60 protein-coding genes and 1 pseudogene (2 of these 61 running past the window's edge) are annotated in these 55,419 nt (G+C 55.2%); 38 read left to right on the top strand and 23 right to left on the bottom strand.

Annotated features, from left to right (window positions below; translation table 11 throughout):
- A protein-coding gene (locus tag HY36_RS16800) for an amidohydrolase family protein (protein WP_162176027.1) crosses the window boundary here: on the bottom strand, positions 1–1,093 show its start. The gene continues 2,012 nt to the left of window position 1, outside the view; only the first 1,093 of its 3,105 coding nucleotides appear in the window; the start codon lies at positions 1,091–1,093; its stop codon lies beyond the left edge, outside the window.
- 292 nt (positions 1,094–1,385) lie between these two features.
- Here HY36_RS16800 and HY36_RS17995 point away from each other — a divergent pair, with 292 nt between their 5' ends.
- A complete protein-coding gene (locus HY36_RS17995) occupies positions 1,386–1,847 on the top strand; it encodes a hypothetical protein (RefSeq protein WP_155842016.1) in 462 nt (153 codons plus the stop codon).
- A 24-nt stretch (positions 1,848–1,871) separates the two neighbouring features.
- On the opposite strand, the gene HY36_RS16790 is transcribed toward HY36_RS17995, so the two are convergent.
- The 4 genes from HY36_RS16790 to HY36_RS16775 form a co-directional block, all read right to left on the bottom strand.
- A complete protein-coding gene (locus tag HY36_RS16790) occupies positions 1,872–2,459 on the bottom strand; it encodes a GNAT family N-acetyltransferase (protein ID WP_155842014.1) in 588 nt (195 codons plus the stop codon).
- A gap of 250 nt (positions 2,460–2,709) precedes the next feature.
- Positions 2,710–3,318: a response regulator transcription factor gene (locus tag HY36_RS16785; protein ID WP_035555325.1), complete on the bottom strand. Its 609-nt coding sequence runs from the start codon at positions 3,316–3,318 to the stop codon at positions 2,710–2,712.
- A 15-nt stretch (positions 3,319–3,333) separates the two neighbouring features.
- Entirely contained in the window at positions 3,334–5,001 is a 1,668-nt protein-coding gene (locus HY36_RS16780; protein ID WP_162176026.1) for a response regulator, read from the bottom strand.
- A complete protein-coding gene (locus tag HY36_RS16775; RefSeq protein WP_051602911.1) occupies positions 4,998–5,552 on the bottom strand; it encodes a heme NO-binding domain-containing protein in 555 nt (184 codons plus the stop codon). Before HY36_RS16775 ends, HY36_RS16780 begins: the two co-directional genes overlap by 4 nt.
- A 439-nt stretch (positions 5,553–5,991) precedes the next feature.
- Here HY36_RS16775 and HY36_RS18590 point away from each other — a divergent pair, with 439 nt between their 5' ends.
- The 5 genes from HY36_RS18590 (at position 5,992) to HY36_RS16750 (ending at position 10,926) form a co-directional block, all read left to right on the top strand.
- Positions 5,992–6,165 (top strand): hypothetical protein, encoded by a 174-nt coding sequence (locus tag HY36_RS18590; protein WP_162176025.1) that lies wholly within the window; start codon positions 5,992–5,994, stop codon positions 6,163–6,165.
- 74 nt (positions 6,166–6,239) lie between these two features.
- Complete coding sequence (locus tag HY36_RS16765; protein ID WP_051602909.1) at positions 6,240–7,022, top strand: CsgG/HfaB family protein; 783 nt, start codon at positions 6,240–6,242, stop codon at positions 7,020–7,022.
- A 12-nt stretch (positions 7,023–7,034) separates the two neighbouring features.
- Positions 7,035–7,952, top strand: coding sequence for a hypothetical protein (locus tag HY36_RS16760; RefSeq protein ID WP_035555321.1), 918 nt, complete (start codon positions 7,035–7,037; stop codon positions 7,950–7,952).
- Between the two features lie 335 nt (positions 7,953–8,287).
- Entirely contained in the window at positions 8,288–9,625 is a 1,338-nt protein-coding gene (gene tig, locus HY36_RS16755) for a trigger factor (RefSeq protein WP_035555423.1), read from the top strand.
- A 140-nt stretch (positions 9,626–9,765) separates the two neighbouring features.
- Complete coding sequence (locus HY36_RS16750; RefSeq protein WP_035555319.1) at positions 9,766–10,926, top strand: DUF2336 domain-containing protein; 1,161 nt, start codon at positions 9,766–9,768, stop codon at positions 10,924–10,926.
- On the opposite strand, the gene HY36_RS16745 is transcribed toward HY36_RS16750, so the two are convergent.
- On the bottom strand, positions 10,923–11,603 hold the full coding sequence (locus HY36_RS16745; protein ID WP_035555315.1) for an EAL domain-containing protein: 681 nt from the start codon (positions 11,601–11,603) through the stop codon (positions 10,923–10,925). The two genes, HY36_RS16750 and HY36_RS16745, sit on opposite strands and share 4 nt — an antisense overlap.
- Positions 11,604–11,721: 118 nt before the next feature.
- On the opposite strand from HY36_RS16745, the gene HY36_RS16740 reads away from it, so the two are divergent.
- The gene (locus HY36_RS16740) at positions 11,722–12,525 is read left to right on the top strand and encodes an NUDIX hydrolase (RefSeq protein WP_035555310.1); all 804 of its coding nucleotides are present in this window, start codon (positions 11,722–11,724) and stop codon (positions 12,523–12,525) included.
- Here the strand turns inward: HY36_RS16740 and hslU are convergent.
- Positions 12,522–13,826, bottom strand: a complete 1,305-nt coding sequence (gene hslU, locus HY36_RS16735) for an ATP-dependent protease ATPase subunit HslU (RefSeq protein ID WP_035555307.1) — start codon at positions 13,824–13,826, stop codon at positions 12,522–12,524. The genes HY36_RS16740 and hslU overlap by 4 nt on opposite strands.
- A 66-nt stretch (positions 13,827–13,892) precedes the next feature.
- Positions 13,893–14,450, bottom strand: a complete 558-nt coding sequence (hslV, locus tag HY36_RS16730; protein WP_035555304.1) for an ATP-dependent protease subunit HslV — start codon at positions 14,448–14,450, stop codon at positions 13,893–13,895.
- Positions 14,451–14,579: 129 nt separating this feature from the next.
- Between hslV and pstC the strand changes: the two genes are divergently transcribed.
- Genes pstC through phoB form a run of 5 tightly spaced genes read left to right on the top strand, consistent with a single transcriptional unit; the run spans position 14,580 to position 19,792 of the window.
- On the top strand, positions 14,580–15,995 hold the full coding sequence (gene pstC / locus HY36_RS16725) for a phosphate ABC transporter permease subunit PstC (protein ID WP_051602908.1): 1,416 nt from the start codon (positions 14,580–14,582) through the stop codon (positions 15,993–15,995).
- Positions 15,988–17,556 (top strand): phosphate ABC transporter permease PstA, encoded by a 1,569-nt coding sequence (gene pstA / locus HY36_RS16720; protein WP_035555301.1) that lies wholly within the window; start codon positions 15,988–15,990, stop codon positions 17,554–17,556. Before pstC ends, pstA begins: the two co-directional genes overlap by 8 nt.
- Entirely contained in the window at positions 17,556–18,374 is an 819-nt protein-coding gene (gene pstB, locus HY36_RS16715) for a phosphate ABC transporter ATP-binding protein PstB (protein WP_035555298.1), read from the top strand. The genes pstA and pstB overlap by 1 nt, the downstream gene beginning before the upstream one ends.
- An 11-nt stretch (positions 18,375–18,385) precedes the next feature.
- The gene (gene phoU / locus HY36_RS16710) at positions 18,386–19,078 is read left to right on the top strand and encodes a phosphate signaling complex protein PhoU (protein ID WP_035555293.1); all 693 of its coding nucleotides are present in this window, start codon (positions 18,386–18,388) and stop codon (positions 19,076–19,078) included.
- Between the two features lie 27 nt (positions 19,079–19,105).
- Positions 19,106–19,792 (top strand): phosphate regulon transcriptional regulator PhoB, encoded by a 687-nt coding sequence (phoB, locus tag HY36_RS16705; protein WP_035555289.1) that lies wholly within the window; start codon positions 19,106–19,108, stop codon positions 19,790–19,792.
- Here the strand turns inward: phoB and HY36_RS16700 are convergent.
- Positions 19,789–20,490 carry a dienelactone hydrolase family protein gene (locus HY36_RS16700; RefSeq protein WP_035555286.1) on the bottom strand — a complete coding sequence of 234 codons (702 nt, stop codon included), beginning with the start codon at positions 20,488–20,490 and terminating at the stop codon, positions 19,789–19,791. The two genes, phoB and HY36_RS16700, sit on opposite strands and share 4 nt — an antisense overlap.
- A 139-nt stretch (positions 20,491–20,629) precedes the next feature.
- Between HY36_RS16700 and HY36_RS17990 the strand changes: the two genes are divergently transcribed.
- Positions 20,630–21,436: a hypothetical protein gene (locus HY36_RS17990; protein WP_051602907.1), complete on the top strand. Its 807-nt coding sequence runs from the start codon at positions 20,630–20,632 to the stop codon at positions 21,434–21,436.
- A 74-nt stretch (positions 21,437–21,510) separates the two neighbouring features.
- On the opposite strand, the gene HY36_RS16690 is transcribed toward HY36_RS17990, so the two are convergent.
- Complete coding sequence (locus HY36_RS16690; RefSeq protein ID WP_035555282.1) at positions 21,511–22,077, bottom strand: Hpt domain-containing protein; 567 nt, start codon at positions 22,075–22,077, stop codon at positions 21,511–21,513.
- A gap of 76 nt (positions 22,078–22,153) precedes the next feature.
- Positions 22,154–22,918: an NAD kinase gene (locus tag HY36_RS16685; RefSeq protein ID WP_035555414.1), complete on the bottom strand. Its 765-nt coding sequence runs from the start codon at positions 22,916–22,918 to the stop codon at positions 22,154–22,156.
- A 165-nt stretch (positions 22,919–23,083) separates the two neighbouring features.
- Here HY36_RS16685 and HY36_RS16680 point away from each other — a divergent pair, with 165 nt between their 5' ends.
- Both HY36_RS16680 and hemA read left to right on the top strand, forming a co-directional pair.
- Positions 23,084–23,875, top strand: a complete 792-nt coding sequence (locus tag HY36_RS16680) for a class II aldolase/adducin family protein (RefSeq protein WP_035555412.1) — start codon at positions 23,084–23,086, stop codon at positions 23,873–23,875.
- A gap of 103 nt (positions 23,876–23,978) precedes the next feature.
- Positions 23,979–25,196 (top strand): 5-aminolevulinate synthase, encoded by a 1,218-nt coding sequence (hemA, locus tag HY36_RS16675; RefSeq protein WP_035555279.1) that lies wholly within the window; start codon positions 23,979–23,981, stop codon positions 25,194–25,196.
- Positions 25,197–25,208: 12 nt separating this feature from the next.
- Here hemA and HY36_RS16670 read toward each other — a convergent pair whose 3' ends face one another.
- Complete coding sequence (locus HY36_RS16670; RefSeq protein WP_035555276.1) at positions 25,209–25,634, bottom strand: MucR family transcriptional regulator; 426 nt, start codon at positions 25,632–25,634, stop codon at positions 25,209–25,211.
- 222 nt (positions 25,635–25,856) lie between these two features.
- Between HY36_RS16670 and glyA the strand changes: the two genes are divergently transcribed.
- Genes glyA through nusB form a run of 7 tightly spaced genes read left to right on the top strand, consistent with a single transcriptional unit; the run spans position 25,857 to position 30,953 of the window.
- The gene (glyA, locus tag HY36_RS16665) at positions 25,857–27,164 is read left to right on the top strand and encodes a serine hydroxymethyltransferase (RefSeq protein ID WP_035555273.1); all 1,308 of its coding nucleotides are present in this window, start codon (positions 25,857–25,859) and stop codon (positions 27,162–27,164) included.
- Between the two features lie 6 nt (positions 27,165–27,170).
- The gene (gene nrdR, locus HY36_RS16660) at positions 27,171–27,641 is read left to right on the top strand and encodes a transcriptional regulator NrdR (RefSeq protein WP_035555270.1); all 471 of its coding nucleotides are present in this window, start codon (positions 27,171–27,173) and stop codon (positions 27,639–27,641) included.
- Positions 27,638–28,285: a RibD family protein gene (locus tag HY36_RS16655; protein WP_035555267.1), complete on the top strand. Its 648-nt coding sequence runs from the start codon at positions 27,638–27,640 to the stop codon at positions 28,283–28,285. The genes nrdR and HY36_RS16655 overlap by 4 nt, the downstream gene beginning before the upstream one ends.
- A gap of 22 nt (positions 28,286–28,307) precedes the next feature.
- The gene (locus HY36_RS16650; RefSeq protein WP_035555265.1) at positions 28,308–28,928 is read left to right on the top strand and encodes a riboflavin synthase; all 621 of its coding nucleotides are present in this window, start codon (positions 28,308–28,310) and stop codon (positions 28,926–28,928) included.
- A 5-nt stretch (positions 28,929–28,933) separates the two neighbouring features.
- Complete coding sequence (gene ribB, locus HY36_RS16645) at positions 28,934–30,061, top strand: 3,4-dihydroxy-2-butanone-4-phosphate synthase (protein WP_035555262.1); 1,128 nt, start codon at positions 28,934–28,936, stop codon at positions 30,059–30,061.
- Positions 30,061–30,489, top strand: a complete 429-nt coding sequence (gene ribH / locus HY36_RS16640) for a 6,7-dimethyl-8-ribityllumazine synthase (protein WP_035555258.1) — start codon at positions 30,061–30,063, stop codon at positions 30,487–30,489. Before ribB ends, ribH begins: the two co-directional genes overlap by 1 nt.
- Positions 30,486–30,953 carry a transcription antitermination factor NusB gene (gene nusB / locus HY36_RS16635; RefSeq protein WP_035555255.1) on the top strand — a complete coding sequence of 156 codons (468 nt, stop codon included), beginning with the start codon at positions 30,486–30,488 and terminating at the stop codon, positions 30,951–30,953. Before ribH ends, nusB begins: the two co-directional genes overlap by 4 nt.
- On the opposite strand, the gene HY36_RS16630 is transcribed toward nusB, so the two are convergent.
- Positions 30,950–32,122: an epoxide hydrolase family protein gene (locus HY36_RS16630; protein WP_035555253.1), complete on the bottom strand. Its 1,173-nt coding sequence runs from the start codon at positions 32,120–32,122 to the stop codon at positions 30,950–30,952. The genes nusB and HY36_RS16630 overlap by 4 nt on opposite strands.
- A gap of 60 nt (positions 32,123–32,182) precedes the next feature.
- Positions 32,183–32,524 carry an iron-sulfur cluster insertion protein ErpA gene (gene erpA, locus HY36_RS16625; RefSeq protein ID WP_035555250.1) on the bottom strand — a complete coding sequence of 114 codons (342 nt, stop codon included), beginning with the start codon at positions 32,522–32,524 and terminating at the stop codon, positions 32,183–32,185.
- Positions 32,525–32,551: 27 nt separating this feature from the next.
- On the opposite strand from erpA, the gene HY36_RS16620 reads away from it, so the two are divergent.
- The 5 genes from HY36_RS16620 to scpB all read left to right on the top strand — a co-directional run bounded on the left by HY36_RS16620 (position 32,552) and on the right by scpB (position 37,555).
- Positions 32,552–33,724, top strand: coding sequence for a deoxyguanosinetriphosphate triphosphohydrolase (locus HY36_RS16620; RefSeq protein WP_035555248.1), 1,173 nt, complete (start codon positions 32,552–32,554; stop codon positions 33,722–33,724).
- A gap of 133 nt (positions 33,725–33,857) precedes the next feature.
- On the top strand, positions 33,858–34,682 hold the full coding sequence (locus HY36_RS16615) for an SPOR domain-containing protein (protein ID WP_035555245.1): 825 nt from the start codon (positions 33,858–33,860) through the stop codon (positions 34,680–34,682).
- A 2-nt stretch (positions 34,683–34,684) separates the two neighbouring features.
- Positions 34,685–35,719: a beta-N-acetylhexosaminidase gene (nagZ, locus tag HY36_RS16610; RefSeq protein WP_035555243.1), complete on the top strand. Its 1,035-nt coding sequence runs from the start codon at positions 34,685–34,687 to the stop codon at positions 35,717–35,719.
- The gene (locus tag HY36_RS16605) at positions 35,716–36,549 is read left to right on the top strand and encodes a segregation and condensation protein A (RefSeq protein ID WP_035555240.1); all 834 of its coding nucleotides are present in this window, start codon (positions 35,716–35,718) and stop codon (positions 36,547–36,549) included. Before nagZ ends, HY36_RS16605 begins: the two co-directional genes overlap by 4 nt.
- A 10-nt stretch (positions 36,550–36,559) precedes the next feature.
- Entirely contained in the window at positions 36,560–37,555 is a 996-nt protein-coding gene (scpB, locus tag HY36_RS16600) for an SMC-Scp complex subunit ScpB (protein WP_241764252.1), read from the top strand.
- Between the two features lies 1 nt (position 37,556).
- Here the strand turns inward: scpB and HY36_RS16595 are convergent, their stop codons facing one another.
- The 4 genes from HY36_RS16595 to HY36_RS16580 form a co-directional block, all read right to left on the bottom strand.
- On the bottom strand, positions 37,557–38,165 hold the full coding sequence (locus HY36_RS16595) for a DUF1287 domain-containing protein (RefSeq protein WP_035555237.1): 609 nt from the start codon (positions 38,163–38,165) through the stop codon (positions 37,557–37,559).
- A 43-nt stretch (positions 38,166–38,208) separates the two neighbouring features.
- On the bottom strand, positions 38,209–38,880 hold the full coding sequence (locus HY36_RS16590; RefSeq protein WP_035555234.1) for a nitroreductase: 672 nt from the start codon (positions 38,878–38,880) through the stop codon (positions 38,209–38,211).
- Between the two features lie 63 nt (positions 38,881–38,943).
- A complete protein-coding gene (locus tag HY36_RS16585) occupies positions 38,944–40,275 on the bottom strand; it encodes a cytochrome P450 (protein WP_081806253.1) in 1,332 nt (443 codons plus the stop codon).
- A gap of 102 nt (positions 40,276–40,377) precedes the next feature.
- Positions 40,378–40,866, bottom strand: coding sequence for a DUF2244 domain-containing protein (locus tag HY36_RS16580; protein WP_051602906.1), 489 nt, complete (start codon positions 40,864–40,866; stop codon positions 40,378–40,380).
- A gap of 54 nt (positions 40,867–40,920) precedes the next feature.
- Here HY36_RS16580 and nth point away from each other — a divergent pair, with 54 nt between their 5' ends.
- Both nth and HY36_RS16570 read left to right on the top strand, forming a co-directional pair.
- A complete protein-coding gene (nth, locus tag HY36_RS16575) occupies positions 40,921–41,649 on the top strand; it encodes an endonuclease III (RefSeq protein WP_081806251.1) in 729 nt (242 codons plus the stop codon).
- Between the two features lie 118 nt (positions 41,650–41,767).
- The gene (locus HY36_RS16570) at positions 41,768–42,532 is read left to right on the top strand and encodes a DUF481 domain-containing protein (RefSeq protein WP_035555231.1); all 765 of its coding nucleotides are present in this window, start codon (positions 41,768–41,770) and stop codon (positions 42,530–42,532) included.
- A gap of 3 nt (positions 42,533–42,535) precedes the next feature.
- Here the strand turns inward: HY36_RS16570 and HY36_RS16565 are convergent, their stop codons facing one another.
- Entirely contained in the window at positions 42,536–43,411 is an 876-nt protein-coding gene (locus HY36_RS16565; RefSeq protein WP_035555228.1) for an ATP-grasp domain-containing protein, read from the bottom strand.
- A gap of 82 nt (positions 43,412–43,493) precedes the next feature.
- Here HY36_RS16565 and HY36_RS16560 point away from each other — a divergent pair, with 82 nt between their 5' ends.
- A complete protein-coding gene (locus HY36_RS16560; protein WP_035555224.1) occupies positions 43,494–44,492 on the top strand; it encodes an adenosine kinase in 999 nt (332 codons plus the stop codon).
- On the opposite strand, the gene HY36_RS16555 is transcribed toward HY36_RS16560, so the two are convergent.
- Positions 44,483–45,088 (bottom strand): 2-hydroxychromene-2-carboxylate isomerase, encoded by a 606-nt coding sequence (locus HY36_RS16555; RefSeq protein ID WP_035555220.1) that lies wholly within the window; start codon positions 45,086–45,088, stop codon positions 44,483–44,485. The genes HY36_RS16560 and HY36_RS16555 overlap by 10 nt on opposite strands.
- Before the next feature lie 32 nt (positions 45,089–45,120).
- Here HY36_RS16555 and HY36_RS16550 point away from each other — a divergent pair, with 32 nt between their 5' ends.
- On the top strand, positions 45,121–45,486 hold the full coding sequence (locus tag HY36_RS16550; RefSeq protein WP_338042510.1) for a helix-turn-helix domain-containing protein: 366 nt from the start codon (positions 45,121–45,123) through the stop codon (positions 45,484–45,486).
- On the opposite strand, the gene HY36_RS16545 is transcribed toward HY36_RS16550, so the two are convergent.
- Positions 45,487–47,064, bottom strand: coding sequence for an AMP-binding protein (locus tag HY36_RS16545; RefSeq protein ID WP_051602905.1), 1,578 nt, complete (start codon positions 47,062–47,064; stop codon positions 45,487–45,489).
- A 155-nt stretch (positions 47,065–47,219) separates the two neighbouring features.
- Between HY36_RS16545 and lipA the strand changes: the two genes are divergently transcribed.
- Together lipA and HY36_RS16535 are read left to right on the top strand one after the other, a co-directional pair.
- Positions 47,220–48,197, top strand: a complete 978-nt coding sequence (gene lipA, locus HY36_RS16540) for a lipoyl synthase (protein ID WP_035555393.1) — start codon at positions 47,220–47,222, stop codon at positions 48,195–48,197.
- A 3-nt stretch (positions 48,198–48,200) separates the two neighbouring features.
- Entirely contained in the window at positions 48,201–48,659 is a 459-nt protein-coding gene (locus HY36_RS16535) for a type II toxin-antitoxin system RatA family toxin (protein ID WP_035555214.1), read from the top strand.
- Here the strand turns inward: HY36_RS16535 and HY36_RS16530 are convergent.
- Both HY36_RS16530 and HY36_RS16525 read right to left on the bottom strand, forming a co-directional pair.
- Positions 48,656–49,147, bottom strand: coding sequence for a CinA family protein (locus HY36_RS16530; RefSeq protein ID WP_035555212.1), 492 nt, complete (start codon positions 49,145–49,147; stop codon positions 48,656–48,658). The two genes, HY36_RS16535 and HY36_RS16530, sit on opposite strands and share 4 nt — an antisense overlap.
- A gap of 51 nt (positions 49,148–49,198) precedes the next feature.
- Positions 49,199–50,341 carry a bifunctional 2-C-methyl-D-erythritol 4-phosphate cytidylyltransferase/2-C-methyl-D-erythritol 2,4-cyclodiphosphate synthase gene (locus tag HY36_RS16525; RefSeq protein WP_035555208.1) on the bottom strand — a complete coding sequence of 381 codons (1,143 nt, stop codon included), beginning with the start codon at positions 50,339–50,341 and terminating at the stop codon, positions 49,199–49,201.
- A 118-nt stretch (positions 50,342–50,459) separates the two neighbouring features.
- Here HY36_RS16525 and HY36_RS16520 point away from each other — a divergent pair, with 118 nt between their 5' ends.
- The 5 genes and pseudogenes from HY36_RS16520 to HY36_RS16505 form a co-directional block, all read left to right on the top strand.
- Positions 50,460–51,449, top strand: coding sequence for a tRNA dihydrouridine synthase (locus tag HY36_RS16520; protein WP_155842012.1), 990 nt, complete (start codon positions 50,460–50,462; stop codon positions 51,447–51,449).
- Positions 51,449–51,640 (top strand): annotated as a pseudogene (locus HY36_RS18845) (PAS domain-containing protein); the annotation flags it as partial. The gene HY36_RS16520 and the pseudogene HY36_RS18845, both read left to right, overlap by 1 nt.
- Before the next feature lie 213 nt (positions 51,641–51,853).
- Positions 51,854–52,522, top strand: coding sequence for a two-component system sensor histidine kinase NtrB (locus tag HY36_RS18785; protein ID WP_241764257.1), 669 nt, complete (start codon positions 51,854–51,856; stop codon positions 52,520–52,522).
- The gene (locus HY36_RS16510; protein ID WP_035555200.1) at positions 52,515–53,891 is read left to right on the top strand and encodes a sigma-54-dependent Fis family transcriptional regulator; all 1,377 of its coding nucleotides are present in this window, start codon (positions 52,515–52,517) and stop codon (positions 53,889–53,891) included. The genes HY36_RS18785 and HY36_RS16510 overlap by 8 nt, the downstream gene beginning before the upstream one ends.
- Positions 53,892–54,008: 117 nt before the next feature.
- A protein-coding gene (locus HY36_RS16505; protein ID WP_162176022.1) for a sensor histidine kinase crosses the window boundary here: on the top strand, positions 54,009–55,419 show its 5' portion. It continues 845 nt past the right edge of the window; 1,411 of the gene's 2,256 nt are visible here — the first part of the coding sequence; the start codon lies at positions 54,009–54,011; the stop codon falls past the right edge of the window.

The raw sequence follows: 55,419 nt of genomic DNA, 5'->3' as shown, positions 1-55,419 counted from the left end.
CGATTTGATGTCCGTCGGGGGACCATGTTGGTTCAGATTCCATGGCCATGGAATCCGTCAGGCGAGATGGCCGTGAAGGAGAGCTGGACCCGACTTCCCAGATCTTGCCCATTGCACGGAAGACTATCGAGCTACCGTCCGGATCCGGGGCGAGTTGGCGAATTGTGCGGACTTGAACCTGGTCTGGCGCGAGATCCTGCTTCACCCGAATTGCAGGTTGCAATTCATGGCGTGCCTTCAGATTAAACGGTATCTCTTCCGCCAGTGCAGACAGGGTGTCGATCTTCAGCAGCTTTCCCTTGGCCCAGATCGCAATGTGACGGCTGTCAGGAAACCAGTCGAAGGAGGGGTAATAATGCTCCTGTGGAAGGTAATCTCCGTGCAAGTCGCGCCCTAGATCCTGATAAATCGGCTCTTCATATCCGGACTCCAGATCTTTTACGAACAGAACTGTCTTTGCGCCCAAGCGACGGATGAAAGCGATGGATTTTCCATTCGGCGAGATCTGCGGTGTTGAGGCGCCCCCGAAACCGGAAATGGCTTTCTTTCTTTCGCCGGTTTCGAGATCCAAGCGCTTGATCGCGAAATTCTTCAAACCTGTGTTCATGTAAACATAGTGATCTCCGCCGATTCTCTCTGTGTAATAGAGGTGACGGCCATTCGGCGCGAAGCGTGGTTCCTGTACGTCTTTTCCGCTCGTCGGCGGAGGTACGACAATTTCTTCTGAACCGTCATCAATGCCGTACAGGTGAATTTCAGAATTTCGGACACGGAATATGTCTGAATAGGTAATTACACTTGCGATGGACTTTCCATCAGAGGACCAGGCCGGACCGGCGACCATGGCATGTGTTTCATGCGTGATCTGTCTAGCGTCGGTTCCGTCGGCCTTTGATATCCAGACATTGTCTGCGCCGCTTTCATCACTCAGATACGTGATGAACTGACCGTCAGGACTGAATTGAGGGCTGCGTTGGGTCACGGATCCATCGTGAATTGCGATGGCCGTGCCCCCAGTGGAGGGCATCGAATAGATATCATTCAGCAGGTCGAAGACGATGGTTTCGCCATCAGGACTTACATCCAGGCTCATCCAAGTGCCTTCTGTAAGCTCGAGTGTGACGACTTTCGGCTTAGTCTCTGTCTCGTCAGTCTGGGCATTGGCTGTGCACAAAACGCCCGGAAGACTGCATGCGACAGCGAGGATGAAGTGACGGATTCGCATAGTTTATTTTCCTCCGGCTGTGAGGCTAGCACCGGATTTCGTTCTTGAGTGATGCAAACTGTCGATGGGCTGGTGATGTATGCGCACCGTTCAGGCCGTAAAACGCAGTGTGGATCTCCTTCTGTCGGCGATACAGTTTCGCGGCAATCAGGAGAACTTCATGAAACAGACCGCAAAAGCCCTTCGTTCAATGGCCCTTGGCAGTGCCGTACTTTCGATTGTCGGGTGCGTCAGTGCGCCTGTCTCTCCGGCTACGATTGAGGCGGAGCTAATGGAGGCGGACATGGCCTATGAGGCGTTCAATCTGGAATACGGTTATGAAGCTGCCTCGAAGAAGTTCGTGGATTTCGACAAGGGGTTCATGCTCGAAGCTGGCGAAGGCTTTCTCACAGGTGAGGCTGCGATCATGGCAGAGCGACAACTGGATACGGTGCCATCACCTGTTCACTGGAAACCGATCGGTGCGATGGGGTCTGCAAGTGGCGATATGGGAGTCACCTGGGGAAGTTTCAGCGTTGATGGAGATCCAGAGACAACGGGTAACTACGTGACGGTGTGGCGCAAGGTAGACGGTGTCTGGAAGATCGTGACCGATACGGCTGTCGACGATCCGGCAGAGTAGCCGAGTGGCGTTCACTCTGTAGGACTAGCTTGCCCTCAGGAACATGGCCTCGATTTCTTCTTCACAATTGTCGAGGCCATACACGCCTGAATACACGTCTGAAATCCAACTGCGTAGCTGGCTGCGTGTTGGATCAGTCTCTGTGCCATTCGGGTGGTACAACAGGTTCAGCGGCGGAGGTGGCGCGTCGTTTAGTTGTGGCATGTGATAGGCGATGTCGTCGACTTTCCTGCAGCCAAGGCGTGCGTACCAGGCTTGTCTGCGTCTCTGCATTTCTCGTTCACCAGCGGATCCGTGTTCAGCCTCGACTTCAACGAACATCAGTCGATCGGCGCTGGTCGCCAATGTGTGGACGAACATTGATTTGCCGATACCTGTGTTACGACATGCTTCGCTGGTTGCCATATAGTCTAGCAAGCTGATCGGGAAAAAGCGTGATACATAGACGATCGAGATGCCTACGACATGGGATTCGAGTTCTGCGATCGTGAGCCTGTAGTCTTTTCTGTCCAGAAGGCTGAGAACCTCGGTGCGAGACTTTCGTTCGCTTGCGGGAAGAGAAATTTCATAAATTTCAAACGCCTCGTCAAACTTCTCTCGACAATCGGACAAATTCTTGAGTTTGATCTGAGCTGATACTGAATTCACGGTGATGCGTTTCGTCTTTCCTGTTCGTCGTGCCCCTAAATTAGAAGCGAAATCGTCTCAAGACGAATTTTCAACGAAGTCCTATTGAGTCAAAAGATCAGAACTCGTCTTAATGTTGGTAGTTTTGTCTATAGCAGGAAATGCGTTCCGAACCCCGATGAGGAGTATCATGAATGCGCAAAATGAAAAGATTCAGGCAGCGCCAAATCCTGTATCACGCAATCAAGCCGGACTGGATCGCCTTCACAACCACTTCAGTCCGGTTGCGAGCCTCAAGTTTCAGCGCCAGAGACCTCAGATGAAGTTTGACGGTCGTCTCCTGAATATCCAGTACACGTGCGATTTGCTTGTTTGATTCACCACGCTGCAGGCAGAAGAGAACTTCCCGCTCTCTGGGTGTTAGAGCTGCACCGTCTGCGCCACTATCGGTTTCAGATTGAGTTGGTGTGAAGACTTGTCCCGCCAGGATCAAGCGCACGGCCGCAACCAGGCCATCTCCGGGCATGGTTTTCGGTATGAAGCCGCGCGCGCCGCTCTCCATCAAGGCGGCGATTTCCATTTGACCGGCTACGCCTGAAAGGATTGCAAATCTTTGTTCGGGAAACTCTGCGATCAGGTCCTTGATATCCTGAACGCCTGTGATGCCCGGCATGCGCAAATCAATAAGGGCGAGATCGAATTCCGGGTCTTGAGTCGCCAACGATGTACGGAGGTCATCGCCATTTCGAGCGACTGAAATGTCAGCGTCTGGCAATTCATGCTCCAGAAGTGATCGAACGGCGTCGAGTACAAGGTCGTGATCATCAGCGATAAGGATACGCATTACGGTAAATCCTGTTCAGTCTTGCGACTCGAGTGGTGCCTTGAGGCCAATATAGTCCAAGGTTGCCCAGAGTGTTTCCCTCGATACAGGCTTGGGAAGTGTTCCGGCAAGGCCCGCAGGCAGGGGAGAGGCCAGGGCACCAGAGCTCAGAATGATTGGGATGTCTGGCTGTATCTCAAGCAGTTGTGGAACGAGATCGTCACCGCTCATCTGAGGCATTCTGCGATCTGTGATGATCAAGCCGAATGCGGACGGAGCGACTTTAAATACCGACAAGGCTTCCAAGGGATCGTAAAAGCAAACCGCATCCCATCCGAATTCCTTCAACAATCCTGTAACAAGGTCCGCTTGGAAACGGTCGTCGTCAACGACCATTGCGCCTTTCGGAGTGGTGTGGACGTCGCGATCAATTACTGACGGTGCCGGGCTCAAGGCGGCACCTAATGGCAGATCGATAACGATCCACACGCCTTCGCCGGGGCGACTGAACGCCTGCATCCGCCCCGGTTGCCCCTGAAGCAGTGCATCAACAGTCGTAAGGCCCAAGCCTCGGCCGGTCCCTTTTGTCGATTGAAATGGAATGAACGCCGTATCGAGCGCTTTTTGCGACATGCCCGCGCCATCATCCCTGACAATCAGACGCGCTGCAGGATACGCATTACACTCGCCCCGTTCGATAAAGGCGGACGGGCTGAAATGGGGTTCAATATCAGTTTGCTCCGATATCAGTTCCAGTGACAGGCAAACATTCCCGTCTTCTTCGATGGCCTCTCGAGCGTTTTTGACGAGGTTGAACACCATTCGGGAAAACAGGGTCGGATCAGTTTCGCACACGAGCTTTTCACTCGTTACCAAGACTTCAAACCCTTGCGTGGCAAGAAATTGATTGCTGTTCAGGTCACCTACATCTCGAACGAGGTCATTTAGCGCGCACATCTTCTGTTCGGGTGCGGTGTCGAAATTCATTAGATCATCAACTAGTTCGTTCGCCTGCCGGCAAGACTGTATGATCCTGTCCACGAGGATATCATACAAATCAGCCTGCATCTTGTCTGTCAGCAATTGCGCAGACGCATTGATAATCGCGAGAATGTTCGCAAAATCGTGTCCGACCGATTTGGCCATGCGGCCGAGCGCGTCGCGGCGTTCAGCGTCCAGCAGCATTTCATGCAATTGCTCACGTTGCGCCTCGCGTCGACGAATAATGCCGATATCGCGTGTCGAGCACAGAATTCCGCCATCGGAGAGGGCTGTAAGCGAAAGGTCCTGATGTACCTTGGAGCCGTCATTCGCGCGTCCGGTCACTTCTCCACGCCAATAGCCGTTTTGTTGGAAAAGCGGAAATATGTCCTTCTCGAAACGCAGGAGAGTGTCCCGATTATACATCATGCTCCAGGGCTTGCCGATGCATTCCTGTGCCTGAGCATAGCCGAACATGCTGGCATGGGTCGGATTCATGTAAGTGTAGTACCCATCCTTGTCGGTAATCGCGACGCCGTCTGCTGATACGTCAATGGCGGTCGACAAATGCTGTACTTGAAGCGCTTCAGTGCGCAGCTGTTCTGAGATCTCATAGAGCTCGGCGGAGCGTTGTTCGAGCAATTCTTCCGCAGCTGCGCGCGCCGAAGCCTCTCTTTCGAGCTTTCGTTTGAGCCGGGCAATCTGGTCGTCGTGTTCGCTCAACATCCGTTCCTGCGGATTATGTGAAAGTCCGCATTATAGAGATAACGGTGTTTACTATCGGTTCTCGAGATCTCAAAATCTTCGAGATCGTCGTAATGGTCCAGAGCGGCCATAATCATGCCTTCGCACAAATCAGCCATAGGCCGGGCTGAATTGTAAGTAATGCGCATTTCGTCGTTACCATTTCGCATGGATGGGCGAATATCCGGAACCTCTGCATCCGGGTAGAGTTTTTTGACGTCTCTATGGATGACGCCGTGAATACGTTCGATCAGGTCGAAGGCATGCGTCACTCCGTCTTGAGGGTGACCTGCAATAAGGCTTGGGAACAGATTCTGTCCGAATTTGACCAGAAGGGCACGCGCTGAAGTTCCGGTCCGATTGGATAGGGCCGTGACGAGTGCGATCATTTCAGAGTGATCGTAATATCCTACATTGGTGTAAACGCCGCCGGATGCCAATTCTGTGGAGTTTAGCAGCTCATCTATTACGGCTTCCCCAAACTCTCGTTCGGAAAATTCCAGAAACTGCCTGAAAACAACGCCCTTCAAGTTTTTTACCTCCAGATGCGGTGAAAATTGACGGCTGCAACAAGATGCGCGGCTCAGAATTCGACTTCTGGATAGATACCAGTGGTCAAACGACAGGACTACCTGACCAAAAGGTCAGGGTGAGGCACGCCTTTTGCGCTGCAGAGCCATCCTTCCGGAGAATATACGGCGGCGACCTTTCCCGGCATTTGTGTACTCGAGCTAAGCACTCATTCGGGGATACGAAATGACTGACTTGAATTTAAAAATACAATCGATTGGCCTTGCGGCGCTGTTCTTCTCTGGAGCACCCGCTGCCGCCCAGATTAGCATGGAAGCTTCTGGATGGGCGCAACAGCCTCTCGGATTTTCCAGAGACGCTCAAGCCAACCGCGTCGTGGTGACGGGAGGCGGCGCGAGCCCTTCAGCCCAAATAAGTTCATTCCGCGGTGCGGGCCCCATGATGCCAGCCTTGTCCGGAACCAGCACGGGCGGTCAGGCCACCGCGATCGGAAATATGATCAGCGTCGAAATTGAAGGAAACAACAACACTGTCGTTGTGGACGCGTCACAGATCAATCTGGGCGATCAGACCGCCATTGTTGCTCACCTTCCAACAAGCGGGAGTGATTGATCTTGGCCTACACTAAATTACTTCGTAACTTGCTGATCGGTTCGGGCTTGATAGCGGCAACGGCATGCACTTCCATGGAAGGCGTAGTCTCCGACCCCGACTATCTGGCGACCGGAGCGATCGTTGAAAACAGCTCAACGGCTTATTCAGAGCAGCTCAGCTGCATGAAGTGGAACACGCCTGCGGAGAAGCCCCGCATTGCCGTCGGTGATATTCGCGACATGACGGGCAGATTCTCCACATTTGAAGGGGCGGTTGCCACGCAAGGTGCTTCTCTCATGGTGATGTCTGCACTTAGTCAGGCAGGATTTCCGCTTGCTGAACGTCTTGATACGGCTGTTGCAGAGCAGGAACTCGAGTTTGCCAACAATCGCTTGATCAGTGAATCAGGCGAGCCAACAGAAGACTACCGCAAAGTGTTCACGGGTTCCATTGCAGGCAGCGACTACATTCTGCTCGGCGGCATAACAGAGCTGAACTTCAATGTGCATAGCGGTGTTCGAGAAGCACGTATCGGCCCAGTCATCGGCGGTGCCAGACATTATGCCATGACCGTGGCGCTTGACCTTCGACTGGTAAACACGACGGACCTGTCCGTGATCAATCTGGTCAGCCAACGGAAAGTTATTCGTGGTCGCGAAATTCGCGCGGGGGTCTTTGAGTTCATCGGAGACACGACCATTGACATCGGTTTGGGTGAGCGCGCTCAAGAGCCGGTGCACACCGCAATTCGAACGATTGTCGAAAGCGCAGTTTTCGACCTCGTCTCAGGTATCGCCGGCCCGTCCGCGCAAGCCTGCTCTCAAGCAGAGTTCGTCATGTTGGACGTGCCTGCCCTTCAACAGACCCAACATTAAAGGAGAATATTCATGAAACGGTCTGCTCTTTTCTTCGCTTCCGTCCTCGTCCTTGCTGGACATGCGTTCGCCGAACCGGGCAAGCACAATGGCAGGGGGCCCATTGATGTCGACCTCGGGCTTGGGGACGTTGTTGATGCGACTGCTGATATTGGCGGCGACAGTCTGGCTGACGCTGATGTCAATCTCGGCCTTGATACTCCAGTGGCGGCTGATGCCTCAAACGCAGCAGCCAACGCTGTGAACTACGCCACACGCCAAGTGAACAGCGGCAACCAAACGGCGACGCTGAACCTTGTCAGCGGTGCCATGGGTGAAATCGCTGGAACTGCAGCCGCCATCGGCAACTCGTATTCAATCGACTCTGTCGCGGATGCCGTCTCTTCGGTCAATCAGGCAAATTCCGGAGCCGGTTACGCTAACGCAAACGTGGACATCCAGAACTCCGGAATCGCCACTGCGACGACGGCTGCCATCGGCAACACGGCATCTGTTACGTCTGATGTCAGCACGATTGCCACACGTTCCTTGCAGTCAAACAGTGGCTACATGACGACGCAAATGAATGCTTCGATCGACGACATCACTGAAGCTACTGCAACCGCAGCGTCGATCGGCAACTCATTGTCTGTCGAAGTACCCGGAAGTGGCAGCATGAGTGCTCAGCAGTACAATTCCGGAACCATGGTTGCCGAATTGAATGGCCGCCTGTCCGGATTTGCAGATGGTGCAGCAACCGCTGCGGCAATCGGCAACTCGGCATCGCTGACCAGCCTCAACTCCGATGTTGTCGGCAACGTTTTGACCCGCATCAATCAAGCCAATTCGGGTCATCAGATTTCCACACTCGCTGCCCAAGTTTGCCATGGCGCTGAAGCTGCTGCTACCGCAGCGTCGATCGGCAACACGGTGAACATTTCGGTTCAGTAAGTGCGGAAGAGGGCGCCGGGCGGCCGTCAGTCCCCCGAATGAACGTTCGGCGCCCTCATTTCCGACCAGTTTACTCCCTGGTCTCAGGCCCGGCCGCAAATGCGGCGGGCCATTTCCGTTTCAGGAGATCGTGAATTCCGGGTGTTAGCTTGCGCGGAAAACCTTACAACAATGGTTTCCCTTAACAGCACGCTTGAAAGCGCTGCTATCCGCGCATAGTCCAGCGTGGACAGGGGCTTTCGGCTATGACATAAGCCGCCCCTTCAGACAGGATTCACAGGGCGCCCGCGCGCATTTCTTGCGCCCGTGACCCAAGATTACGGATGATTGAACCGATGGAAGTTACCCAGACCAAGTCAGAAGGTCTCAGCCGCACGTTTGCCATCAAGGTGCCGGCATCTGAGCTGCAGGCGAAACTTGATGAGCGGATCGAGGAAATCCGGCCGCAAATGAAGCTGAAAGGCTTCCGTCCGGGCAAAGTCCCTGCTTCCCACGTGCGCAAGATGTACGGTCAGGATCTGATGGGTGAGTTGATCAACAAGCTCGTCACAGAAACCAATCAGAAGGCGCTGGAAGACAACGAACTGCGTCCGGCTGGCCAGCCCGATGTTCAGATTGACGGCGACATGGAAGCTGTCGTGAAGGGGGAGGCTGACCTTTCCTACAACATGAACGTCGATGTAATGCCGGAATTCGAGCCAGCTGACGTAACCAAGCTGACGATCACGCGCCCAGTTGCTGAGGTTTCGCAAGAGCAGATTGACGAAGCTCTGGCCCGTATTGCAGAGCAGAACACCCAGTACGAGCCGCGCGCCAAGACGGCCAAGGCGAAAGATGGCGACGCAGTCGTCATGGATTTTGTCGGCAAGATCGATGGTGAAGCGTTTGAGGGCGGTAGCGCTGAACAACAGACGCTGGTTCTTGGTTCCGGACAGTTCATTCCCGGTTTCGAAGATCAACTCGTTGGCGTGAAGGCAGGTGAAGAAAAAGAAGTCACCGTCACGTTCCCTGAAGAATATGGCGCTGAGCATCTCGCCGGAAAAGAAGCGGTCTTCGAGGTGAAAGTACACGAAGTGCGCGCTCCGAAAACCGCAGACGTCGATGATGAGTTTGCGAAGGGTCTTGGCCTTGAAAGCCTCGAGCAACTTACGGGCTTGGTGAAAGATCAGCTGAAGGCCGAGCATGATGGTGCTTCCCGTGCGAAGGCGAAGCGCAATCTTCTGGATCAATTGGACGAGGCACATAGCTTTGATCTGCCGCCGAATATGGTTGAACAAGAGTTCAATCAGATTTGGCAACAGCTGCAGGCTGAAATGGATGCCGGGCGCACGGCGGATGAGGACAAGGACAAGTCCGAAGACGAGTTGAAAGTAGAGTATCGCAAGATCGCTGAGCGCCGCGTGCGCCTCGGTCTGGTCCTTGCCGAGATAGGTCGTGTCGCCGATGTTCGCATTTCAGAGCAGGAAGTGAACCAGGCACTCGTCCGCGAAGCACGCCAGTATCCGGGGCAGGAGCAGCAGGTTGTGGAATTTTTCCGCAATAATCCGGGCGCGATGGCCCAGCTTCGTGCGCCGATCTATGAAGACAAGGTGGTTGATCACATCCTGGAAGTGGCTGAAATCACCGAGGAAACTGTTTCACGCGAAGACTTGTTCAAGGAAGACGACGAATAGTCGTCCACACGAATTTCGAATTTCTAGAAAGCCGGTCCGCAGTGACCGGCTTTTTTCATGCTGCGAACGTTAATAGGTAAACTGGATGTTAACCGCATCTAGCGAATTTGTGTCGAATCGTAAGGAAGAGGCATCAGAAGATGAGCGTCCAGAGCATTCGCCCTCAATTGACTGAGCAGGACATCCACAGACTCATCAAGGGTGAGACACCGGAAGACCGTGCAACGGTTGCGCATCGCTTGTGTCGTCGCATTGCGCTTGATGTCCTGAGCGATGCAGAGAGAGCCTACGCGCAGGAAATCATGGCGATTTTGGCCAAGGATGCTGCCGATCTGGTGCGCCGTACCTTGTCTGTGACGCTTCGCAATTCCCCCATTCTGCCACGTGACATTGCGATACAGCTTGCTCAGGACGTGGAAGCTGTTGCAATTCCTGTCCTTCAGGACTCGCCGGTCTTCACAGATGAAGACTTGATCGAATTGGTGCTGTCACTGACTGCTTCGAAGCAGGCCGCCATCGCCAATCGTGATGGGTTGTCAGTAACTTTGACCGAAGTGATCTCAGAACATGGTGCGGTCGAAGCCGTACGGGCATTGTCCGCGAATGAAGGCGCAGAATACACGGATCGTGCTTTTGAGCATTCAATACGCCGCTTTGGCTCGGATGAGGGCGTTCAGAAGGGCCTGATCAGCCGAGAATACATTCCGACACACATTGCAGAGAAAATGGTTTCGCTGGTGTCGGGCCAATTGTTCGACCTCTTGGTCAATCGTCACGAGCTGCCGGCGCAGCTGGCCATTGATCTGGCCTCAGGCGCGCGTGAACGCGCGACAATAGACTTGGTTGAGCAGGCGGGGCGAACTCACGATTTGCCGAGATTTGTGTCCCAGTTGCATTTGAATGGCAGACTGACTCATTCGCTGATCATGCGAGCCTTGTGCTGTGGCCAAATGCCTTTTGTAGAGCATTCGCTCGCCGAACTTTCAGGTGTTGGGCACCAGCGCGTGTGGTTGATGATCCATGATGCCGGGCCTTTGGGGCTTCAGGCTGTGTTTGATCGTGCCGGCATGCCTCGCAAGATGCTTCCTGCCTTCCGAGCCGCAGTGAATGTGTTCCATGAAACAAGCCATGACGGCGGCCCGAACGACCGGGCCAGGTTCCGCGCGCGCATGATTGAGCGTGTTCTGACCCAGTTCCAGGCCATCCCCAAGGAAGACCTCGACTACCTTCTGGAGAAGCTGGACTACTATTCTGAAATGGCCGCGATGGACGACGTCGAAAGCTCGGTCGGGGCTGCCTAACAGTCGCTTTGCATGCGAACGCCTGCTTTGACCCCAATACGTTCAAGGAATTCGCCGTCGCGCCAATTCGCCTGATCGGCAATCACCAGGATACCTGCGGTGCCTACGGATTCGCACAGATCCATCAATTGCTCATTGTCGCTGAGTTCGCGTGCATCAACGCGGATGCTGTCGACCAAGAGGCCCAGTCCATCTCTGAGCTGTGTTTTCCAGGTTTTGCGCATGTCGATGGCGACTCGAAAGCCGCGTTTACGCAGATTTGCCACACAATGGATTACGTCTTGATTGCCTTCGGCAAAGGCTGAATCCTGAAATTCGAGACTGATTTCCTGTTGGCACAGTGTCGTGCGGCGAATGACTGCGTCGCAGCCAATTGCTGTATTGTCGTCAAACAGCGCCGCTGTGGGTGCTGGCACCAGAATTGGTCTCAGGCGATGGTCGGCATCGTGCGCAGCGGAGGCGACTTCGAGCAGGCGATCGGCCAACCATTTGGCTGGGCCGTTCTCTGTGGTGGTTTTGGCAGCCGGCCCGAAACGCACACGCTCTTCGTATTGGCGAGACATCTCGCAAACGGCACCGTAGGAAGATCCGTCTTGCACGTGCATCACGGGCTGGAAACGGAGATGGACCTTCTGTCCACTGTGAGCGACAATTTTCGTTTGAAGTAATTCCCGCATCACTCTTCCCGTCTTTCTGACTGTGCCTATTGCCTTACCTAGGGGAGAGGATTGAAGATCACGCGCAGAAAACCGTTTGGATTTCGAGAAAATTTAAAAGAATGACGGGACAACAAGAATGACAACATCGCCCGATGCGCCGAGACTTTCCGCAACAGTTCTGATTGTACGAGACGGGGCGACATTGCCTGAAGTCTTGATGGTGAAGCGGCACTATCAGATAGATTTTGCGGCGGGCGCACTGGTATTTCCCGGTGGAAAGGCGACAGACGAAGATGCGAGTTCGGGGTGGGACGACTATACGGACGGAGACTTCGGTCCGGTTCAACAGGATGCTCGCATTGCAGCCGTGCGCGAGGCTTTTGAGGAGTCAGGATTGCTGCTCGCACGCCCGAAGGCGCGGCGGGGAACGGAACAGCCGCTGGTTGGTACCGACGTGGCGGATCGACTAAACCCTTATCGGAGCGCTGTTGACCGAGGGGAGCAGAGCTTTCTGGAACTCATCAAAGATAATGATCTCGTGCTCGCGCTCGATAGTCTTGTGTACTTTGGACACTGGATTACGCCTGACATGATGCCGAAGCGCTTCGATACCCATTTCTACCTGGCTCCCGCACCGCCGGACCAAATCGCGGCCCATGATGGAAGGGAAACAACTGATGCGATCTGGATCGGCGCCCAAGCGGCGCTGAATTCAGAGGAGGCAGGAGAATCTGTCATTATCTTCCCGACGCGGATGAATTTGAAAAAGCTGGCAACAGCGAATTCCGTAGAGGATGCCATTCAACGCTTCGGCAGTGAGGCTGTTGTTACAGTAAAGCCGCAGCAGTCAGAAACACCCGAAGGCGAGCCGTGCCTCGTGATTCCGGACGTGAAGGGCTATGGCCAGACTGTCGAACTGCTCTCTCGCGTAAATGTCTAGAGAATGAATTTGGAAAGGTCGGCGTTGCCGGCAAGGCTTTCAACGCGCTCATTCACATAATCAGGCGTGATGGTGATCGTCTCACCTTTCTTGTCCGGGGCATCGAAGCTGATTTCGTCCAGCAGCCGTTCGAGTACGGTTTGGAGCCTGCGTGCACCAATATTCTCGACGCTGCTGTTCACAGCCTCGGCCAGATCGGCGAGGCGATCTATCGCGGCATCTTCGAATTCCAGTGTAACCCCTTCGGCTTCCATTAGTGCCTGATACTGGCGGATGAGGCTGGCTTCGGGTTCAACGAGAATACGGCGCAAATCGTCTCGTGTAAGTGCATCCAGTTCAACGCGAATAGGCAAGCGGCCTTGAAGTTCGGGCAGCAGGTCAGATGGTTTCGAAACGTGGAACGCGCCGGATGCGATAAACAGAATGTGGTCCGTCTTTACGGCTCCGCGTTTTGTACTGACAGTTGTGCCTTCGATGAGCGGCAAGAGGTCCCGCTGAACGCCTTCACGACTAACGTCTGCACCGCCGCGACCTTGCTTGGCAGCCACCTTGTCTATCTCGTCAAGGAATACGATGCCGTCTTCCTCAACTGAGCAAACTGCTTCACGTACAATGGCATCCTCGTCGAGCAGGCGGTCGGACTCTTCTTCAATGAGCGGCTTGTAAGCTTCCTTCACTGTGGTGCGAACGCGCTTGGTGCGTCCGCCCATAGCCTTTCCTAGCATGTCCGACAGATTGATCATGCCCATGGAGCCGCCCTGGCCGGGGATGTCCATCATCTGCATCGGGTTACCGCTGTCAGCGATGTCCAGATCGACAGGTTTGTCGTCCAGGTCTCCCGCTCTTAACTTCCCGCGAAACACTTCCCGGGTTGAAGACTGGGCGTCCTCTCCCACGAGAGCATCAAGCAAGCGCTCTTCGGCGGCATCTTGCGCCTGTGCAGACACGCCTTCGCGCTTTTGCTCACGGATCATGGAGATGGCTGATTCGACCAGATCACGAATGATCTGCTCAACATCTCGTCCCACATAGCCGACTTCCGTAAACTTGGTGGCTTCAACCTTCAGGAAGGGTGCGTTCGCGAGGCGGGCAAGGCGACGGGAAACTTCCGTCTTGCCGACTCCGGTTGGCCCAATCATCAAGATGTTCTTGGGTGTTATCTCCGAGCGGATGGCATCGGGTGCCTGCTTGCGTCGCCAGCGATTGCGCAGAGCGATGGCTACTGCACGTTTGGCGCCGTTTTGACCAACAATGTGTCGATCCAGTTCAGCAACGATTTCGCGAGGGGTGAGGTCTTTCATAGGGCATTCCAAGTTTGGCGGCTCCAGTGCCACCTAAGGGCATTGAGGCGTAAAAGGGGAGCGAACTCAGAGGTCCAGTGTTTCCAGAGTGAAGTGGCTGTTCGTGTATACGCAGATGTCCGCCGCGATTTGCATGGCCTTGCGGCCAATTACTTCCGCGTCAGCCTCGTAGTCATACAGCCCACGTGCTGCGGCGAGCGCATAATTCCCACCTGAACCCACCGCTACAACATTGTGCTCAGGTTCCAGCACATCACCCGCGCCCGTGATGACGAGGGTAGAGTCTTTGTCCGCCACAATCAGTAGGGCCTCAAGCTTCTGGAGATACTTCTCGGTTCGCCAGTCCTTGGCCAATTCGACTGCTGCGCGTTGTAGCTGGCCCGGATGGCGTTCCAACTTCGCTTCGAGCCGCTCGAAGAGGGTGAAGGCGTCCGCAGTGGCACCGGCAAAACCGGCCAGAATTTCGCCATTGGCGATGCGGCGCACCTTGCGGGCGTTTCCCTTCATGATGGTTTGACCCATCGAAACCTGGCCATCGCTCAGCATGACAAGTTTCTGTCCCTTCCGGACAGCGAGAATGGTTGTGCCGTGCCAGATAGCTGCGCTGGTGTGTTCATTCGTCATGGGCCTTGATGTGGCCGATCCGGGCTGTCTGTTCAAGAGAGGACCTGTTACATGAATTTCCACAGAGATATGTCACATTAGTGTAGCTTTGCCCGGCTATTTGGGCGCGGATGGAAAGGGATCGCCCGAATGGCCCAAGAGCTCGGTCAACTCCCCATGGGATGGCTGCTGACCGCGTTGATAGTAATCGTGGTCGCTTCGGGATTCTCGATAGGTCGCATCAGGGCTGAGCGCTATCTGATCGCGGGCGGTCAGAAGTTTCATTCCCGTGGCAATTATCATGGCTATTACGTCGCGATGTGGGGCTTCATACCGCCACTATTGGTTGCCGGGCTTTACGTACTGTTCGCGAAACCAACGGCGCTGGGCCTGCTTTCAAGCGAACTTCCCGAGGCGTTTCACACGCTTTCGTCCGCCGAGCTTCAATCCTACCTGGAATCTGTTGCCAACGCTGCGGCTATGGGGGGCTATAGTGGAAGCGATCTTGTATTCGCGACAGTAACAGGTCGCTATCTGGAGTTATGGGGTAGCCTGAAGGGCGCGACCCTCGCGCTCATGTTGGCTGGCGCCGTGACGGGGATCATGTACGCCCGTCGGAAGGTCAGCCCGGCGTTCCGGGCGCGGTTGAGAGTGGAGCGAGGTGCAGAGGCGTTCCTGTTCCTTTGCGCAGCAATCGCTATTGCTACAACGGTCGGGATCGTCGCGTCTCTACTTTACGAAAGCTTGCGATTTTTTGCAGAGGTGCCTTTTACGGATTTCTTGTTTGGCACACGATGGAACGCCCAGACGAGTGCAGAATTTGGAGCGTTGCCACTATTCTTCGGCACGTTCATGATCGCCCTCATCGCGATGTTGGTGGCGGCGCCGGTAGGCCTTTTCTCTGCCATTTATCTTTCTGAATATGCATCGGTCCGCACACGTCGATACGTGAAGCCGCTTCTGGAAATGCTCGCGGGTATCCCGACGGTCGTTTATGGCTTCTTCGCTTTGTTGGTGATCGCACCTGCGGTTCGCGCCTCAGCGCTGGGAATCAATAGTTTTCTAATTGAACTGGGCGCGGCCAATGGACCGGTTCTCGCCGCGCAACCCACCAGCGCGCTCGCCGCAGGATTGGTGATGGGGGTTATGGTAATCCCGTTTGTGTCGTCTCTGTCCGACGACGTGATCAATGCGGTTCCGGACTCATTGAGAGATGGTGCATTTGCGATGGGGGCGACGAAGTCAGAGACCATCAAGCAGATCATTCTGCCCGCAGCTTTGCCAGGGATTGTTGCCTCTATGCTCCTGGCGGTTTCAAGGGCCATCGGCGAAACGATGATTGTTGTAATGGCAGCGGGGCAGCGCGCCAGGATTTCCTTCGATCCGTCTACCGACTTGACGACCATTACTGTTCAGATCGTGGCCCTCCTCACGGGAGAAACCGAGTTCGATAGCCCCAAGACGCTTTCAGCATTTGCCCTTGGCTTGGTCTTGTTTGTCGTAACGTTGATTTTTAATCTGATCGCCTTGCGCGTCGTCCAGAGGTATCGGGACAAGTATGAATAACGCGCAGGACAATCCGTTTCGGTCAGAAAAGGCCCTAAAGCGCCTGCGGCGCCGCCGGAATGCTGATATGCGATTTCAGGGCTACGGAATTGTGGCGCTGGGTTTTGCGCTATTCGCGCTGGTGTTCTTGATTTCTGCTATAGCCTGGAAGGCTAGCGGCGCGTCCACTTATCACGTTATCCGCGTTGATCTGGAGTTAAGTCCGCAGACCATTCTGCCGGAAGGGGACGCGTCACCAGAGGAAATCACTCGAAATATCGAAGGCTTCTATTCCCTGGTTCGGAATGACTTGCTAACGCGATTTCCTGAAGCGAATGAAACAGTTCAGTCAAAACGGGCCTTTAGTTCCCTGATAGACAGAATGGCTGTGCTGCCACTGGCGCGAGAAGTGGCGGATGAACCTCACCTGATCGGACAGACGACATCGGTAGATGTGCCATTGTCTGATGATGTGGACATGTTTCTTAAAGGCGCGGCTCCCAGAGCAATCTTCCTGCGAGTGGGTGAAGCGTCGTCGCCAATGCGGAATGCGGAAGAGGGCGACTTCAAGATTGAGGTCGACAGGTTGAACAAGGTGTCGGCTAAAATCGCCGCGATTGGTCAACATGGTGCTGAGCCAACCGTGTTGCTGGTTGCGGACAAATCAGTCGGGCGAATAAAAAGTATGGAAGACGGTGACGTCATCTTGGAGATTCTGACGGGCCGTCAGGATCAGTTTGACGGCGCGTCTGTGAAGGCAGTGATAATTCCGTCTCCGGAAGATCAAAGATCTGTATCTGACCAGCAAATTGCGTGGGCGCTGGCATTGAAAGCAGAGGGCGTCATCAAGCGTGTGCCTCACTTTAGTTTGCTTACTCATACTGACAGCACATACCCGGAACTGGCCGGTGCGCTGGCAGCGCTTGTCGGATCCTTGTTGACAATGCTCGTGACGGCGGCGGTTTCTATCCCGATGGGTATTTTTGCGGCGATTTTCCTGGAAGAATTTGCCCCAAAGAACCGACTCACTCAGATCATCGAGGTGAACATCAACAATCTGGCCGCAGTTCCTTCCATCGTGTTTGGACTGCTGGGGGCGACATTGCTGTTGGGAACATTCGGCTTGCCACGATCAGCCCCACTTGTCGGAGGTCTGGTGTTGGCGTTGTTGATCCTGCCGGTCGTGATTATTGCCGCGCGAGCCGCACTTCGCGCTGTGCCCCCTTCAATCAGAAGCGGGGCCCTGGCCGTTGGTGCATCCCGGATGCAGGCGGTTTTCCATCACGTATTACCGCTGGCCCTACCGGGCATGTTGACTGGAGCAATCCTTGGCATGGCGCGCGCGCTTGGTGAAACAGCGCCGCTGCTGCTGATCGGGATGGTGGCATTTGTTGCTGAAGTTCCGTCTTCTACAACAGATGAGGCAACAGCGTTGCCGGTTCTGATCTATAGTTGGGCCTCCAATGCCGAAAGGGCATGGGAGCCAATGACTGCTGCAGTGATTGTCATACTGCTGGCGATTTTGGTTCTGATGAACCTTGCTGTAGTCCTGCTGCGGCGCAAGTTTGAGCGGAGATGGTAATGGACACGACTTATGATCCGGCACTTGCTGGAGAAGGCGCTGACGATGGCCAACCGCTGCTCTATCCGCGCATCGATTGTCGGGACGTCAGCGTATTCTATAGCGGCAAGCAAGCTGTGTTTGATGTGTCGCTGCCGGTTTTTGACCGCTCGGTAACTGCGCTTATCGGTCCGTCTGGCTGTGGAAAATCGACATTTCTTCGATGCCTGAACCGCATGAACGATACGATCGATGGGGCGAAAGTTACCGGCGAGATTTTCATGGATGGGGAAAACATCAACTCATCGCATATTGATCCAGTCTTGTTGCGTTCCCGCGTCGGGATGGTATTTCAAAAGCCTAATCCATTCCCGAAATCGATCTACGATAACATCGCTTATGGGCCGCGCATTCACGGGCTTGTGGATGATCGGCAAGAACTGGACGCCATTGTTGAAAAGAGCCTTCGCCGAGCTGGGCTCTGGGAAGAGGTAAAGGATCGTCTGGGACAACCCGGTACCAGCCTGTCAGGTGGTCAGCAGCAAAGGCTTTGTATCGCACGGGCTATCGCGGTGCGTCCGGAAGTGATCCTTATGGATGAGCCGTGTTCATCGCTCGACCCGATTGCTACGGCGCGGATCGAAGAGTTGATTGATGAACTTCGCAAGCGATACTGCATCGTAATTGTCACGCACTCGATGCAACAAGCTGCCCGCGTTTCCCAGCGTACCGCCTTCTTCCATTTGGGGCACTTGGTCGAAATGGGTGATACAGACCAAATCTTCACCAGCCCGCGCGAGCGCCGCACGGAAGACTACATTACAGGCCGGTTCGGCTAAAGGGAGCAGCAATGGCAGACCATATCGTCTCAGCCTTTACAGATGAACTCGATAAAATCGCCGCTGATCTCATGCGAATGGGCGGCATTGTTGAGACAATGATCCTGGATTCATGCCTGGCTGTGGACAGAAATGACCATAGTCTTGCGAAAGATGTCATCTCTCGCGATCCAAGCGTGGACCGGCTTGAGGAAGAGGTTGAGCGTCAGATCGTCAGTTTGATCGCGCGCCGTCAGCCGATGGCGCATGATTTGAGATCAGTTTTTGCAGCGCTCAAGACTGCTGGCGAACTGGAGCGAATTGGCGACCTGTCCAAGAATATCGGGAAACGCACACTTATGCTGGACGATTCCGTGCCCTCAAATATGAGGCACGGAGTGGCGAGAATGGCGCGCCCCGTATCGTTTCAATTGCATTCCGTGCTGGATGCCTATGCAACTAGCAACGCCGAGACGGCCAAAACCGTTTGGGAAAGCGATGATGACATCGACCAGCATTATAATTCGCTATTTCGCGAGATGATAACCTACATGATCGAAGATCCCCGCACGATTGGTGCCGGAGCGCACATGCTTTTCATGGCAAAGAATCTCGAGCGGATTGGCGATCACTGCACGAACATTGCAGAATTCATTTACTTTCAAATCACTGGCGAATATCTCATGCCCCATGAGCGCCCTAAATCACCGAATACGGGCGTCTGACCCGGACGCAGGACAAGAGGATCTGTCATGAAGCCCTATGTGCTCATTGCTGAAGACGAAAGTGCCGTTTCGGAGCTGCTCTTCTACAATCTCAAAAAAGAAGATTATGATGTCGCCATCGCCAGTGACGGTGAAGAGGCTATGCTCATGATTGAGGAGCGCGCTCCAGATCTGCTGTTGCTGGATTGGATGCTGCCAAAGGTCAGTGGGATTGAGGTCTGTCGCCGCGTTCGCAGTGGCGGTACGAATCCAAACTTGCCGATCATCATGTTGACTGCGCGCGGTGAAGAAAGCGACCGGATCCGTGGCCTCGATACTGGCGCGGACGATTACGTCACCAAACCATTCTCAACTACAGAGTTGATGGCGCGTGTGCGCGCCGTCCTGCGCCGCATTCGACCGGGCCTGAAAGACGATCGGATCACCGTGGGGGATATAGAGATCGATCGCGTGGCTCATAAGGTTGCGCGGAATGGTCAGGATATTCACTTGGGCCCAACCGAGTTCCGTCTTTTGGACTACTTCATGCAGCATCCGGGGAGGGTGTTTTCCCGAGAGCAATTGCTGGACACGGTCTGGGGATCTGATGTGTATGTCGAGGCGCGAACAGTTGATGTTCACGTGGGGCGTTTGCGCAAGGCGTTGCGCCAGGAAGGCGGGGACGATCCCATCAGGACCGTCCGCTCCGCCGGGTATGCTCTTCGAGCCGACTAGAACAGCTCAGCCAGGAAATTCTCAAGGTTTTCGAAGCTGCGACGGTCCGCGTCTGCGCTGTAAACTGTTCCCATTTCCTTGTTGTCTGCGCCTAGCGTTGTGAACGAATGAACTGCGGTGCCGTGGGCGTGCAGTTGCCAATCAGCTCCAGCGCCTTCCAGCTCCTTTGCAATCGCAAGAACGTCTTCAGGCGTTGCCATTGGATCGTGCCAGCCATGCTCGATCAGGACTTTGGCAGTGATCTTTGGCGCCGGAACATTTTCTGCCGGACGGAAAAGCCCGTGGAATGACGCGACGCCCAGAACGTCATGATTTGCGCGAGCCATGTCCAGGACAGCGAGGCCGCCAAAGCAAAAGCCGATTGCGGCCGCTTTCTTGGCATCAACACCAACTTGTTGTTTCGCTGCTTCAAGGCTGCCAGCGAGGCGCTTTTGAAGCTCGGCGCGATCTTCGACCAGTGGATTCATCAGAGCCTGATTTTCTTCAACAGTCGTGCCGCGCTTGCCTTTGCCATACACATCCATGGCGAAAGCGGCATAGCCGAGATTGGCGATCCGCTCAGCTTTTTCGCGTTCATTGTCTCCAAGCCCGCCCCAAGCGTGAGCGATGACAACGATCGGAGCAACGTCCTTACCTTTGGGCCGAAGGAAATAGCCTTCATAGCTCTTACCATCGACGGTATAATCAACTGCGCTCATTTGTTTGCTCTCCTTCGTGCGTGAGAGTCAGATACAGGACATTCGAAGCCCGGTTTCAAGGGGTGTCGCGTTTAGTATAAGATTTGACTGTAACCAGTATTGGATGTTCACAGTATTAATCGAATGAAGGAGTCATTCCATGGCCAAGAAGAAGGACAAGAAGTCCAAGCTCTCGTCAGAGCAATCAAACTCGAGCAAGTCGCCAAAAGAGACCAAGAAGGCAAAGAAGAACAAGAAGTCCTCGACGTCCATTCCAGAACTCAGCTCGACTGAGATAGCGCATAAGATATGGCTCGCTGGAGTTGGCGCATATGGAAAAGCCTACGACAAGGCGATCGAGAGCAGCAAGGCCTTTAATAAACAGTCTACTGAGCTCTTCGAGGAGCTGGTCCAGCAGGGCCAGGAAATCGAGAAGGAATTGCAGGCTCGTGTAGAGAACTCGGAAGCAGGTAAAAAGGGAAAGAAGCTCGCGGCAAAACTCGAAAAGCTTGAAGAGGAGGTTGTGCAGTCATTCTCTAACGCGCGGGCACACTCGAAGGCCCGAAGTCAGGATCTGAAGGAGCGTATTTCCCGTCTGTCTACAGAAATTGAAGCCGTTGCCGCTGAGGCGAGCTCAGACATTGTGAAGTCCAGTATGAAGGCGGCCAAGAAGACAACGGATGCACTTCACGAAGCAATGGTCGGCTCTGTCGATGCACCTGCGAAACCTTCCGACAAGTCCACACCCAAGCCTAAACAGGATACAGACCCGGTGGATGATTTCACGTTGATGACGGGCGTTGGGCCAGCGCTTGCCGCGAGATTGAAGTCTGCAGGAATTGTAACGTTCTCCGAGATCGCCGCCTTGAACAAGGCAGAAATCGAAGCGCTTGATGCGAAGATCATGGCTCGCGGTCGCATCGTGAGAGAAGAGTGGGTGAAGCAGGCCAGACGTTTGATGAAGTAGACCCAAACGGAAAAGTACCACCAACGATTGTGCTTCATGGCTCCAGCAAAAAGTGCGCGCAGAGCTTTTGAAAGCTACTCTGAGGACTTTTTCGCTTTCACTGCGACGCGTTCTTCAAGCGCGTCGCACACAGCGTCCGCAACAGACTGTGCCGCCTCACCGCGCCCTATTGATCCAAAAGCTGCAGAGCATGCCTCAACGTGAAGGTTGATCAAGGCGTCATTCTCGCCGGGCTGCGTGTCGGCCAGCAAGGCGCAGAGTGAACCGCAGAGCCGCGATATCGCTGGGTATCCATAAGATGTCGCCACGCCACGGATATTGTGTGCGCAAGTTTCCAGCGACTTGTAGTCGTCTGAAGTTGCGCCGTCTTCCTTTGCAACTGCCCAAGCCTGTTTGAGCTTGTCGAGATCTGCCTGCATCCACGCCTCGAAACGTGATGACAGGTCATCGACCGCGGCTTCTGCACGATCACCAAGCTCTTCCGGATCGTGCTCGATTGAAGGGTCAGAAGGTGCGGCATCAGGGGATGATGCGGACGGGGGCATTTTGATTACGCGGCTGATATCCGGTACGACAACATCCGAAGAACTGGTTCGAGCTCCATTTCCGGATTTGAGTTTCTGAAGCATGGATTTGAGCATGATGACTCCCCGTATTTGGTGCCATCATAGTTTATAAGGCTTAACGTTTTCCTGACCGAAAACCTTTGTAATTCCTTTAGAAACCAAACTGTTCGCGGAGAATGCGCTCGTCCAGGGCGTGCCCCGGGTCAAACAACATTGTCAGGCGCCTGCGGTCTTCCTGAACGTCCACACTGACAATATCCCTGACTTCCTGATTGTCCGCAGCAGCCGCCACAGGACGCAGGATCGGGGCGATTACATCAATCCTCACATGCGCATCGCGGCGGAGCAGGGCACCTTTCCAACGTCTCGGGCGGAAAGCACTCACAGGTGTCAGGGCCAGCAAGCCCGCACCAATTGGCAAAATGGGGCCATGGGCGGACAAATTGTATGCCGTGGAACCGGCAGGAGTCGCCACCATCAATCCGTCGCAGGCAAGCTCGTCCATGCGCGTTTTTCCATCGACCGTAATCCGGAAGCGTGAAGTCTGCGCGGTTTGTCGAAACATCGACACTTCATTGATCGCCAACGCGTGATGCTCGTGTTCATGCACGTCGCGAACGGTCATGCGCAGCGGTGAGATTACAGCGCGTTCGGCCGCATTGATTCTGTCGGGCAGGGCATCAACGCCGTATTCGTTCATCAGGAACCCAACCGTCCCTCGATTCATGCCGTAAACCGGTTTGCCACCCTCGAACTGCCGACGTAGCGAATCCAGCATGGCACCGTCGCCTCCCAGGGCGACGATAACTTCGGCATCTTCCTCATCATGCTGGCCATACTTGTTGGTCAACACGGACAAGGCTTCCTGAGCTTCAGGGCGTTTGGAGGCGTAAAAATGCAGGCGTGGTCCACTCATTTGCGTCATGTGCTTTGGTATTGAAGGGTGCGTCAAGCCATTGGGAATACCCAAATCAGCTGAGCGTGCGGCGCATTTGCAAGATGACGCCAGTGTCAGCTTTTTCTGGCGTAGACACCACTAATCCGTTACTCTCCTGCAAAAGTTATTATGGGAGAACAGGTCATGGCCGATGGCGCGCAGAAAGTAGATATTCGTTCCAGTGTTTCAGCGGAGGAGTGGCAAGCGCGCGTCGACCTTGCGGCACTGTACCGTTTGATTGCTATGCATGGGTGGGATGACATGATTTTCACCCATATTTCACATCGCGTTCCTGGCCCCGACCACCACTTCCTGATCAATCCCTATGGGCACTTTTTCGAAGAGATTACCGCTTCGTCGCTGGTCAAGGTCGATCTTGAAGGGAATGTGGTTCAGGAAACTGACCACTTCATCAATCCGGCTGGTTTCACGATTCACTCGGCGATTCATGACGCACGCGATGACGCCAAAGTGGTCATTCACGTCCACACAGACCAAGGCGTTGCGGTGTCATCGCAGAAAGAGGGGCTGATGCCACTGAGCCAGACTGCGATGATCGTTCGCGAAGACATTGCCTATCACGATTATGAGGGTATCGCCCTGGATCTGGATGAGCGTGAGCGCCTGGTGGCTGACCTTGGTCCTAAGAAGCATTCCATGCTTCTGCGCAACCACGGCACGCTTACCATCGGAGAGACGGCGGCTTCAGCATTCACGCGCATGTTCTTCCTCGAGCGCGCGTGCAACATGCAGATTATGGCGCTGTCAGCTGGGCGCGACGGCGTGCTCGAATGTGACAACGACCTGCAGCAAAAGGTTGCCGGGCAGGGTGGAATGACCGAGCACAGCTCTGGAATGAGCATGTTGACTGAGAAACTGATCTGGCCAGCGCTGTTGCGGAAGCTCGACCGTGAAATGCCGGGCTATGACGCGTAAGGGGTTTCCCCTATGCGACAAAAGCGGCCCGCGGCGTATGGAGCCATTATCAATTGCTCAATACGGCACTATGTAGGCTCACGAAATATCGGGAACGAAGCAGATGAAACATCTGAAGGCCTTTGAAGACGCCCTCAATTCCATTCACGGCGAAGGCCGGTACCGCGTATTCGTGGACTTGCACCGTCACAAGGGACGGTTTCCAAAGGCGACCGCGAGATTCGAGGACGGTGAGCGCGAAGTCACGATCTGGTGTTCCAACGATTATCTCGGCATGGGGCAGGACGATGATGTCATCAACTCCATGCATCAGGCGATCGACAGTTTTGGTGCAGGATCTGGCGGTACGCGCAACATTTCTGGCACAACCCGATATCACGTAGACCTTGAGCGAGAGCTCGCTGACTTGCATGGCAAGGAATCTGCGCTGCTGTTCACGTCAGGGTATGTTTCCAATGAGGCGACGCTGTCCACTTTGGGCAAGATCCTTCCAGATCTCATCATCTATTCGGACTCCCTGAATCACGCATCCATGATCGAAGGCATCCGTCGGTCAGGGGCGGACCGTCGAATCTTCCGTCACAATGATGTCGATCATTTGCGGGCACTCATGGAGAATGACGATCCGAGCCGTCCGAAGCTGATCGCATTCGAGAGCGTCTATTCCATGGATGGCGATTTCGGCCGCATGGAAGAAATCTGTGATCTAGCCGATGAGTTTGATGCCCTGACCTATTTGGACGAAGTCCATGCGGTCGGCATGTACGGAGATAATGGCGCTGGCGTCGCAGAAATGTGGGGCCTGGCTGACCGGATTGATATCATCGAGGGTACGCTCGGCAAAGCTTATGGTGTGATGGGCGGCTATATCGCCAGCCACGAGACCGTGGTCGACGCGATCCGGTCGATGGCTTCGGGATTTATTTTCACGACGTCAACCTGCCCGGTCATGGCGGCTGGTGCTCTGGCCAGCATTCAGAAGTTGCGGACAGATGCGGGGCGCGAACTGCGCGGAAAACATCAGGCCAATGCTGCATTGCTGAAGCAGAAGTTTCGTGATGCCGGTCTGCCAATGATTGACACGGACACCCATATTGTTCCGTTGCTTGTGGGAGACCCTGAGCGTTGCAAGGCCCTGTCTGACACGCTGCTGTTTGATTTTGGGATTTACGTGCAGCCGATCAACTATCCAACAGTTCCAAAAGGCACCGAGCGTCTCCGCTTCACGCCTAGCCCTGTCCATGATGAGGTCATGATGGACGAGCTGGTCGCGGCCATTCTTGCTGTTTGGAAACAGCTTGGGCTCGACAAGGCCGCTTAGGTATCTTGGTGCCTATTTGGCTTTCTTGCCGGTAGTCGGTGCCGCTTTCTTGCCCAGACCGATTTGTTTGGCATGTTTTGACCTGAGTTTTGCGTAGTTGGGCGCAACCATGGGATAATCCGAAGGAAGGTCCCATTTCGCACGATACTCTTCAGGCGTCATGTCGAATTTCGACCGAAGGTAGCGCTTCAGCATCTTGAGCTTTCGCCCATCCTCCAGGCAGATCAGGTAATCAGGCAATATGGATTTGGCGATCGGGACGGCGGGCTCGGCTGTCTCTGTGACTGGTTCGCTTGTCGCGGACAGGGAAGAGACTGTGCTGTAAACATTGCGGATCAGGACAGGCAACGTCTCTGCATCAATTTGATTATTAGAGATGTACGACGAAACGATCTCCGTCGTCATGTCGAGTAGGTCAGATGTCTCGTATTCGGTCATGGTCGGACAAGACTCGGGTATGAAAAGCGATATGGAGTTTTGATTTGTAGCCCCTGTTAATCTTTAAATACCACACATCTTCAAGTATTTACATGATATTCTTGATGTTAATTCGCATCATGACGGCATTGAGTGCGATATTCTGCCGTGCGCGGTTTGGAATGGTTGCGGCTTCTCGCCGCCGGGCGTAAACAGCGCGTAACCCAGCAGGAGATTCGCTACATGGCAGACACAGCCCAGTCAGCACGCCCCGACACGACCGATTTCTTCAGCCAAAGGCTGGAGGAACGTGATCCTGAACTGTTCGAAGCAATCAAGAAAGAGCGCACGCGTCAGCAGCAGCAAATTGAATTGATTGCTTCGGAAAACATCGTTTCCCAGGCCGTGCTTGATGCGCAGGGTACGATCCTGACGAACAAGTATGCGGAAGGGTATCCCGGTCGGCGCTATTATGGCGGATGCGAATTCGTGGATATTGCGGAAGAGCTGGCTATTTCACGGGCCAAACAACTCTTCAATTGCGAGTTTGCCAACGTACAGCCCAACTCCGGTAGTCAGGCCAACCAAGGCGTGTTTCAGGCGGTATTGAAACCAGGAGACACAATTCTTGGTATGAGCCTGGATGCTGGTGGACACCTTACGCATGGGGCGCGTCCAAACCAGTCGGGTAAATGGTTCAATGCTGTGCAGTATGGAGTTAGCCGCGAAGACGACCAGATCGATTTCGTTGAGGTTGAGCGACTGGCGAAAGCACATCGTCCTCAACTGATTATCGCCGGTGGATCGGCTTACCCGCGTCAGATCAATTTCAAGCGCTTCCGCGAAATCGCTGATGAGGTCGGTGCGCTGTTCATGGTGGATATGGCCCACTTCGCTGGATTGGTTGCCGGCGGCGCACATCCGAATCCGCTTGAATATGCGCATGTTGCGACCACGACGACGCACAAGACCCTGCGCGGTCCACGCGGCGGCATGATCCTGACCAATGACGAAGCGCTAGCCAAGAAGATCAACTCAGCAATCTTCCCGGGCATTCAGGGCGGTCCTCTGATGCATGTGATCGCCGCTAAAGCCGTTGCGTTCGGGGAAGCCCTGACACCGGAATTCAAAACCTACGCGGCTCAAGTTGTCGCAAACGCGTCCGCCATGGCGGAGGCGTGCAAAGCCAGCGGTCTTGATGTTGTTTCTGGTGGTACGGATACGCATGTAGCCTTGATTGACCTGCGTCCGAAAAACGTAACGGGTCGTGACGCCGAACATGCGCTGGAGCGCGCATTTATTACCTGTAACAAGAATGGCGTTCCATTCGACCCCCAGAAGCCAACAATTACCAGCGGCATACGGGTCGGTTCACCCGCGGGCACAACGCGTGGATTCGGCGAAGCAGAGTTTACTCAGATCGGCAACTGGATTGGCGAAATTGTGGACGCTGTCGCTTCTGGTGAGAGCGGTTCGGCTGAGGACAAGGTTCGCGAAGAAGTAAAGGCGCTTACCGCGCAATTCCCAATTTATAATGGTTTGGGGGGCTGATAGACTTTGCGCTGCCCGTTCTGCGGTTCCGAGAACACATCGGTGAAGGACAGCCGGTCGGCTGAAGACAACACGGCTGTCCGTCGCCGGCGGGTTTGCGAGTCTTGTGGGGCCCGCTTCACCACTTTTGAGCGAGTTCAACTTCGCGAAATTACCGTGGTGAAGCGAGACGGAAAACGGGTGCCGTTTGATCGTGATCGCCTGACTCGGTCTATCACGATCGCTTTGCGGAAACGGCCAGTGGATCGCGATCAGATTGACCAGATGGTTTCCGGAATTGCGAGAAACCTCGAAAGTGCCGGCGAGACCGAGGTATCTTCAAACGATGTCGGGGAATTCGCGATGGAAGCCCTGCGTCGGGTCGACCCTGTTGGCTATGTGCGGTTTGCAAGTGTCTACAAGGATTTCAAGGATCCGAACGATTTCGCCCAGTTCATTGAAAACACTGCGCTCGACGATGAGGGCGACGAGGAATGAGCGGGGTCAAGGTCACCCTGAAGATCGCAACATCGCTGGACGCACGTATCGCCTTGTCTGATGGAACAAGCCAGTGGATCACGTGCAGCGAATCCCGCGCACGGGGGCATCAGCTCAGGGCGGCTCATGATGCGATCCTTGTGGGTATCGGCACAGTACTCGCTGACGATCCACTCTTGACGGCGCGGACCGTACCGCTGCCTGCGAAGCAGCCGGTCAGGATCGTGGCGGATTCTCATGGGCGCACACCTAGAAGTTCCAGATTGGTTCAATCGGCCGGGACGGGCCGCGTTGTCGTCGCCACGAATGGCCAGCCGCAGGACATATTGGCGGCAAGTGGCGTGGAGATCTGGCGTTGCGGACGGGGCATCCGGGTGGATGTCAACGATTTGCTGCGACGCGTTGAGGCCGAAAGTTTGTCGTCGTTACTTATTGAAGGTGGCGGTACTCTCGCGGCGAGCTTCATTCGCGAGGGATTGGTTGATGAGATTGCCTGGTTCCGTGCGCCTATCCTGATCGGAGGAGACGGCCTACCTGCTCTCGGGGCTCTGGGGCTTTCAGACCTCGGTCAGGCGTCACGTTGGCGCGCTGTCGCAACGGAACGGATTGGGGATGACGTTCTCGATACCTATGTACGAGTCTGAATAAGAAACTAAGGGCAGGAAAATGTTTACAGGTCTGGTGACCGACGTTGGTACGGTTCGGTCTGTTGAAGATCGCAATGGCCTGCGCCGGTTTGAAGTCGAAAGCGGCTACCCTCTTGATGAAATCTCCATGGGCGCCTCGATCATGCACTCCGGTGTGTGCCTCACTGTCGTGGATATGGGGCAGGGAGAGCGCGGCGCCTGGTTTGCGACGGAGGCAGTGCCTGAAACACTGGCAAAAACTATTCTTGGCGACCTCCACGTCGGATCCAGGGTCAATCTCGAACAAAGTCTCAAACTGGGCGATGAATTGGGCGGGCACTTCGTGTTTGGCCATGTCGATGGCGTCGGTCAGGTGATGTCCATCGAGCCAGAGGGCGAGAGTTTTCGGATCACCATTCGGCCACCTGAAGCGATTTCGCGCTATTTCGCAACGAAAGGGTCTGCCGCCGTGAACGGCGTGTCGCTCACCGTCGCCGAGGCGTTGCCGAATGGGGATTTCCAGCTCGCGATCATTCCTCACACGTGGGACGTGACAACCCTCAACGAACTGCAGTCCGGCTCCAGCGTCAATCTTGAGATCGATATGCTCGCGCGCTACGTGGCACGCATGATCGGCGCCGATGCGCCAGAAGGGCAGTAAGCGTCATGAGTAGCGAATTCCACGAGGCCATCTCTTCGATTGATGAGATTATCGAAGATGCCCGCAATGGCCGGATGTACATTCTGGTCGATGCAGAAGATCGCGAGAATGAGGGTGACCTCATCATTCCGGCAAACTTCGCGACGCCGGAACATGTTAACTTTATGGCCCGTCATGGTCGTGGGCTTATTTGCCTTGCAATGACTCAGGAGCGCGCCCACACGCTGAACCTGGATATGATGACCCGGAACAACCGGGAAAGTATGGGCACCGCCTTCACGGTCTCGATCGAAGCAAAAGAGGGCGTAACAACGGGCATTTCAGCCCACGATCGTTCTCGGACAATTGCGGTCGCGATCGATCCTACGAAGGACCATGAAGACATCGTTTCGCCGGGGCATGTCTTCCCGCTCATCGCGCGCGAGGGCGGCACATTGGTCAGAGCCGGGCATACCGAGGCAGCCGTAGATATCTCCCGCATGGCCGGGCTTTATCCTGCCGGTGTGATCTGTGAGATCATGAACGAGGACGGCTCGATGTCCCGGCTGCCAGAGCTCGTTGCGTTTGCGCAGCTCCACAATCTGAAGATCGGAACGATTGCTGATCTGATCGCGTGGCGTCGGAAGAATGATCGCTTCATGGAGCGACGTGTCGAGGCGCCGTTGAATTCCGGCTTTGGCGAAGGATTCAAAACGGTTTGCTTCCGCAATGCGCTCGACAATTCTGAACATATTGCCATTGTTCATGGCGATATCACGCCTGACAGCACCACGCTCGTGCGTGTTCACCGCATGGATGTTCTGTCTGACGTGCTGGGTGAAAATGGCCCCCGTCAGGGCCTTGTCGGTCGCGCAATGCGTATGATCGCGGACGCCGATGAGCCGGGCGTGATAGTTTTCGTGAACACGATCCGGCCGAACGTTATTGCAGAGCGCCTCGGCCTGATGCCGTCTGCGCCTGCAGATCCCACTGCGCCCATCCGGGAGTATGGTGTAGGGGCGCAAATCCTGCGTGACCTGGGCGTTCGCAAGATGATTTATCTTTCTGGTACTCAGCCCACCCGCCTCGCAGGCCTTGACGGCTATGGCTTAAGCATAGAGGGGTGGCGCAAACTTGATGAGGAGAGCAATTGATGGCTGAACGCGTACTTGTCGCCATTTCCCGCTACTACAAACACATTTCTGATGAATTGGAAGCCGGGGCTCTGGAAGCACTCGAAGCGGCTGGCGCAAAAGTCACCGTAATGGAAGTGCCTGGTGCATTCGAACTGCCGGGACTGATCGCGATGGCGGCAGATAGCGGCCGGTTTGATGGTGCGGTTGCGCTTGGCTGCGTCATTCGCGGAGAGACGTCTCACTATGACTATGTCTGTGGTGAAAGTGCACGTGGCTTGATGGACCTCATCGTTCAGCGGCGCCAGGCCATCGGCTATGGTATCCTCACAGTTGAGAATGAAGAGCAGGCACTTGCCCGCGCGGATCGCAAGCGCGGTAACAAGGGTAAGGACGCTGCAGAAGCATGCCTGGCGATGATCAAATTCCGCAAGGAACTTATTCGGTGACCGATCAGAAGATCCCATTTGAAGTTACAAGAGCGAGGCGGGCGGGAGCGCGCCTCGCAGCCGTTCAGGCGCTCTACGAAATGGAGCAGACCGGGAAATCCGCACGCGCCACTATTCGCGCCTTCATGGAAGACCGGCTTGGCATTGGACCGAATGAAGAGCCGATCGAGGAAGCCGATCCGGACATCTTCAAATCCATTGTAAACGCAGTCGTCGAACACCAGGCTGCCATCGATAAAGCAATTCTGGCGCGTCTCGCATCCGGCTGGAAACTGACCCGTCTGGATGCAACCATGCGAGCATTGTTGCGGGCCGGCGCGGCTGAATTCATCCAGCACCAGCATCTCTCGAACGCGATCATTCTTGATGAGTATGTCTCGCTTGCTCACGACTTCTTCGAAGAGCAGGAAGCAAAGTTCGCGAACGCTGTGCTGGATAATCTCGCCAAAGATCTAAGAGCTTAAGCGTCAAGTTCTCGCGCCCATTCGCGCATTTCCTTGACGAAGAGTTCGGGCTCTTCCATCGCAGCAAAATGGCCGCCACGGGGCATATCCGTCCAACGAGTGATGTTGTAGGCGCGTTCCATCCAGGACCGCGGCGCAGGCTTGTAGACCGGCTCTCCGGGGTAGCTTGCAAAGCCAGTTGGTGTTTCGCAACGAACGCCTTCAGGCAGCGCATTACCGCCTTCCTGAGCGAATCCATTGTAGAACCAGACGCTGGTCGCAATGGCATCGTTCACGAGATAGATCATCACATTGGTGAGCAACTGGTCTTTCGTGTAGGTATCAAGTAGTCCGCCCTCTGAAAGGTCAGACCATCCGTTGAACTTCTCGATGATCCATGCAGCCGTGCCCACAGGAGAGTCCATCAGCGCCATCGCCAGCGTTTGCGGCTTGGTCAACTGTTGCATGAGGTAGGCGCCTTCACGCTGCATCGCATCCTGCATGCCGGTAAGCCAATTGGCTTCGTCTTCATTTTCCGGCGTAGCAGGTGTGGGACGAAATCCCGTCATATTGAGATGAATTGCGCGACATCCTCCTTTGCCATCGACTGTGCCATGATTGAGACCAAGATGGGAGGTGACCATGCTTCCCCAATCGCCGCCCTGAGCAAGATAGGAATCATATTTCAGCACGTCCCGCATCAACGTGTCCCACAGCGCCGCCGTGGTCCGAGGTCCGATGGGAGATTTCGGAGCTCCTGAAAATCCGTAGCCGGGAAGGGACGGAATAATCAGGTCAAAGGCATCTTCGGAGTTACCTTCGTAGCGAGATGGAAATGCGAGCGGTGCAATTGATTCCCAGAACTCGAAGACCGATCCCGGCCAGCCATGCGTCAACAGCAGGGGGCGTCTTCCGCCTGCTTCCCCAACGACATGAACGAAATGAATTACCTGGCCCTCAATCTCGACTTTGTAGCTAGGAAACTTGTTGAGGATTTCCTCTGATTTGCGCCAGTCGTATCCAGCGAGCCAGTATCGCTGGATGTCCTTCATCACCGGCGTTGACATGCCGTAAGTGAAGCCGTCTTCGTTTGCAGGAGCAGGAAACCAATCATACGCTTTGACCCGCGCCATGATGGTGTCGAGTTTTACACGGGGCACATCGATGCGAAACGGCTTTGCTGTAGGCATGGTTTAATCCTCGCTCAAATTTGAGGACCACCTAGCGACCATGCCGTTGGGCGAGGCAAGTTAAATCGAAAAACTGGTTCCGCAGCCACACGCAGCTGTCGCATTCGGATTGTTGATCTTGAAGGCCGCCCCGATCAGCTCGGTTGTGAAATCAATCTCGGATCCCTTCAGGAATTCGAGGCTCATTTCATCGATCAGAACCTTCGCGCCATCGCGCTCAAGCACCACATCATCAGCGTTTGCTACCTTGTCGAAATCAAACTTGTAGGAAAAGCCGGAGCATCCGCCGCCTTCAACGGATACGCGCAGATAGTCTACGCCGTCCTGTTTTGCCAGAATCGCATTAATTCGCTTGGCAGCGGAGGCTGTAAGGGTCACATCGGGGACGGTAATCGTGCTCATGACCTCAACATAGGGATTCTCTAGCCAATGGAAAAGAGAGCAGTGTTTGCTACGAGGCACGAGGATAGTCGTGGTCGGTACCATGAAGAGGCCCCATCCGCCACGCGGACGCCATTCCAGCGGGATCGTGACCGCATCATTCATTCCACCGCTTTTCGTCGCTTGAAGCAGAAGACGCAGGTTTTCGTTGCGCATGAAGGCGACCATTTCCGCACGCGGCTGACCCATTCACTGGAAGTAGCCCAAATCGCGAGAAGCATCTCCCGAACGCTTGGTCTGGATGAAGATCTCGCAGAGGCTTTGGCGTTGGCGCACGATATCGGACACCCCCCGTTCGGTCATGCCGGGGAAGACCAGCTTGATGAATGCATGGCCGATTACCAGGGGTTTGATCACAATGCACAGACGCTACGCGTGGTGACAAAACTGGAAGTTCGCTACCCCAATTTCGAAGGACTCAATCTCACTTGGGAGCTGCTGGAGGGCCTCGTCAAACACAATGGACCAATGGTGACGCGGGATGCACCAATGGAATCGCTGCCAGCCGCCTTCCGCCAATATGCAAACTTCATGGACCTTGAGCCACACCAGTTTGCCGGTCCTGAAGCTCAGGTCGCAGCGTTGTCGGACGACATTGCATATAACAATCACGACATTGATGACGGCATCGCTGCAGGTCTGTTCACGGTCGACGACCTTATGGACCTTCCAATTGTCGGAGACGTATTCCGGTCCGTGAAACTGGAATATCCGCATTTGAAAGACCGAATGGTCTCGTACGAAGCTGTGCGGCGCCTGATCGGACTTTGGATCAATGACCTGACATCAGAAACCGAGCGCCGAATAAAAGAGTACGCGCCCAAAAGCGCCGCCGATGTTCGCGCAATGGACGTGCCGTTGGTCGCATTTTCCGAAGAACTGGAAAGTCGTCAGAGAGCTTTACGCGCGTTTCTGCACGAGCGCATGTATAAGCATTACACCGTCAACAGGATGCGAAGCAAAGCAAAGCGGATGCTTGCCGAATTGTTTGATATATTCCTGAAAGAGCCGGATACTTTGCCTTCTCTATGGCGTCTGGACGCCGCCCAGGCTGACGAAGCGCGGCGCGCACGAATTGTCTGCGACTACATTGCCGGCATGACGGATACGTACGCAATTGAAGAGCACCGACGTCTCTATCATCCAGATGTCCTGCGATAGTCACATTTCTGCCGTTCCGGACACGTAACGCCGACGATACAGCAGCGGTCACGGTTTCTGACGTGGCATTCAAGCGTCGTTAACGAAACGGTCGCTAATATTAACTTTGTGAAGCTGTTCTAAGGGTGATTCCATGGGGCGATACCGGGAAGATGACAGGGATTATTCCCCGTTCGAGGACGATTATCGCGGTTTTGACGTGCGTGAGGACGATTCCGCGCGTGGCCCGCTTATACTCGCCCTGGCGATAGGTGTTTTGCTGGTGTTTGGCGCTGTGGTCTGGAACACGTACAGGCAGGGCATTCGGGACAATGGCGCGGGTATTCCAAGCGTTATTGCAGACAAGCAACCCTACAAGCGCGCCCCTGAAGATCGTGAAGGCGTTGCCATCCCGGATACTGACAAACGCTTTTACGACCAGATGGACGACTCTGAGCGTCCAATCATGACTGAATCCCAAGTTGCCGAACTTGAAAACGCTGAGGATGGTCTTCTGCAAGGAGGCCCCCCAATTGAGTTGCGACCCGGTCGAGAAGGCGCTGAGCCCGATGACGACCAGGTGCGCGCTCTGGCCGACTTGGAATCCATGCCAGAAGACGAGGAAGAGCCCTTGCGCGTGGTTCCCGCCACTCCGGCCGCACCGCTGCCAGCACCGCAAGTCCAACGAAAGCCTGTTTCAGCGGCGCCGGAGTTCGCGTTTTCGAATGGCGGCGCATTTTTGGTACAACTCGCAGCGTTCCGCTCACAAGAAGCTGCGGAGTCGGCCTGGACTGAGTTGAACCGGAAGAAGCCCGAATTGTTCGGCAGCGCCACAAAGCACATTCAGCGAGCTGATCTCGGCGCTAAAGGCGTATTCTACCGCCTGCGCGTTGGTAGCTTTGCAGATCGCGCGGATGCATCTGAATTCTGTGATGCTGTCAAAGCCGCGGGGGATAACTGCATCGTGGTGACAGGCTAGTGATGAAGGCCTGCATCCTCAGCGTATCAGGCTCAGTCCTGACTGCAGATGAAGCCGCTCTGTTTGCGGCGCAGCAGCCTTGGGGCGTCATTCTGATGGGGCGTTCCTGTGTATCGCGTCAGCAGGTCCGCCAGCTTGTCGACGATATCTGGAACGCGATGCAGCGTCCGTGCTTGATATTCATAGATCAGGAAGGCGGCCGGGTTGCCCGTTTGAAAGCGCCGGAGTGGCCGCTGTTTCCACGTGGACAGGATTATGCCGAAATTTACGCTCGAGATCGAGATCTCGGTCTGTCGGCAGCTTGGCTTGGGCACCGCCTGATCGCGTCGGAACTGACAAACATGGCGATCCACGCGGATTGCGCGCCGGTTGTGGATGTTCCCGTAGCGGGCGCGCATGACGTTATTGGGGATCGGGCCTTCGGCTCTGATACCGAAACGGTTGCAAGTCTTGCTGGAGCCGCACTTGCCGGCCTGGCAGCTGGCGGCGTAGCGGGCGTGATCAAGCATATTCCTGGGCATGGGCGTTCCAAGGCCGATAGCCATATGGAATTGGCGCGTGTCACGGCTGGCGACAACGAGCTATCCAAGGATTTTGATGCTTTTGCGCGGCTCGCGGATGCGCCAATGGCCATGACCGCTCACATTGCCTATGACGCATTTGACGCCACTGTGCCGGCCACGCTGTCAAAAATCATGATTCAAGACGTGATCCGCCAGCGAATCGGGTTTGATGGTCTGCTGATGACAGACGATCTGGGGATGAAAGCGCTGGGCGGCAGTCTGGGCGAGCGAGGTCAGGCGGCGATCGCTGCAGGATGTGACGTGCTTTTGCACTGTTCTGGTTTCTTGTCTGATGCTCAGGAGATTCTGGCCGAAATGTCAGAAGTTGCATCTGTTGCCCCTGAACTTACCGACAAGTCCTTGGCGCGGGCCCAACGCGCTGAGGCTTTGTCGACGCATGAACAGGATTTCGATGTGGCGCAAGGATGGAACACATTCCGATCCTACTTTCCGGAATTGGCGGGCGCGGCATGAGCTCTGACATGATTTCCATCGACGCCTTGTCGGCAGACGCTCAGGAAGCAGAAGCTGGCGATCTGTTCTCGGTCGATGTCGGCGGGTATGAGGGGCCGTTGCACCTCTTGCTGGAGTTGGCACGTAAACAGAAAGTCGATCTGCTTCATCTCTCGATGTTGTCTCTGGCTGAGCAGTATCTCGACTTTATCGATCAAGCGAAAAGCCAACGGATAGACCTTGCCGCAGATTATCTGCTGATGGCCTCTTGGCTGGCATTCATGAAATCGCGCCTTTTGCTTCCCAAGCCTGAAAGCACTGGGGAAGATGAGCCGACAGGCGAGGAAATGGCCGAACGCCTGGCATTCAGGCTCAAACGGCTGGATGCAATGCGCAGCGCCGTACAAGAGCTTGAGGCGGGGCCAATTTTAAACAATGTGGTTTACCTTCGTGGGGCGCCAGTTCAGCCAAAAGTGGTGAAGCACACTGAATTCAAGGCATCGTTGTTTGAATTGACGCAAGCCTTCGGTGCCATTCGTGATCGTCGTGAGAAAGAACGCCCGCATACAATCGAGCAGCAACTCGTGCTGCCGCTGGAGCTGGCGCGGACCACTTTGCGTGCACTTCGGCAACAGTTGGAACAGTGGTCCTCGCTGGACGAGATCCGCTCAACCATGACAGACGTGGATCCGGAACTGCCGCCACGGTCTGTCACAGCAAGTGTGTTTTCAGCCGCATTGGAGCTTGCCAGAGATGGTGAAGTCGATGTGCGCCAGAAAGAGCATTTCGCACCGCTTTACTTGCGTAATGCCGGTGAACGACCAGAGGGGGGCCAAAATGCAACCGCTTGAGAATCACCTGATGACTGACGACACGCCTGATACGGACCGCGATCCCATTGCGCAATTGTCGTTCGCCTACCGCCGCTCTGAAGAAGCCTTGGCTGAAGGGGCGAGCGAAGCACTGGCGGAGGGCATACGCCGAGCAGAAGCAATCCTGTTTGCGGCCGGTGAACCACTGAGTGCAGAGCAGATCTCGGAAACACTTCCTCATGGCGTAGAGGCGGCTGAAGTGCTTATGGCGCTTAAGGCGCAATATGTCAGCCGTGGTGTCAATCTTGTGGAAGTGGCCGGGAAGTGGCGATTCCAGACGGCGCAGGATTTATCCTACCTGTTCGTCGAAGAACGCCAGGTGCAAAAGCGACTCGGACAGGCCACGCTGGAGACGCTTGCAATCATTGCATACGGCCAGCCCGTGACTCGGGCGGAGATTGAAGCAGTGCGCGGTGTCGCGGTTTCGAAAACAACCATCGATACTCTGCTGGAAACCGGCTGGGTGAAGATCAAGGGGCGCCGCAAAACACCCGGACAGCCGATCACCTACGGCACGACAGATGCATTCATGGAGCATTTTGGGCTTGAAAGTCTCGACACCCTCCCTGGCAAAGTAGACCTCGAAGCCGAGGGCCTCTTGTCCGATGTAATTCCGGAAGGCTTCCAGATGCCGGACGAAGAAGCGCTGAATGGCGAAGAGATGCCGGGAGATGATTCCACTGCCCTTGAAGAGACTGAAACCTTTGTGACTGACTTCATGGACGCTGAGGAAGACGGAGATGAAGCGCAAGCCATCGTCGAGGACGCGGCACTGGAAGAAACGGGTACGGACGAAGCGCTTGAAGAAAGCGAGGATGACGACGCCGATACTGTCAGCGTTTTTTCCTATACGCGCGCGCCTCAGCGTACAGTAGTCGAGGAAGAGGAGTTTGACAGCGGAGACGTTAAGGCGGCCGTGATCCAGCTGTCCAAACAGCCGCGAATTCCCGAGCAACCCATGACCTCATGGGATGACGACGAATAGGTCAGATCAGTGACATGGGCGAAAGTCTGAACCTTCGCTCGAAATCGAAGCGACCGATTATGTCGTCCTCAGACGTGCCCCACCCTATATTGTGAATCACAAGTGGTGTGCCAGAGTAGGACGTCCTGTCTGACACGATCCCAATATGCGGCAAGCTGCCCTTGTAGCGCATCGTATACAGATCACCAGCTTTCCAATCGGTTACTTTGCTCGGTGTTGAAAGAGCGCTGCCATATCGTTCGATGAAGCGTTCGAGGTTCGGCACTCTGCGGTGGTCAATATTCCTGTCAGGTCGTGTGAGCCCCCAAATCGCTGGATAGGAGTTGAACGCCTCCATCATGTCCTCATGGACGAGTTTCTGAAGGTCGATCTGAAAAGCGTCGCGGTAGGCACGAATAATAACGTCGGTGCATACGCCCCGGTCGCGTGGGATGTCGCCCATCGGATAATCCAGTTGCACATAGGCAGGATCGTATGTCCGCGTGACGCCAATTTGCCTGCGCGCCGAATTTACCAGCCGCGTGGGCCAGGGAAGCGTTTCCTTGAAGAGCTGGGCCGGTGCCAAAGGCATGGCCAGGCCACAAAGAAGAGCAGAGCGACGGGTAAGCATGACGCTATTGCGCCATGCAGATCCGGCAGGATTGGGGCGAAATTCAGAAACCGTGTAGTTCGGCAATTTCGTCGAGCGGAGCGCGCTCAGCGCGGAGCGTGTTGACCGGGTGTTCCTTATCCGGCTTGCCCACCGCCATGGCGCACCAGACCATTTCCGTATCGGACAGCTTGAAGTGTTCTTTCAGGGCAGGGCGTAGCATCCCCCAACACTCCTGCATGCAGGTGCCCCAACCGCGCTCTTCGGCGAGCAGCGCCAACGTCTGCAGATACATGCCGGTGTGCCCCCATTGTCCGTGCCCCATTCTCTCGTCGATAATGATGAAGGCTGCGACTGGCGCACCGAAGAATCGGAAATTGTTGGCAAACCAGCCAACGCGCGCAGCACGATCCTCGCGAGGAATGCCAAGAGCTTCATACATCATCTCACCTACCTTCCGGCGGCGCGACTCGTGAGGCTCCCAGAGATCCTTGGGGTATATCGGACGATCTGTTGGCTGACCTTTCGGATTGGCTGCAAGTACTGGCGCGGCCATTCCGATAACTGCATCCTTGGCTGCTCCGCTGACAATTATCGTTCGCCAAGGCTGGGTGTTTCCACCAGAAGGGGCCCGCCGGGCCTGTTCCAGCCAGTCGCGGATTTCCGATTCCGGCAAGGCATCAGGTAGAAAGGCCCGAGTTGATATGCGTTGATCAACGGCTTTTGAAACGTCCATGAAAAAACCTCCCATCTGGCGATGATGGGAGGTTTAAAGGCTTAGCGTGGCGTCAGCCAAAGACTATTTTCCATGCAGGACCACGGGCATCCAAGTATAGCCTTTGACGAATGCGCCGGCCGTGAAGGATGGTTCGTCCATAACCTCAATGTGGCTGAAACGCTCCATCAGTTCCTGCCACAATATCTGAAGCTGAAGTTCAGCGAGACGATTGCCGACGCAGCGGTGGATGCCAAAGCCGAACGAGATATGACGGCGGGCATTCTCGCGATCGATAATGTAGTCGTTCGGGCGATCCCAGAAGCGCTCGTCGCGGTTTCCGGAAACATACCACATGGCGACCTGATCGCCCTTCTTGATGGTTTGGCCGTGCATCTCGACATCTTCAAGCGCTGTCCGGCGCATGTGTGCCAGAGGCGTTTGCCAGCGAATGGTTTCTGAAACCATGTTCGGGATGAGGGAGTGGTCGGCCTTCAGCTTTTCGTATTCAGCTGGGTATTTGTTCAGCGCGTAGACAGATGCCGTCATCGAGTTGCGGGTTGTGTCATTGCCGCCAACGATCAGCAGGATCACATTGCCGAGCAATTCCATCGGCGTCATGTTCCTGGTTTTTTCGCCATGAGCCAGCAAACTTATCAGATCGTTCTTCAGGGGCTGTGCGCCGCGCTCCTGGAAGATCTGCATGAAGGTGGCGAGACACTCCATCATCTCGCGTTTCCACTGTTCTTCACCGCCAGGGCAGATGTCTGGATTGTTCATGCCGGTCGCCATATCGGACCAATGAGTGAGGTCGCGGCGCTTTTCGAATGGATAATCAAACAAGGTAGCCAGCATCATCGTGGTCAGTTCGATGGACACTTTGTCGACCCAGTCGAACGGCTCACCGACGGGCAGGGAATCAAGAAGACCCTGGGTTCGGGAGCGAATGAGCGGTTCAAACTCTTTCAGCATGTTGGGCGCAACGGCCGGCTGAACAGTTTTGCGTTGTTCTGAGTGTTGCGGTTCGTCCATGGCGATGAACATCGGCAATTCGAAATCAGCGGGCGGGCTACCCAGAGTGATGCCGCCATATTCCCAGCTGGAGGAGAAGCGCTTGTGGTCGGTATCTACCGCCATGATGTCTTCGTAGCGGCTGATGGACCAGAACGGACCGACAAAAGAATCCGCTGTATAGTGAACGGGCGCTTCGTTGCGCAGGCGTTCAAAACGATCCCACATTTTTTGTTGGCGCCAGAGTTCAGGATCTTCCGGATGAAGCTCTGACAGCGGCAACTCGCTGGCTGGCGGCGCTGGCTGGCCAATTTCCAGATAGCCCTCAAACAATGGATCCCGATGAGAGATCTTTGGGCGTTGCAGGGCAGGGTGATCTAACAGGTGAACCGTATCGGCAGCCATGGATGTTCCTCCGACAGTGAGCCTTTGTCTCAGGCTCGATTTATGACGTCGGCGTCACCTTAACATGGCTATTCTGAAAAAACTATGACGCAGGCGTCATTTTTATGAGAAATGTCGTTCGCGCTTTGATGCCAGCAGTGCCGCACGTATCGCATTGGCCAGCGATTTTCTCTCTGATAGCGTTAGGAACCGCCCAATAATGTAGGCTTTTTTTCCGTACTCGATTCGCAACCAGCTGCTGGTTGTCAGCGGTTCGTCCAGTTCGACTCGCGCGAATGCCGATGGAAGAGTGACACGCTTCTCGCCCCCTTTGTTGGGGGTATGGGTGAGTTGCAGCTCGCTTGCGGTCACAATGATTCGCGTCTCTTCGCGTTGTTTTCTGAAGGAAGCACGGAAGAGAAAATAGAAGATCAGGGCATCCAGCCCAAAGAAGCCGATTACCGGAACAGCGCCCAAAGCCATGAACATCATGCCCGTAGCGAAACTGACGACGCCAACAATTGCCATTACAATGGCAAAACCACGCTCGCTCAGCGATTGGTTGGGACGCAACACCGCGTCCATGTAGACGATTTCCTGCGTTTCGGTCATGCGAACTAGATAGCACGGTCTTGTTCGTCGGCGAGGGTTCATTAGACAGGCGGTATGACAAAGCCAAAATCTCCCTCAAAACCGGCTTCAAAAAAGCGCCCGCCACGGGTGTTCGGTCGCGAGAAAGCCACCGCCTTGTTCGCCGCACTTGCGCAGGACAGGCCGGACCCCAAGACCGAGCTGGATTTCGTCAATCCCTATACGCTGGTTGTCGCTGTCGCGCTGTCCGCTCAGGCGACAGATGTCGGCGTGAACAAGGCGACTGCGAAGTTGTTTGCTGTGGCGGACACGCCTGAGAAGATGCTTCAGCTGGGAGAGGAGGGTGTAGCCGAACACATCAAGACGATCGGCCTGTGGCGCAACAAAGCCAAGAACGTGATCGCGCTCAGCAAGATGCTGATCGAAACGTTCGGCGGAAAAGTTCCGGAAACGCGCGAGGAACTCGTCCAGTTGCCGGGCGTGGGACGCAAGACGGCGAATGTTGTGCTCAATGAGGCGTTTGGTCAGCCGACCATCGCCGTTGATACGCATATATTCAGAGTATCAAATCGCACCGGGCTCGCCCCTGGTAGAAACCCGGACGAAGTCGAGGCGGGCCTGGAACGCGCGACGCCTCCAGAGTTCAAGAAAGGCGCCCACCACTGGCTCATCCTTCATGGGCGATATGTCTGCAAGGCGAGGAAACCCGAGTGTTGGCATTGCGCGATCATTGATTTGTGCCGGTTCAAGCCAAAGACACCAGATCCGGCATCTGTCTCGGCTTTAGGCCCGAAATCCAACTGAGACACTGTGGCCCTGATGCACTGCTGAACCGGTGCCTCCAGTTCGCCCAAATTTAACCAAATCACGGCCATCTCCCCCCGACACGGCCTCTCGCAGGTTTTGAAATGGAGCGTACCGTATGAAACATGTCGCCAAAATTCTCGTGAGCGCAGCGTCAGTCAGTCTGGTGTCTGCGTTACCGGCGATCGCCGAAGATGGTTGGTCAGGAGAAGCAGCCCTCAGCGCAGGTCTGACAACAGGGAACACTGAAACATCCGAAGCGGGACTGGCCGTCGATGTTGATCGAGCTTCCGGCGCATGGAATTTCGGCCTGCAGCTTTCAGGAGATTATGGCGAGGAAGACGGCATTGAGAGCCGTAATCGCTATTTCCTGGCAGGCGACGTAGAGCATGATTTCAACGACACCATGTTTACGTTTGGTCGCGCGTCTTACGAAGTCGACCAGTTCACCGGCTTTGACAGCCGTACCTTTGTCGGCGGCGGTGTCGGTTGGCACATTCTGGACGATGAAGACCACAATTGGACTGTTCGTGGCGGTCCCGGTTTCAAGATCGACGAAGTGAAGCGACAAGTCACGACAGATGCCAACACAGGCGCGGTGACCATCATTCCGGCCAGCACTGAAGAATCGCTCGGCGCCGTAGCCCAGTCAGAATACTTCTATGCCTTCAATGAGGCGGTATCCCTCAGCAACAAGACGAACGTCGTTTATGGACAGGAGTCTACCCAGATCAACAACAGCATCGGTCTTACTGCAGCTTTGAATGGTCACCTGGCCGCTCGGGTGTCGTTTGACGTGCGGCACGATACATCGCCTCAGCCAACCTACGAGGCGACGGATACAGCGACGAAATTCTCGCTGGTTTATACCCTTGGCGAGTAAGCTCTAGCGCGCCCTGATACGTGCTGAGATGGCTTTGGCCATCAGCTCACCCAGGCGTGGTCCTTGTTCCGGATAGAGGTATGGCTCGATCAGTTCGAGTTCCATCAGGAGCAGGGACCCGTCTTCATGCCGGATCATATCAACACGAGCGTAGAGCGGCACGTCGTCCAATGTCGTCAGAACGTCTCTCGCGGCCTGAAGGTCCGATGCTGCGGGCGTAATCGCTTCTTCCTGACCGCCGTAGGACGATTGAATCCGGTAGTCGCCTTTTTTCGCGCGCTTGATCAGCGCATGAGACAAAGTCCCTTCAACGAAAATGAAGCTATACTCTCCTTCGGTCTGAATGGTGGACACGAAAGGCTGCACCATCATGGCATGGGGCATATCTGGACGGACGTCATCGCGTGACAGAAGATGCTGCCCGGCTGCACCAGCGCCGACTTGCCGTTTGAAGACGAGCTTTTCTGATTGAAGCGTGTCAAACGCTTGCAGGTAACGCGCGTCCGTCATTTCATCTATCCACAAGGTGGGAATCAAGTTTGCGCCGCGGTCGGCCAACTCTTTCAGATAGGATTTATGCGAGTTCCAGCGCACAAGGCTGGCGGGGTTATGCAAAATGGTTTGCTGTTCAATAGATTCCAGCGTCTTCAGGAATTCATCCGGTCGATCCCAGTAATCCCAGGTTGTTCCGATCAACGCAGCATCAAAACGGGACCAGTCTGCTGATTCATTATCCCAGCAGATGTCCAGGATCTGCATCCCGCGCTCAGCGAACTCCGGCCGCAGCGCACGCATCATGTAATCATGCTCGAATGCGTCTGATCGACGGATTGGTGAACCCGGCTGGGTGACTTGCGAGGAGAGATAAGCAACTTTCATTCGCAGGCCTTTAGCATGCAGCGCAGTTGCGTCCACAACTCAGCTCTGGCAATCGACCTGCTGGTATCAAGGAAATTGTGAAATGAGTGAAATCCGCTTCGACGTCGTCGGCCTTGGAAATGCAATTGTAGATGTTCTGTCGCGCGCTGACGATTCCTTTCTCGAGAAGTGGGGTATCCACAAGGATGCGATGAATCTCATTGAAGAGGATCGGGCAGAAGCGTTGACTGAAGCGGCGATCGACCCGCTCTACACATCCGGCGGCAGTGGAGCGAACACGATTGCGGGCTTGGCAAGTTTCGGCGCAAAGGCCGCTTACATTGGCAAGGTTTCAAAGGATGAACTCGGCAGCCAGTTCACCAGGGAAATGGCTGCCACCGGTGTGCCCTTCGCCACGACGCCACTCGAAAGTGGACCCGCGACCGCGCGCAGCATCATCTTCGTAACCGATGATGGCGCGCGCAGCATGAACACCTTTCTCGGTGCATCGGTCCTCTTCTCGAAGAATGACGTAGACGAAGAGACGGTTCGCTCTGGTGGCATTCTGTACCTTGAAGGGTATCTGTTTGACCGCGAAGAAGCCAAGGAGGCTTTTGTTTTTGCGTCAGAGATTGCCCGGGCGGCGGGTCGCAAAGTTGCGCTCACCCTGTCAGACCGGTTCTGCGTTGATCGACATCGTGCCAGCTTCCTCCAACTCGTGCGGAACAATGTGGACATCGTATTCGCGAATGAGGAGGAGTTGCTGTCCCTCTATCAGACCGACAATTTCGAGGAGGCGCTCGCGTCACTTCAGGCCGACACCGCAATCGCCGCAGTCACGCGCAGCGAGAAAGGGTCTGTCGTCATAGGCGAGGGAGACCCGATCACGGTGGGGGCTGAAGCTGTCTCAAACGTTGTTGATACGACCGGTGCTGGAGACCAATACGCCGCCGGGTTCCTTTTTGGCATTTCACGAGGGCTTCCTTTGGCCACTTGTGCGCATCTCGGGCATATCGCCGCCGCGGAAGTCATTTCTCACTTCGGACCTCGGCCTGAGAAGTCGTACAAGGAGCTCGCAGAGGCGGCTGGCATCTACGCCTGAGCCTTGAGCGCTTCCACTGCATAATCCAGGCGGTCGTGACCGAAGAACATTTCATCACCCACAAAGAAGGTTGGGGCGCCGAATGCGCCACGTGCAATTGCTGAATCGGTGTTGGATTGCATTGCTTCCCGGTTCGCCGGGTCTTCAGCGAAGGCTAGAACTTGACTGTACTCAAAGCCCTCGGCTTCGCACATGACTTTGACCGATGATTCGTCGTCTGGTTTCAGGGCGGTCTCGGTCGCCCACATATGGCGGAAGACGGAATCCATGAAGCGTCTTTGTTCGGCTGGATTATTTGCGAGGCCACATGTCGCCCTCAGCAGGACGCGCGTGTTTACCATTGGAAAGTAGGGATTCATTCTAAAGTCCAACCCGTAGCGCGAGGTGCAGCGCAGGAGGTCCTTCATCATGTAGGCCCCCTTCGCCGGCACCATACCTGGCGGGCGGTTGCCAGTGGATTGCATGACGGCCCCGAGGAACATGGGTTTGAATTCCACATACACATCAATTCGTTCTGCTAGTTGCGCTACTGCAGCATTGGCGACGTAAGAAAATGGGCTGATATAGTCGAAATAGAATTCAAGAGAGTTTGCCATGATCGCTCCGTATTGAGTGTCGTTTTGGAACTATGGCAAATCAGTATAGGTGTGTCAGCATGAAATGGTCCGATCTATCAGATAATTGGTGTCCGGTTGCGCGAACGCTTTCCGTTGTTGGCGACCGCTGGACAATGCTTGTTTTGCGCGATTGCTTTTTGGGTATGTCGCGGTTCGAACAATTCATTGAATCGAGTGGAATGACCCGGCACATCCTTGCCGACCGTCTCAAGCGGCTCGTTGAAGCGGGCGTGCTGGAGCGTGTTGCCTATACCACGACACCCAAACGCTACGATTATGTCCTGACGGAGAAGGGCAAGGAGCTGGCGCCCGCGCTGTTGTCACTTCGCGATTGGGGCAAAAAACACTTGCCGGTGCGCCGGGCGACGTCTGCCTGATCAGTCTGCGAGCAATTGCTCGGCTTTTTTCTGAACGGCTCCGTAATCGATCTTGCCTGTGCCGAGCACCGGAATTTCATCCACTTGGTATACCCGCTTGGGAACGGACAGTTCGGGCACGCCATGGTTCTTCGCCCAGGCCAGAATGTCTTCTCGATTGCTGTCCTTGGTGTCGCTCAACAAAATAACTTGTTCGCCCTTTCTGGGATCGGGCAGGGTGACAGCTGCGTGAAGATTATCCGGCCAGATAGCGCTGGCGCAATTCTCGACGACTGCCAGCGACACCATTTCGCCGCCGATTTTCGCGAAGCGCTTGACCCGCCCCATGATCCTGATGATGCCTTCATCATCGATGGCCACGATATCTCCTGTATCGTGCCATCCGCCCTCGGGGCGTTCCAGGACGCCAGGGTTCGAAGGGCGCAGATACCCTAGCATGATGTTCGGCCCTTTCACGTGGAGCCGGCCACCGTCTTCAATGCCTTCAACGGGTACCAGTCGCGATTCCATACGCGCCATGAGTGTTCCGACCGTGCCGGGACGATTATTCTCCCACTGGTTCGCGGCGATTACAGGGGACGCTTCGGTTGCTCCATATCCTTCGAGGATCTCGATTTCGAACTTCCGGCGCACAAGTGCACGCGTCTCATCTTTGACTCGTTCAGCACCGCAAACGGCCAGTCGAACCGAACTCATGTCGCCGTCCCCACCAATACGCGCATATTGCGAGATGAATGTGTCTGTCGCGAGAAGGATCGTTGATTGGTTGGCACGAATACGGCGGACGATTTCGCGCGGCTGAAGCGGCGATGGGTGAAACATGACCGGAATTCCGGCGACAATTGGCAACACCGCGCCCACTGTTAGACCAAAACAGTGGAATGTTGGCAGGGGGTTGAACAGGCGATCTGTATCCGGGCTCAATCCAATATGCGCGCGAACCTGTTCGACATTGGCCATCACGTTTTCATGGCTGAGAACGACGCCCTTGGGCTCACCCTCGGTGCCAGACGTGAAAAGCATCACACCGGGAGATTTGTAGCGCGATTGCTTGCGGACCAGCCCCGGAAGCACAGAACCTAGAGCCGCGATCAGCTTGTTGCTGAGCGTCAGGTTTTCCCGAACATCCTCCAGATACAGGATTTCTGCTGAATCGGACAATTCTTCTATCAGATCCTCAAGGCCGCCTAGCTCAACAAATTTGTGCGCTGTCACGATGCGACTGATCTGTCCGGCCTTCATGGCGGCTTTCAGATTGCGAGAGCCTGCCGTGAAGTTGAGCATTGCGGGGATTCGGTTGAACGCGCTGATTGCATAGAAGCCGATGACCGCGCCGGCCCCGCTGGGCAGCATCACGCCGACGGCCTCTCCGGGTTTTGTGCCCTTGCGCAAGGCTGAGCCCAGCGCCAGCGCCGCTTGCACGATCTCTTTGTAGGTGAGTTCGCGTTCGTCGCCATCAATCAAAATGGCCTTTCCGCTCCCAAATTCCTTTTTTGCGCGAAAGAGTGCGCTGAAAAGATCGGTGCGGGTGCGTGATGGTTGATATGGCAAAGGTGCCGGGATGGTCTGTCCGGTCATGATGGCCTCAGGTTCCCTCCGGGGCATTGCCCCATGTGTTTTTTGTAACAATCTGTCATTTATCGACACTGTCGCAAGCGGTAATGCAAGATTGCATAAACACTCTGCAGTGTATTTCCCTTGATGAAACAGTTGGTCAGGTCCATTTTCCCGCCATGGCAAATCTCATCAATCTGACCGAAAACTCGCGCAAGCACCGGCATCCGGAGAAGCAATCGCGCCCGGATACGCCGTTGCTCCGCAAGCCAGACTGGATTCGCGTGAAAGCCCCGACATCGCAGGGCTACGCAGAAACGCGCCAGATCGTGAAATCAAAAGGCCTCGTTACAGTTTGCGAAGAGGCGGGCTGTCCGAACATTGGCGAATGTTGGGACAAGAAGCACGCCACTATGATGATCCTCGGCGAAATCTGCACGCGCGCCTGCAGCTTTTGCAATGTTTCCACCGGTAAGCCGCTCACACCAGGGCGAGTGGATGAAGATGAGCCGCGCCGAGTGGCTGAAGCAGTTGCTGAAATGGGACTGCAGCATGTCGTTATCACGTCAGTGGACCGCGATGACCTCACGGATGGCGGCGCAATGCATTTCGTCAACACGATCGAAGCGATTCGGGCCATGTCTCCCGGAACCACGATCGAAATACTGACGCCCGATTTCCTGCGCAAGGATGGCTGGGAGAACCGTGTCATTGATGCGAAGCCCGATGTGTTCAACCATAATCTTGAAACAGTTCCGCGTCTTTACCTCTCAATCCGCCCGGGTGCGCGCTACTTCCATTCATTGCGCCTGTTGGAGAAGGTGAAGGATCGTGATCCGACACAGTTTACCAAGTCTGGCCTGATGGTCGGCCTCGGCGAAACAAAAGAAGAAGTGATGCAGGTCATGGATGACATGCGTTCTGCCGGCATCGACTTCCTGACAATTGGTCAATACCTGCAGCCCACTCGGAAGCATGCCGCGATTGATCGCTATGTCCCGCCGGAAGAGTTCAAGGCGTACGAAGAAATTGCCCGCGCCAAAGGCTTCCTTATGGTTTCGGCGTCACCGCTGACCCGTTCCTCTCATCATGCGGGCGAAGACTTCGCGCGACTGCGCGCAGCGCGTGAAGCCAAACTGGCCACCGAAGCCGTCTAGGCGATGCCGCATTTCTCGAAATCGATTCATGTGCCGTATAGCGGTCAACAGGCGTTCGAACTGGTCTCGGACATCGCCGCTTATCCGGATTTCATAAAGTGGATCACGGCAATGCGCGTGTCTGAGATGCGCGTACAGCCCGACGCGAGCTTCACCTGCCTGGGAGAGGCAGCTGTAGGCTTCAAAGGTTTTGTCGAGCGTTTCACCACTCGGGTCGAGGCGGATCCTGCGCTGGGGCGCGTGGTTGCGTCCTTGGTGAAAGGTCCGTTTCGAAAGCTGAAAGCGGAGTGGGTGATTGAGGCGACAGATAGCGACGGGTCAGACATCTCGCTGTCCATAGACTACGATTTCCGAAATCCGTTGATAGGCATGCTGGCCGCGGCCAATCAGGAACTCGCAGTCAACAAGATCCTCGGAGCGTTTCTTTCTGAGGCGGAGCGACGCTACGGGGCCAAAGCCTAAGCGATTTGCATCTGTATTTGCCGCAAAGCACATTCCATCGCGGCGAGGCGTATCTGCTCGCGACCAATATCGCCGGTTTGCAGCATTTCATGTATGACGGCACGGTTTTCGCGAGCACAGGCCACATGGACGGTGCCGACGGGCTTCATGCGAGTGCCGCCGCCGGGGCCGGCGACGCCGGTTATGGCAACGGCAATGTTTGCGCGACTGGCTTCCAAGGCGCCTTCCGCCATCATTCGGGCAACCGGCTCTGATACGGCCCCGTAATCCGCCAAAACATCGCCAGCAATGCCCAGCATTTCTTCCTTGGCGCGGTTTGAGTAGGTCACAAAGCCGCGTTCAAAAACGGTCGAACTGCCGGGGATGTCTGTCAGCAAGCCTGCCAGCAGGCCACCAGTGCAGCTTTCAGCCGTGCAGATTCTGAGGCGTGATTGTGCGGCGTCATCGAGCACAAGCATGGCGAGATTGCGAAGTCGATCTGGAAACATAGACTGCAAGATAAGGGGTGTTCGCTGCGGCGTGAAGCGAAGATTACGAATTCAGTCACCTGACGTCGGGACGAGTGTGACGACTGCTTCCGCAGCGATCCCTTCGCGTCTTCCCGTGAAGCCAAGTGCTTCTGTCGTTGTGGCTTTCACGCTGACAGCATCGAGCGAAAGGTCGAGCAATTCCGCTGTTCGTTTGCGCATTGTCTCCCGGTGAGGTTTTACTTTTGGAGCTTCACAGATGATCGTTACGTCGCAATTTCCTATGGCAAAGCCGCGCTTTAAAGCCAGATTTTGCGCTTCTTTCAGGAACAGCCCGCTGTCTGCATCCTTCCACCGGTCTTCATTCGGGGGGAAATGATCTCCAATGTCACCTAACGCAGCCGCCCCCAAAATAGCGTCCGTCAAAGCATGCCATGCAGCGTCTGCGTCTGAATGCCCCTTAAGCTTGGCGGTGTGGGGAATTTTCACTCCGCAAAGAATGACATGGTCACCCGGTTCGAACGCGTGGACGTCAAAACCTTTTCCGATGCGAGGAAAGGCGAGGCGTGGCGTCATCATTCTTGAAACCATGTCGAAATCCTCCGGATAGGTGATTTTGTGCAGTCGATCGGAGCCTTTGACCAGTTTCACCGCGACGCCTTGGCGCTCTACAGCGGCCAGGTCATCGACGAGATCGTCCGCGGCTTCACTTAAGGCGTGAACAATTGCGCCGAAACGGAATGCTTGAGGTGTCTGAACCCGATAGAGATCGTCTCTCGATACAGATACCAAGTTCGTGTCTGACGCCCGTTTCAGAGCATCCTGTACTGGCAAAGCGGGCGCCGCTGCATCGTGTGTGGATAGAGCCTCCAACAGGTTATCGATAATCGCGTGAGTCAGGCCTGGCCGAGCGGCGTCATGGATCAACACAGCCGTATTTTCCGCAGGGTCCTTGATCGCCTGCAGGCCGTTGCGAACCGATTGTGTGCGCGTGTCGCCACCTGTCGCAAGTAGGCACCCATCTGAATGAAAGCCGTCTGGTACGTCAGGCCCGGTCACGATGATTACGTCATCGACGGCGGGATGGGACTGAAAAGCACGGATTGACCATTCGATGACGCGACGGCCATTGAGGTCACACCATTGCTTGGCGCGCTCACTTTCTGCCCGAGAGCCTTTGCCGGCGGCGACGATAATGGCGACGGTTCTATTCATGGGCGGGTTAATATGCGAGGGCGCCAGGGTTGGCTACTGGCGATTTCTATCAGCGCCGGTTGCAGCTGCTTGCATATTGTGCACTTGCGAAGTCATGAAAAAACGGAAAGATAGTCAAATGACCAATTTTCAGGCACCTAAAGTCTGGTTGGCTCCAATGTCAGGAGCAACAGATGCGCCAATGCGTCGACAGGCCGTCAGGTTTGGCGCGCCGGCTGTGGTGTCCGAAATGGTGGCAGGCGATATGCTGGCGATTGCTCGTCCGGATGTTGTGCGGCGCACATGTCGCCACGATGGCGATGGCCAGTGGATTGTCCAACTGGCTGCCAGTCGCCCTGAAGCGATGCAAACAGGGGCGCGGTTGCTTCGTGAAGCGGGCGTCGATGTGATTGATATTAATATGGGATGCCCCTCGCGGCAGGTGACAGGCGCGCAGTCTGGCTCAGCCTTGATGCGTGACGTGCCTCTGGCACTAGAAATCATACAGGCGGCTATCGATGGCGCGGGCGACCTGCCTGTGACCCTGAAGATGAGGCTTGGTTGGGACCATGACTCGCTCAATGCGCCAGACATTGCTCAATCAGCCGAGCATATGGGCGTCCGTATGTTGACGGTGCACGGGCGGACTCGATGCCAGTTCTATAAAGGCACTGCGGATTGGAAGCGCGTTTCTGACACTGTCGAGGCGGTGTCGCTACCGGTCATCGTCAATGGCGATATTTCTTCCTGTGATGATGCCAGGAAAGCTGTGACGGAATCTGGGGCGCACGGAGTGATGGTCGGGCGGGCGGCTATGGGCCAACCCTGGCTGCTCGGCCGGATTGCGGCTCACCTTGACGGAGAGACGTTTGAAGAGCCTGCATTGGAAGAGCAACTTGATAGTTTGCTCGAACAAATATCAGACAGCGTCGACCTCTACGGAGACTTTCTGGGAGTGCGCACAGTGCGCAAGCACGTGTCCGCGGCTATCGAGAGTGTGAATCTGCCGTTAACGGACGATGTCCGCCGGAAATTGCGATCTCAGCTGTGCCAGATCAATCATGCTGGCGACCTGCAATCTGCGCTCAGGCGCGTGTATCGCAAAACGTTCGAACTGGAGGCCGCGTAATGACGAGTGACGTAACGATGCCGGCGCCTCGTTTGGCAGATTTGTCTCCGATTGCGCTAATGCTGGTTGATGCCAGACGCAAAGTAGTCGAGGTCAACGCGGCAGCGGAAAGTCTACTTCAGCTCTCTCGTAGGGCTTTGAGAACCAAACCTTTGAGCGAGATTGTATACCACGACTCGCCTGTATTTGAGTTGCTGGATCGCGCCCAACGGACAGTTGGGGATATCACCGCGCCTGGCACGCCCATCAGCGGGCCGGGGCTCTTGTCTCGTCATATCTGTGATATCTGGGTAAGATCCACGGACGAAGGCGGCTTCATGATCGCTATGTGCGACGCTGCGACTCGAGACGTAAATGAATCCGCAGCGGGTGTTGCCGGGTTTGGCCGTATTCTCGGACATGAAGTGAAGAACCCGCTTGGGGGGATTATCGGCGCGGCGCAGTTGCTTGAAAGACAGTCCGTTGACGGTCAATCAGAACTTCTGGAGATCATCAAGGAAGAGGCGCGCCGTATTGAGCGTCTCGTAAACAGGCTGTCGGCCTTTGAGCTGTTTTCCGCGCCTCATATGGAGCCATTCAACATACATGCGCTGCTGGAGCGCGTGCTGGCGTCTGAAACTGCCGCCATGGGATCGAAGGTAGAATTCAAGAGAGATTTTGATCCATCGCTTCCGCCTGTGATCGGCGATTCAGACCACCTGCAACAAGCTTTCCAGAATTTGATTCGGAACGCTGCCGAGGCTGCTAGCGACGGTGGCGTCCCAGCGAAAGTTACTGTGCGTACATCTTACGCCGCAGGACTTTCGTTCCGCCAGGCAAGGCTAGGGGCCGGGCTTCGGCGCGCTATGCTTGTTTCTGTAGAAGACACCGGTAAGGGCATTCCGCGAAACCGGCAGAGCTCTATTTTCGAAGTCTTCCAGAGCAGCAAATCGGGCGCACGGGGACTTGGTCTGTCAATTGTGAAGGAAGTGGTCACCGCGCATGGCGGCCAAATACGCGTCGATAGCGTTCCCGGTTCGACGCGCTTTTCAGTTTTGTTACCCCTAGGAACAGGAGAAAGATCTGATGGCTGAGAAAACGATTCTGCTTGCAGAAGATGATGCCAGCATTCGTTTGATCGTGAATCAGACTTTGGTGTCTGCAGGTTACGAAGTTCGCGCAACAAGCTCACCAGAGGCTCTGGAGCGGTGGGTCCGCAATGGGGAAGGCGATGTTGTGGTGACAGACGTCTTCCTCGGTGACGCGTCGATCTTTGACTTGTTACCATCGTTGAAGCTGGCTCGCCCGGAGTTGCCTTTCATTGTGATGAGCGGCCAGAATACGATCCTGACGGCCGCGTCTGCTGCTCAACATGGCGCATTCGACTACCTTCCGAAGCCATTCGATATCGACACCCTATCAGGCTTGGTTCAGCGGGCGCTGAAATCACAGCCGAAGGGATCGAGCAAGGCGATCAACCCTGAATCCCAGAAGGCGATATCGGACGCCGGCCTGCCTCTGATCGGTCGCTCTGACGCAATGCAAGAAGTCTATCGGATCATTGCCAAGGTGATGAATACCGATTTGACCGTCCTGATCGAAGGCGAAAGCGGGACGGGTAAAGAACTTGCTGCGCGCGCAATCCACCAGTTGGGAGACGCGAAGAATGGACACTTCGTGGCTCTGGATTTGGCAGCGCTGCCAGCATCGGAGATTAACCGGCAGTTGTTCGGTGCCAACGGTGAGCAGGGGGCGGTCCATCAAAAAGGGGGAACTCTCTACCTAGATGAAATTGGCGACCTTCCAGCGGAGGCGCAAACCCAACTCGTGAAGTTGATGCGGGATTCCAGTGGTGCCCGGATCATCGCATCAACTCGTCGAAATTTGGGGCGTTTGGTGGATGATGGGAAGTTTCGTGAGGACCTTTACTACCGACTAAATGTTGTTCGGCTGACAATGCCGCCACTACGCTTGCGGAAGGAAGACATCCCCGAACTCGCACGCGCTTTCCTGATCCGCGCCCAACGGCAGGGCCTGGCGGCGAAAACACTGGACAAGTCCGCATTGGATTTGCTGACTGCCTATGACTGGCCTGGAAATGTGCGCGAATTGGAGAATCTTGTCCTTAGGCTCGCGGTACTCTGCCCGGATGAGACAGTCACCTTGAGGGATGTCGAACGTGAATTGCGCGCAGGTGCAAGCGAGCAGAAAGGCTCCAGCGCAGGATTTGAGAAAGACATGGAGACACTGTTGCACCGCTACATTATGGGCGATCTCATCGCCAATGGCGACAATGAGGAATCCAACGTCTACTCGAGCGTAATTGATCAGGTTGAGCGCCCACTCATTCGTTTGGCTCTGTCCGTGACAGCAGGCAACAAAGTGAAGGCGGCGCAGCTATTAGGCATGAACAGAAACACGTTAAGGGCCAAGATCAACGCGCTAGGCATTGCAGAAGACTGATTGACTGACACAACAACTGTGGCATTACTGCACCAGTGTTGCGATTCAGGCACGATTATGTGTTTGAAGTGCAATGGGCTTTTTAGCCGAGTGTAGAGCGGTAGTTTTTTGTCGAACGTGTTGAGTCAGCAAGCCTCCAAGGCAAGTTGGGCCCTTTTCGAAGGGCTGTTCATTATCGCTGCGCTTGTTGCCGTTTTTGCAACTTTTATTGCGATTTCAGGCGTAGACCCCGACAATCCGACCGCCGGTACAACGCCTTGGTTGCTGGGTCTGAACTTCGTCGTCGTCATCGTGCTCGCGACTATCGTGGTGCGCGAATACTTCGCTATTCAGTCAAACAGTGAGAGCGAGGGGCGTGGTCGTCTCGCTCGGCGGTTCGTTATGTTGTTTGGCTTTTCGGCACTGGTTCCCTCAGCGATCGTCGCTGTGTTTCTGGGTGCCATCTTCACACAGGGGCTCGACAACTGGCTTGGCGAGCGCGTCGACTCGGTGATGGAGAAGAACGCAGAGATTTTTCGCAACTATGTCGATAATTTCGAGACGACATTCGACGTAGATGTGCGATTGGCCGCTCTCGATGTCGAGAATTTTGCTCGAGATGTTGAGGCCAGTTTTGGAGATGGCGATGTCTCGCGTGCCTTGTCCGCAAATACCTCCGTAGCGTTTTCTGAAGGTTTGCGGTCTGAACTTGCCTTCAGGGACTTTCTTACCATTGCCATTCTAGGTGACGACGGGGTCGAATTGATTGCCGAGGAAAGCGTGCAGGACGCCATTCTGATCCCGCCGCCCGCAGCAGCTTTTGAGGAAGCTGACAGAGGTGAAATCGCAACGACGCTCTACGAAAATCGCGGCGTCGCCACCGCGCTCATCCACATTACCGAACCCCTGAACGGCTATATTTACGCGGTGAAGAATTTTGACCGCAATGCCGCGGTTCGCCTTCGTGAAGCGGAGGCCGAAATCATTCAGTACAATAATGCGAAGCGCCAGGGCGGGCGGCTCCAGACAATCTTTGCCATCGGATACGCGCAAATCGCTGCACTTGTTTTGTTATTGGCCGGGCGCTTGGGTCTTGAGGCTGCTGGTCGCGTTACCGGTCCAATCGGTCGACTTGCTATGGCGGCTCACACGGTCAGGGACGGCGACCTGACCGTTCGGGTGCCTGTTACCGGTGCAAAAGATGAAGTCTATGCTCTCAGCAAGTCGTTTAATGCGATGACGGAGCAATTGTCAGAGCAAAGAAGCGCCCTGATCCGAGCACGAGAAGATGAAGAAGATCGTCGCCATTTTGTTGAGACACTGCTTGCCGAGGTAAGTGCAGGCGTTATCCGGATGGATCCACACATGGTCGTAACGCTGGCGAACCGGTCGGCTGGAGACTTGCTGGGTGTTGACGAAATTCAGGAGGGCGCGTTTCTAGCAGATGTCGCACCTGACTTTGTTCAGTTTGCGAAAGACACACTTCAACAGGGGTCACCGGTTGATGCTTCAATCGATATAAACAGAAACGGTGCAATACGGCATTTCC

Origin of the sequence: Hyphomonas atlantica corrig. (genome assembly GCF_000682715.1) — a bacterium.
Taxonomy (GTDB): domain Bacteria; phylum Pseudomonadota; class Alphaproteobacteria; order Caulobacterales; family Hyphomonadaceae; genus Hyphomonas; species Hyphomonas atlantica.
Note: the sequence above shows the minus strand (reverse complement) of the source record. Positions and strands in the feature narration are given on the sequence as shown.

Excerpts from the sequence above, each read along its gene's own strand:
- HY36_RS17995 (WP_155842016.1), top strand. The coding sequence starts at position 1,386 with ATGAAACAGACCGCAAAAGCCCTTCGTTCAATGGCCCTTGGCAGTGCC.
- HY36_RS16785 (WP_035555325.1), bottom strand. The coding sequence starts at position 3,318 with ATGCGTATCCTTATCGCTGATGATCACGACCTTGTACTCGACGCCGTT.
- HY36_RS18590 (WP_162176025.1), top strand. The coding sequence starts at position 5,992 with ATGATGCCAGCCTTGTCCGGAACCAGCACGGGCGGTCAGGCCACCGCG.
- HY36_RS16765 (WP_051602909.1), top strand. The coding sequence starts at position 6,240 with ATGGAAGGCGTAGTCTCCGACCCCGACTATCTGGCGACCGGAGCGATC.
- HY36_RS16760 (WP_035555321.1), top strand. The coding sequence starts at position 7,035 with ATGAAACGGTCTGCTCTTTTCTTCGCTTCCGTCCTCGTCCTTGCTGGA.
- tig (WP_035555423.1), top strand. The coding sequence starts at position 8,288 with ATGGAAGTTACCCAGACCAAGTCAGAAGGTCTCAGCCGCACGTTTGCC.
- HY36_RS16750 (WP_035555319.1), top strand. The coding sequence starts at position 9,766 with ATGAGCGTCCAGAGCATTCGCCCTCAATTGACTGAGCAGGACATCCAC.
- HY36_RS16745 (WP_035555315.1), bottom strand. The coding sequence starts at position 11,603 with ATGCGGGAATTACTTCAAACGAAAATTGTCGCTCACAGTGGACAGAAG.
- HY36_RS16740 (WP_035555310.1), top strand. The coding sequence starts at position 11,722 with ATGACAACATCGCCCGATGCGCCGAGACTTTCCGCAACAGTTCTGATT.
- hslU (WP_035555307.1), bottom strand. The coding sequence starts at position 13,826 with ATGAAAGACCTCACCCCTCGCGAAATCGTTGCTGAACTGGATCGACAC.
- hslV (WP_035555304.1), bottom strand. The coding sequence starts at position 14,450 with ATGACGAATGAACACACCAGCGCAGCTATCTGGCACGGCACAACCATT.
- pstC (WP_051602908.1), top strand. The coding sequence starts at position 14,580 with ATGGCCCAAGAGCTCGGTCAACTCCCCATGGGATGGCTGCTGACCGCG.
- pstA (WP_035555301.1), top strand. The coding sequence starts at position 15,988 with ATGAATAACGCGCAGGACAATCCGTTTCGGTCAGAAAAGGCCCTAAAG.
- pstB (WP_035555298.1), top strand. The coding sequence starts at position 17,556 with ATGGACACGACTTATGATCCGGCACTTGCTGGAGAAGGCGCTGACGAT.
- phoU (WP_035555293.1), top strand. The coding sequence starts at position 18,386 with ATGGCAGACCATATCGTCTCAGCCTTTACAGATGAACTCGATAAAATC.
- phoB (WP_035555289.1), top strand. The coding sequence starts at position 19,106 with ATGAAGCCCTATGTGCTCATTGCTGAAGACGAAAGTGCCGTTTCGGAG.
- HY36_RS16700 (WP_035555286.1), bottom strand. The coding sequence starts at position 20,490 with ATGAGCGCAGTTGATTATACCGTCGATGGTAAGAGCTATGAAGGCTAT.
- HY36_RS17990 (WP_051602907.1), top strand. The coding sequence starts at position 20,630 with ATGGCCAAGAAGAAGGACAAGAAGTCCAAGCTCTCGTCAGAGCAATCA.
- HY36_RS16690 (WP_035555282.1), bottom strand. The coding sequence starts at position 22,077 with ATGCTCAAATCCATGCTTCAGAAACTCAAATCCGGAAATGGAGCTCGA.
- HY36_RS16685 (WP_035555414.1), bottom strand. The coding sequence starts at position 22,918 with ATGAGTGGACCACGCCTGCATTTTTACGCCTCCAAACGCCCTGAAGCT.
- HY36_RS16680 (WP_035555412.1), top strand. The coding sequence starts at position 23,084 with ATGGCCGATGGCGCGCAGAAAGTAGATATTCGTTCCAGTGTTTCAGCG.
- hemA (WP_035555279.1), top strand. The coding sequence starts at position 23,979 with ATGAAACATCTGAAGGCCTTTGAAGACGCCCTCAATTCCATTCACGGC.
- HY36_RS16670 (WP_035555276.1), bottom strand. The coding sequence starts at position 25,634 with ATGACCGAATACGAGACATCTGACCTACTCGACATGACGACGGAGATC.
- glyA (WP_035555273.1), top strand. The coding sequence starts at position 25,857 with ATGGCAGACACAGCCCAGTCAGCACGCCCCGACACGACCGATTTCTTC.
- HY36_RS16655 (WP_035555267.1), top strand. The coding sequence starts at position 27,638 with ATGAGCGGGGTCAAGGTCACCCTGAAGATCGCAACATCGCTGGACGCA.
- HY36_RS16650 (WP_035555265.1), top strand. The coding sequence starts at position 28,308 with ATGTTTACAGGTCTGGTGACCGACGTTGGTACGGTTCGGTCTGTTGAA.
- ribB (WP_035555262.1), top strand. The coding sequence starts at position 28,934 with ATGAGTAGCGAATTCCACGAGGCCATCTCTTCGATTGATGAGATTATC.
- ribH (WP_035555258.1), top strand. The coding sequence starts at position 30,061 with ATGGCTGAACGCGTACTTGTCGCCATTTCCCGCTACTACAAACACATT.
- HY36_RS16630 (WP_035555253.1), bottom strand. The coding sequence starts at position 32,122 with ATGCCTACAGCAAAGCCGTTTCGCATCGATGTGCCCCGTGTAAAACTC.
- erpA (WP_035555250.1), bottom strand. The coding sequence starts at position 32,524 with ATGAGCACGATTACCGTCCCCGATGTGACCCTTACAGCCTCCGCTGCC.
- HY36_RS16620 (WP_035555248.1), top strand. The coding sequence starts at position 32,552 with ATGGAAAAGAGAGCAGTGTTTGCTACGAGGCACGAGGATAGTCGTGGT.
- HY36_RS16615 (WP_035555245.1), top strand. The coding sequence starts at position 33,858 with ATGGGGCGATACCGGGAAGATGACAGGGATTATTCCCCGTTCGAGGAC.
- nagZ (WP_035555243.1), top strand. The coding sequence starts at position 34,685 with ATGAAGGCCTGCATCCTCAGCGTATCAGGCTCAGTCCTGACTGCAGAT.
- HY36_RS16605 (WP_035555240.1), top strand. The coding sequence starts at position 35,716 with ATGAGCTCTGACATGATTTCCATCGACGCCTTGTCGGCAGACGCTCAG.
- scpB (WP_241764252.1), top strand. The coding sequence starts at position 36,560 with ATGACTGACGACACGCCTGATACGGACCGCGATCCCATTGCGCAATTG.
- HY36_RS16595 (WP_035555237.1), bottom strand. The coding sequence starts at position 38,165 with ATGCTTACCCGTCGCTCTGCTCTTCTTTGTGGCCTGGCCATGCCTTTG.
- HY36_RS16590 (WP_035555234.1), bottom strand. The coding sequence starts at position 38,880 with ATGGACGTTTCAAAAGCCGTTGATCAACGCATATCAACTCGGGCCTTT.
- HY36_RS16585 (WP_081806253.1), bottom strand. The coding sequence starts at position 40,275 with ATGGCTGCCGATACGGTTCACCTGTTAGATCACCCTGCCCTGCAACGC.
- HY36_RS16580 (WP_051602906.1), bottom strand. The coding sequence starts at position 40,866 with ATGACCGAAACGCAGGAAATCGTCTACATGGACGCGGTGTTGCGTCCC.
- nth (WP_081806251.1), top strand. The coding sequence starts at position 40,921 with ATGACAAAGCCAAAATCTCCCTCAAAACCGGCTTCAAAAAAGCGCCCG.
- HY36_RS16570 (WP_035555231.1), top strand. The coding sequence starts at position 41,768 with ATGAAACATGTCGCCAAAATTCTCGTGAGCGCAGCGTCAGTCAGTCTG.
- HY36_RS16565 (WP_035555228.1), bottom strand. The coding sequence starts at position 43,411 with ATGAAAGTTGCTTATCTCTCCTCGCAAGTCACCCAGCCGGGTTCACCA.
- HY36_RS16560 (WP_035555224.1), top strand. The coding sequence starts at position 43,494 with ATGAGTGAAATCCGCTTCGACGTCGTCGGCCTTGGAAATGCAATTGTA.
- HY36_RS16555 (WP_035555220.1), bottom strand. The coding sequence starts at position 45,088 with ATGGCAAACTCTCTTGAATTCTATTTCGACTATATCAGCCCATTTTCT.
- HY36_RS16550 (WP_338042510.1), top strand. The coding sequence starts at position 45,121 with ATGGCAAATCAGTATAGGTGTGTCAGCATGAAATGGTCCGATCTATCA.
- HY36_RS16545 (WP_051602905.1), bottom strand. The coding sequence starts at position 47,064 with ATGACCGGACAGACCATCCCGGCACCTTTGCCATATCAACCATCACGC.
- lipA (WP_035555393.1), top strand. The coding sequence starts at position 47,220 with ATGGCAAATCTCATCAATCTGACCGAAAACTCGCGCAAGCACCGGCAT.
- HY36_RS16535 (WP_035555214.1), top strand. The coding sequence starts at position 48,201 with ATGCCGCATTTCTCGAAATCGATTCATGTGCCGTATAGCGGTCAACAG.
- HY36_RS16530 (WP_035555212.1), bottom strand. The coding sequence starts at position 49,147 with ATGTTTCCAGATCGACTTCGCAATCTCGCCATGCTTGTGCTCGATGAC.
- HY36_RS16525 (WP_035555208.1), bottom strand. The coding sequence starts at position 50,341 with ATGAATAGAACCGTCGCCATTATCGTCGCCGCCGGCAAAGGCTCTCGG.
- HY36_RS16520 (WP_155842012.1), top strand. The coding sequence starts at position 50,460 with ATGACCAATTTTCAGGCACCTAAAGTCTGGTTGGCTCCAATGTCAGGA.
- HY36_RS16510 (WP_035555200.1), top strand. The coding sequence starts at position 52,515 with ATGGCTGAGAAAACGATTCTGCTTGCAGAAGATGATGCCAGCATTCGT.